The organism is Paenibacillus sp. FSL H7-0943 (assembly GCF_037963265.1).
Taxonomy (GTDB): Bacteria; Bacillota; Bacilli; order Paenibacillales; family Paenibacillaceae; genus Paenibacillus_AQ; species Paenibacillus_AQ odorifer.
This window is the reverse complement of sequence record NZ_CP150148.1, coordinates 2,133,842-2,191,512: the sequence shown is the minus strand read 5'-3', so window position 1 is coordinate 2,191,512 and position 57,671 is coordinate 2,133,842. Positions and strand designations below refer to the sequence as shown.

The following is a 57,671-nucleotide window of genomic DNA, read 5'->3' as shown; positions in this document are numbered from 1 at the left end:
TGGAGATTCAGAGAGTAGGGCAACAGCAGCAATGGATTGTAAAGAATTAAATAAAAAGTGCGGATTGATTTGCGACTTTAGCGCCCTATGCTGATTTTTCCTGTTCTCTATCTCAAGCTTATACTCCCGGTCAATATGACGGTTGATCCGATTCATCATCTCCTTGATATGTCTTTCTAGAATACCGATTTCGTCCTCCCGCATATCGTCGAATGGGGCATTCATATTCCTCCCCTCGATACGCTGGACTTTTTGACTAAGCAGTTTTATCGGCCGTGTAAATCCATAAGAAATGATTGTTATCATTATCAAGCCCAGTCCACCTACAACCACACCTACGATGATGTTTGTATAGGCAGTTTTCCTTACATCTTCAAATAAAAAAGAGCTCGGGGTTACCTTAGCAAAATGCCACTCTTTTATCGGTTCCTGCAATGTTCTAGTAAACACAATATCTCCTTCTGGAGAATTAGCAGCTGCCTGTGCTGGACTTATTTTCCTTTGCAGTTCATCGGGAACGGTTTTGCCTATCCATGTTTCATCACTTGCGTAAATGACATGATTCTCCGCATCGGAAAGCCATACGCTCTCTTTATTTTTCTGTAGAAAATGATTAGCGATATGAGCAATCTTGTCCAAATCAATATCTATAGTGATGACGCCCAGAAATTCCTGTGTTAGGACATCCACAATTTTGTGATGAACCGTCAAGACCATCGTTTTATCCGAAGGAGGCATAATGGAGGTATCGTTATAGTTCTCAATCGGATGCGGAGCTTCAATAAGATCATTGCTATTAGAGCTCATCAGCTTCTGAATGGAAGCTTGCTGTAATAAATCCGGATTCCTTTTACGGGAACTTAACATGGCATTATAAACTGTAAATGAGCTTTTCCCTTCGTTTATGAATAGACGGACCTGACGAATTTCACTCCTCATGAGATAGAAGTTAGTCATACCCTTATTAATTTCAAGCTGCTTGTAATAAAAATCTTCTTCTAACCCTTCTTCAAACACCCTGAATAAGTCTGGATTTCGGTATAAAATATATGGAAGATTAATGATTTCATCAAAATATTGCTCTAGATCGGCTGACGCCTGCTGAATTTGCTCTTGGCTGTTCTCAAGTTCATGTCGTTCCACATTCTCTTTCGTCTGCCGATAGATCAACAACACGGATAAAAAATACGGTAGAATTATAAACACAAGCAGCAAGAATAATAAGCGCTTATGAATGCTTTTCAAATAAATACTCCTCTGTAAAAATTTCGGTTTTCAGCAAAAAATCTAATATCAGGTTTTATATTTTCACAAATATCCAACACAAAATCAAAATACTTGTTGCTGAGCAACAAGTATTTTTGCCGGATCAATATATGACAAACGCCAGTCGTTTATTACCCAAATTATATCCATATGAAACAACCGTAAAGAAATTTCCGCAAATTAATCAGCTATTTGAAAATTGAAATAATTACCTGCACAATGGGTTTCCAAAGATGTGGATATTCTTGCTGAATTAACTTTCTTACCTCCTCCCCCTTGATGTCGTTGAAATTATTATCTTGAGTAATAAAGGTATAAGCACCTTTTACGGTATCCCCTATAGCTATATGCCCGCTTGCATACCCACCCATTGCAATATGGGAAGCGATAGAGAGACCACCCAAGGAGAACATACCTACAGCTAAACCTCCAACAGCAAATATTCCCAATGCTATTCCACCAACGGCCATTGTACCCGCCGCAATGCCCCCAACGGCTAACAAAAGCCCTAGAGCCAGACCTGCGAAACTGATGAGTCCTAGAGCAAGCGCACCTAAACATAATCCGCCCAAAGCAACAATACCAATGGATACCGCACCAATCGCAACATTACCTATGGCAATAACCCCTTTGGCAACGTATAGCCCCCGTCCGATATGGATATGAACCAGAGGAATTCCAAAGCATGTTCTCTTACTTTTGTACTCATAATGAAACAAGGAATTCAGATCTACATATACGGGGCTTGCGACATGCTCTGCTCTGGTATCGCTTGAAGCATCCTTCACCAGATGATCCAAACTTACGTGAAATAATTCACTTAAACTAATCATCTTATCCATTTCGGGATAGGATTGACCTGATTCCCACTTAGACACGGCTTGCCGCGAAACACCAATCACCTCCGCCAAGTTCTCCTGGGACATTCCTCTCTGTTTCCTATAGCTTTGCAATTTATTTGCAAAGTCCATTCCCCATCACCTCATGCTCATCATATTATAACGTTCTGTAATTGACTACCTATCTCCCCTTACATACTGTCAACCACTGGTTGCACAGCTGATTTTGCGGGCTTTTATCCTCATTAAACGTTCTTGATTTCCCATTCTCCCTGTTTCCGGGCAAGATGATAGCGTATAATATACGATATAGAATATTCATCAGAGGAGACTATAAAACCATGAAATTGAGTATGAATTGGATTACGCTTCGGGTCCGCGATCTGGAGGCTTCCCTTCATTTTTATAACCGGATACTGGGGCTACCCATTGAGCGTAGATTTGAGAGCAGTGGAAAACAGATCGTCATGTTAGGTCTGGAGGGGCAACCCAAGATCGAGCTTATTCAGGGAAGTGACCCGGCTTTGAAGCCGGAATGTGGCGTTTCTGTGGGTTTCGAAGTGGAGTCACTTGATGAAGCGATGGAGAGTTTAAAAAGCCAAGGTATCCCAGTAGCGCGCGGACCAATCGCACCCAATCCCCACCTGCGGTTCTTTTATATCCTGGACCCGGACGGGTTTGAGGTGCAGTTAGCGGAGCATAACTAACGTTTATCAAGCGTTATTACCTCAAAAAGAAATAGACCGCCCTAACCAAAGGTAGCGGTCTATTCTGCCGTAAGCCTAACCCCCACTCTTAAAACAAGGATTTATTCAACAGCTTTAGTTGATCTTTTTTCAGTGAAAAAGTAAACCAAAGCCAATAGCGGCAGGATCACTCCGATGAGTGAGGCGAAGGTCCATCCCCCATAGGCATAAGCCCAACCACCCAAAGATGATCCAACGGCTCCACCCACGAAGAAAATCGCCATAAAGATCCCATTAAGACGTCCCCTCGCTTCACTTCCCAATGAATAAATCACACGCTGTCCGAGTACAAGATTTCCGGATACGGCCATATCCAATGTAATCGCGGAAATAAAGAGCAGGATGAGAGCAAAAGTTGAGTGGCTATGGAAAAGATGAATTAGTAAAAAAGACAAGGTGGCAATGATCATGGCCAGCCCGGTTAACCATTTGCTCCAACCTTTATCTGCCAGTCTTCCAGCAATCGGCGCGGCTACAGCCCCACCAACACCTACTAAAGCAAACCATGCGATACCTTGCTGCGACATTCCAAAATCATCCGCCAACCGCAACGGAACCACCGTCCAAAAGAGACTAAAAGCTCCAAATAAACAAGCTTGATATAAGGCACGTCGGCGCAATATAGGCGTTTGTTTTAAAAGGGTGCCTAAAGAGACAATTAATTTACTATAGCTTACCGAAGGTGCAGGTTTACGTTCAGGAAGAAATCGCGACAGCAGAATGGCTAACAACGTGATGACGACCGCTGAAAAAATAAACACGGCTTGCCATCCCCAGATGCTGGTGATAAAGCTTGCCACGGGCCGGGCAAACATAATACCAAGTAAGAGTCCACTCATAACATTACCAACCACACGCCCACGCTGCTCTTCAGACGCTAAATAGGTGGCATAAGGCACCAGGATTTGAGCTACCACAGAACCGGTTCCTATAAACAAAGATGCTGTCAGGAACAAAGGCGCATTAGCTGCGAAAGCTGCAACCAGCAATGCACCCACTGCAACCATTAACGTGATTATCGTGAGACGCCGATTCTCAACAATGTCACTCAGCGGCACGATAAATAACAAACCTACAACATAACCGATTTGAGTTAAAGTGACGATCAAGCCTGCGGCTGTAGAAGAAAGTCCTGTCGAGACACTGATAGGTCCGACAAGGGTTTGAGCATAATAAAGATTGGCCACGATAAGCCCGCATGCCGCTGCTAACATAAACATCATCCAACTTGATATGTGGTTCTCTTTCGCCGCTTGTTCTTTTTGCATGTGAATCCTCCTCAGATGGTCATAATAATTTAAATACTATACGTTCAGTTCACTAATTCATGTTTAAATGATATACTGAACGTATCGTTTTGTAAATAGGCGATGGTGATTTATTTTTCCGGATTTTTTTAGTATACTGAACGTATAGTTTATATTTTGATTGGAGACAGATTAACGAAAGGGTGATTTCAGATGGAGAGTAAACGAGGACGTCCGCGTAATGTTGAGACGGAGAAGTCTATTCTTTCCGCTTCCTATGATTTGTTATTGGAAAATGGTTTTGGAGCAGTTACGGTGGAAAAAATAGCGGATCGTGCCAAGGTCAGCAAAGCTACGATATATAAATGGTGGCCTAACAAGGCTGCCGTGGTGATGGATGGATTCCTATCCTCCGCTGCGGACAGACTGCCCGTACCTGACACAGGTTCAGTATTCGATGATATTCTCATGCATGCAACGAACTTATCCCGGTTCCTGATTAGTCGAGAGGGTAAAATCATTACGGAGATCATTGGAGAAGGACAGATGGATTCAGGCTTGGCGGAAGCTTATCGGACCCGATATTTCCAGCCTCGTCGGCTTGAGGCACGGCTGCTTATGGAACGGGGTGTTCAGCGCGGGGAATTGAACGATAATCTCGATATTGAAGTTGTTACCGATCTTATTTACGGGCCGATATTCTACCGCTTGCTGGTGACCGGCCAACCCATAGACGATGCTTATGTGCAGCAGTTGGTGAGATACGCTTTTGAAGGAATACGGTAACTAACGGGAACGGTAAAATAGACCGCCCTCTCTCACAAGGGATCGGTCTATTTCTGATCGTAGTACTATAAAATGTCGGACTGGCGGAAGGTTGAGATACAACGGACCGAGGTGCTCTTATTTTCTCATTATGGGGCATTTTCCCAAGCTATCGGACTCCTACGCACTTATCTAGTCTTTTCAAAGCAAAATACTGCTACTGGAGAGGAAATAAGTGCGCTACGGTCCGATCACTCGACTAATTTCACTAAATAAAGAAAATAAGAGCTATACAGTCCGCAGGATCATGAATGGGTGATTCGAACGGACATGAGGTTAGTTTCACTAATTAAATCAGTTTCCAAAGAAACCTTTCTGTTGCAAAATGTCTCGCGTATCGTTCCATAATTTATTTTCCATTACCTTATCTCCTCCCGGTTGTACGGGTACAATGGGATTGCCTGTCCCAACGTTAAAATATCCCCCACTGCTCTCTTGATACTTAGGATCGGTCATTAAACGGATAATGATCTCCGCTCCTTTACGAGGATCGCCAATACGAAAGAAATTCAATAAGTGCTTAAGCATCGAAGAAAACCAAAGTTCACGCCCGAGACCTGTAACGTTAAAACCCGGATTCAATGCATGAACACTGATTCCCGTTCCCGCCCAGCGGCGTGCAAGCTCACTGGTAAACATAATATTTAACAGTTTGGTTTTCCCATAATTCTCAGAAGATCCTCTGGAAGTAAAAGAAGCTGTATTGAGCAAATCTTCTGGCAACTTTAGCACTCCATGACGGCGTGAAGCTTCTGAAGCAACATTTATGATTTTTGCACTTCCTGCTGCTCTCAAAGAACGTTCTAAGGTATGTGTCAATAACCATGGTGCAAAATAGTTCACAGCCATCATTTCTGAGAATCCATCGGCAGTTATCCGCTGTTCAAACCCATGAAGCCCTGCGTTATTTATTAACACGTCTATCTTCGGAAAAACATTAGATATTTCTTGTCCTAACCTAGTGACATCCCTCATTGAGGATAGGTCTCCGTAAAAAAAACTAATTTCGGCTGCTGGTACGCTCTCCTTTATCATTTTTCCAGTTGCTTCCGAACGCGTTTTACTCCTTGCAGTCAGAACAAGATGGGCACCTCGCTTAGCCATTTCAAGTGCAACGAGTTGTCCCAAACCGCTTGTAGCTCCAGTAATTACAATAATCGGCTTTGTCATCATCTACATTCTCCTTTATATCAGGAATTCATCAGGGGCAATTTCATTTTGACAGCGTATTGTCCAAATCATATAATTGATATATATCAACTATATGTTGATGATTGACATATGTCAACTAAATAGATGTATGACAACTTTAAAATACAAGGTTAGGTGGTCAAAACAATGAATGCCGAACGTAAAGACACGTTGAGAGGGCAATTAGAACTGAAGCTAGGTGGACAAATTAGTGCCCTCATTAGTGCTTCGCATGCCCTAAATGTCAGAACTGCTGCCGCTTTCGATTCATCTATACAGCCTGCTGCTTTCCATATAGTCCGTTGGCTGTACTCTTATGGACCAACAAGCGCCTCTGTGTTGGCAGAATCAACGGCTATGGATCGTAGTTCAGTCAGCCGTCTCATCAAGCAACTCGAGAATTTGGGTTATGTTAGAAGAGAAGACTCTCCTAATGATCGTCGAGCGATCCTTCTTACTCTCACTGATCTTGGACGACAAAAAACCTTTGACGCGTTACAGGATAAGGAGTTCATATTTTATGAGCGCATAGCCCAATGGGATAATCAACAGCTTGAAACCTTTATCCAAATGCTTCAGGAGTTTAATGGATTTAATGATAATTAATAAATGGGAACAAAAAAAAGAAACAGCATCTTGCTGTTTCTTTAGATATGGATTGTCTGTAATTGGAGTCAGCAATTGTCATTGATGTTCATGTTCGGCATGTTCATTATTGCATTGCTCAACTACCTCAAAAAGAAATAGACCGCCCTCTCGCAAAGGAATGCGGTCTATTTCCTGACTAAACTTCCGAAGCCGCCGCCCTTAAAAGCGGCTATTGCACTGGGAGTCGTGTTTCCGCACGACTCTCTTTGCATTGTACGTTTTATCTACCCAAACTATACCACGATCAAAACCAAATAAAAAGTCACTCTTCCCCAAACAGCAAAAAAACGGCATTTCTGCCGTTTCTTTAGGATGGACTCTCAGGGGCTCGAACCCTGGACAAATAGATTAAGAGTCTACTGCTCTACCAACTGAGCTAAGAGTCCATATGATGTTTGGTGGAGCCAAGGGGGATCGAACCCCTGACCTCATCGCTGCCAGCGATGCGCTCTCCCAGCTGAGCTATGGCCCCAAACTGAAATTTCAGATGTATGTAATCACACATTTTTTAATTTTAGTTTGGTCGTAATTGAGTTGTTCCGATAAGCTCAAGCGTCGTAGGCGACTTCTATATAATATAAAAAATCGCCCTCTATGTCAACACTTTTTTTAAAATTCATTTTTCCACTCAAATTCCCCGCTCAAAACTCAGAGGAAACAAACCAGTACAAGCACTCCTAACAGACCCTAGGATTGGCTGTAACGCCCTAACTGGACAAAACCCTATAATCCCTCTAATTCTCCCGTACTCTTGGACAGCAGCCCCTTGAGTTCCTTCATGAACATATTAATATCCTTGAACTGGCGATATACGGACGCAAAACGAACGTAAGCCACTTCATCTACTGGGTAGAGCTGCTCCATCACGAATTCACCAATCTGTTGGCTTTCCACTTCCGCAACGGCGATGCCGCGCAAAGATTTCTCAACCTCGGACACGATCTTTTCTAGACGTTCCACAGAAACCGGCCGTTTCTCACAAGCACGGATGAGACCGCGGAGTATTTTATCACGACTGAATTCCTCACGGCTGCCGTCTTTTTTAATTACAATGAGTGGCGTTTCTTCAATCATTTCAAAAGTAGTGAAACGTTTGCTGCAACGCTCACATTCACGCCTACGACGGATTGACTTATTTTCATTCGCTGGTCGCGAGTCCAGCACTTTAGTATTTGTGTGATCACAGTAAGGGCATTTCATAAGCTTCATCACTTCCTATTACATAATGGTATGGGTCCCGGCACGTTATAAATCCGGCTTTTGAACGGCTTTTTAATTATTTCCAGAAATCACCGTTTTTTTCTTGTAATGATAATGGCAAGTCCGGCACATAATACAGTTACCAACAGAGGAGGTGAACAGCAATGAGCCAAAGCAACAACTCCAATAACCTTGTAGCTCCAAATTCCCGCGGTGCCTTGGAACAACTTAAATACGAAGTTGCCCAAGAACTAGGAATCACGCTTTCCCCAGATGGTTACCAAGGCAATAAAACTTCTTATGAAAATGGTTCGATCGGTGGTTACATCACTAAACGTCTTGTAACCCTGGCAGAACAACAACTGGCAGGTCAATACAAATAACCTGACCAACATAAGCTTTTTGAAGAAGTATTAAACGACCTACAGGTCGTTTAATACTTCTTTTTATACATAACACGGTAGAAATTAAAATTCTTTGTAAATGTCCGTGTACTGATCATAGTAATAATTAACGCGCTGTACATAATGCCTGGTTTCACCAATGGGAATATCTTTAATGGTTGCATCTGTCCCATCCCAGATCCCTTCGTCCAACCAGCGTTGAACTTTTCCGGGTCCAGCATTATAGGCTGCGATAATTGCTGTACGTTTACCTTCGAACTGACGGGATAAAGTTGAAAGATACCATGTACCCAGTTCAATATTAGCCGAAGGCTCATGCTTGAGTTCTTCCATAGATACGTTTGGAAGCTTGGCCTTTTCCAGCGCCCACTTCGCGGTATCCGGCATAAGCTGCATCAGCCCTAGTGCGCCTTTTTTGGATTCTCGTCCAGTTTTGAAGTTCGTTTCTACACGAATAATCGCGGTTACAAGAAACGGGTCTATCTCATAAGTGATGCTGTGCTTGCGAATCTCATCTTTAAAATGGATGGGATAAAACCACGACATCCAGTTAGTACTCAGAAACAATATTGCCGTAAAACCCACAAATAGCAGAAGCAGTACTCTTTTTTTACGTAGCCATTTCATGATAAACCCAGCCTGTCCCAAAAAACAGCAACCTGTTGCTCAGTGTACGCAAGATCGCCACTGTTGTCGATGATGTAGTCCGCTTTATTACGTTTCTGCTCAATATCCATCTGTGCATTCAATCGCGCTTCTGCTTCTTCTAAAGAGAGCCTATTACGTTCGATTAATCGAGCAATTTGCATTTCACGGGGAACGTAGACTACTACAATCTCATGGAACAGGGTCTCAAGCCCTGATTCAAAAAGAAGCGGAATATCCACAATAATAAGCCGCTTCGGCTCTTCCTGCTCCATGCTGTACATACGGTCTTTGATTTCCTGCCGGATAGCAGGATGCGTCAAATTGTTCAAGGTTTGTAGGGCCACAGGATCTTGAAAGACGATTTCACCTAATTTGGCCCTATTCAGTGTTCCATCCGGAAAAAGGATCTCTTTTCCGAATTGCTTAGCAGCAGCCGCCAACACTTCATGCCCGGGAAGCATAACTTCTCTGGCGATCACATCGGCATCAACCAGCCTCGCTCCCTTGTTCACAAGCAGTGCAGACACTGTGCTTTTTCCGGATGCGATTCCTCCGGTTAAGCCTATAATCATGTACTCACCTCATAATAGCTTCAGTATTCCCATTGCAATTAATAATAACGCTGGTAATGCGGCAGCATGCTTCATCCAGTAGTTCCCGGCAAATCTAAGTCCTGTCTTCATACCCAGCAATAGAAATGTACCACTAAACAAAGCTATTGTAAGTGATGTCCATATCGGATTGAAGCCAAGCAGCGCTGCGCCAAGTCCAGCCCCAAAAGCATCCAGAGAGAGCGCAATCCCCAGTATCATCGCTTCCATCGAAGAGATGCTTCCTGAGGCATCCATATCCGCAGAAGACGGGGTACGCAAGATCTGTACTACAATCCCCAAACGGCGAAGCTCAAGTGAAAAAACAGCTGATTTCAACGGTTCATCATTCATAACAGGTTCTGTACCCGCTTCAGAATCAGCAGCTACCTCTGCCCAAGCCTGCTCGGATAATGAGCCCTTATCTACCGTTTCAGCTTTACGTCCGCCATCTGCATCTTTCTCTTTCTGCATCAGCATCTGAACAAGCGACCAGCATCCCATTAGCACAAGTATAACCGCACCAACTATAGAAGCTGCATTCGGAGACACTACCTTGGCAAGCAAAACCCCAACCTGCATCGATACACAGATAACTACCCCCGAACAGAGCGAGATAATCAGAACGGAGAGCAGTGGTATTTTCATTTTACGCAGCCCATATGTAATTCCTACACCAAAACCATCCAAACTCAAGGCAAACGCTAGCAATAGCAGTGAAAATAATGGGCTGAGCACCCGCAATCCCTCCTGTGAAGAACCGGAAAACTGAAATTTTATCGTTTCAGCTTCCGTTCTCTATTAAGCATTCTTCACACAGTATATGGGCGGGACAAGTAGTGGGTGCCAACCTTATTATTTCAACAAATTCAGTGAACAGTCGGACGCTGGCAATTTGGACAATAATGCGTGCCACGACCGCCTACAACCGTCTTCTCAATCATCGTTCCGCAGTTACTACACGGCTGATCCTTACGACCGTAAATCAATAGCTGCTGCTGATACGTACCGCTCTCACCTTGGCCATTAACATATGACTTAACAGATGAACCTCCGGCGTTAACCGCTTCGGCCAGCGTGCTTACAATAGCATGATGCAGCTTGTCCAATTGATTGTCCGTGAGCGCTTTGGCGCTGTCTTCAGGATGGATACCCGCACGGTGCAACGACTCATCTACATAAATATTGCCGATGCCGACGATATATTCCTGATTAAGCAGCAGCGATTTAATTTTGGTGCTTTTACCGGACACGATCTGCTTAAACCTCTCCCGTGTAAAAGAAGGCTCCAGCGGCTCCTGCCCCAGCTTATTTAAAGGCGGCAGCTGAAGATCTTCTCCCATCTGAAAAAGATGCATTGTCCCGAATTGGCGAACATCCGTGTAACGCAGCTCAGTTCCATCCGTAAAATGAAAAATCACATGTGTATGCTTGTCCAGTGGGTCATCATTTGAAAAAAGTCCGTAACGGCCTTCCATCCGTAAATGTGACACAAGCACCAGACCATCCAGCACAATACGCAAAAACTTTCCTCTTCGTTCAACTTTTACAATGCTATGACCTGCCAGCAGGTGGGCAAAAGCCTGAATATCATCCGGACGCTGAATAATCCGCGCCAACCGGACGGTTACATTCTCTATCTGCTTTCCATTAACTAACTCATTAAGTGTTCTCTTGACTGTCTCTACTTCCGGTAATTCCGGCATGATGTCTTCACCTCAACTACATTATAGCTGATATGCACACCTTAAAGGGAGTCTATTTCGCCTCGTACCAGTTACTTCCAAAGCTGACCTCTGCCTTAAGCGGCACAGATAACTTTAGGGCTCCACCCATTACTTCCGGCAAAAGCGTCTTCATAAGCTCCATTTCATCCTCTGGCACCTCGAATACAAGCTCATCGTGTACTTGAAGCAGCATACGGCTCTTAAGCCCACGATCAAATAACGCCTTGTCCATATGCACCATCGCCAGCTTGATTATATCCGCTGCTGTTCCCTGTATAGGTGTATTCATTGCTGTCCGCTCCGCAAAAGAGCGCAGATTAAAGTTCTTCGCATTAATCTCCGGCAGATAACGGCGACGTTCGAGCAATGTGGTCACATAACCATACTTCCGTGCCTCCACTACAATATCGTCCATATAGCGGCGTACACCCTGATAAACCTCAAAATATTGCTCAATAAATTGCGCGGCTTCCTTACGCGGAATATTCAGATTCTGCGAGAGACCGTAATCACTGATCCCGTAGACGATCCCAAAGTTAACGGCTTTTGCGGCACGGCGCATATTACTGTCCACCTGTTCTGCGGTCACACCGAACACATCCATCGCTGTCTTCGTGTGAATATCCATATCATGCAGAAAGGCTTCCTTCATCCGCTCATCGCCGGAAATATGTGCCAGCACACGCAGTTCGATCTGCGAATAGTCGGCTGCCAGGATGGACCAGCCCGGTTCGGACGGAACGAATACCTTGCGGATTTTGCGTCCTTCCTCTAGACGAATCGGGATATTTTGCAAGTTCGGGAATTGGCTGCTAAGCCGTCCTGTAGCGGCAATTGTCTGCCGATAGAATGTATGCACCTTCCCTGTGTTCGGGGAAATTTCTTTAAGCAGCCCCTCTACGTAGGTAGATTGCAGCTTTGCAATTGTGCGATATTGCAGAATCAAACGCACCACATCGTGGTATGGCGCCAGTTTCTCAAGCACTTCGGCATCCGTGGAATAACCCGTCTTCGTCTTCTTGACGACAGGCAGACCTAGCTTTACAAACAAGATTTCACCCAGCTGCTTTGGTGAGTTCAAATTAAACTCAGTGCCACAAATCTCGTATATTTCACTGACCAATTTAGAAATTTGCGCCTCGAATTCTTTTCCAAGCTCTTTAAGATCACCAGCATTGACTGCAATCCCCTGTTTCTCCATATCCGCCAAAATCCGTGACAAAGGCATTTCCAGATCCTCGAATAGCCCTGTCATTGCGGTCTCCACCAGCTCCTGCTGTTGCTTCTGTGCGATTCCAAGAACCGTTGCACTCTTTCGTGCAACGTGATTTCCTAAAACTTCAAGCTCAGGGATTTTGTATTTGGCACCTTTACCAAATACCTCTTCATCAGGAGAGAGCCGCGGCAAGCCGTATTTAGCAGTGAGATCATTTAGATTCTGATTAGCCTCCGTAGGATCAAGCAAATAAGCCGCCAGCTGCACATCATGGGCTGCACCTGCAAAAGCAATTCCCTGCCAGTGTAGAGCCAAATCAGCGCGGTGAAGATCATATCCACTTTTCGGAGCCTTTTCATCTCCTAGCCAATCACGCAGCTTCGCAGCGGCCGGTTTATGCAGTAATTCAAACGGCACATAGTAATGCCGCTCCAGAGAGGACAATCCTATTCCGATTACCTCGGCACGATGCGGATTATCTCCATACGATTCCACATGCAGCGCCGAAATACCAGCCAGGGCTTCACTGAGCTCCTTAAGTTCTTCTTCACTTACGATCGTAATATCAAGTGCCGCAGCTTCTACTTCAGCTGCACTCTCCTCACCCTCGGTAACAGGAGCATAAGCACTAAGCGACAAACGTTCCAACAATGATTTAAATTCCAGCTTGGCAAGCGCTGGTCCGGCTGTATCCGCTGAAATTCCATTAAAGACCATGTCTTCCCACGAATGCTCAAGCGGTACTTCACGATAGATGGTCGCTAATTTTTTGCTCATCACCGCATCTTCCGCATGGGTTTCCAGTTTCTCTTTCATTTTACCCTTTAGCTCACCGGTTCCAGCTAAGACACCTTCCACTGATCCAAATTGATGCAGCAGCTTCAAAGCTGTCTTCTCACCTACGCCGGGTACTCCCGGGATGTTATCACTTGCATCGCCCATCAGCCCTTTAAGATCAATGATCTGCTCAGGGGTTAGGTCATATTTCTCCCGGATTTGTTCCGGCCCATAAAGCTCAACTTCGGTGACCCCTTTGCGGATTAAAGCAACGGTCGTATGTTCAGAGGCCAGCTGCAACATATCCTTGTCTCCCGACACGATCATAACCTGCCGTCCCGCTTCATCCGCCTGGCGTGAAATGGTGCCAATAATATCATCAGCCTCATAATTGCCAATTTCAAACTGCGGTACACCTAAATTAGTCAGCAATTCCTTCAACAAAGGGAACTGCTCGGAGAGTTCCGGCGGTGTTTTTTGCCGGCCGCCCTTATAATCTTGATAACCTTCATGCCGAAAAGTAACTTTCCCTGCATCGAAAGCGACAATCATATGTGTCGGTTTATGTTCTTCGATTAAACGAAGCAGCATCGTTGTAAATCCGTACACCGCATTTGTCTGTTGCCCTGCTGTATTCGTCAGCGGGGGCATCGCAAAAAAAGCACGGTAAATAATATTGTTTCCATCTATAAGTATCAACTTGTCCATAGTGCACCTCGCCTTTTTCATGCTTACTCCTTACATCTTACCATATGCCCTGTACAAGTAGAAACGGCTTTACCAACCTAAACAGTGGGATAAGCTGATATGTTAAGGATATACAACAAGTAGCCGCCCTTTTAAAAGGGCGGCTACTTAGTTTAACTAAAGATATAACAAAAGCTGTGTAAGTGCAAATTACTGATTCAAGTCCGGACGGCTGCCTGTGACCAGATAAACAACACTCTCACCAATGTTAGTCGCATGATCGGCAATCCGTTCAATATAACGGCCTACCAGCGTTAATAACATAGCTTGGGATACAGAATCCGGTTTTGCCACCATATAACTATATAGCTCATTGATCATCGAACCATATAATTGATCGACCTGATCATCATCTTGTGCCATTCTATAAGCCAGATCCGTGTTCTCATCCAGATAAGACTGGATAGCCTCATCAATCATGGTCGTCACAATTTCCGCCATACGTGGAATGTCTACAAGCGGCTTGATCAGCTGCTGTCCATGGATGCGCATAGTTGCTTTCGCAACATCAATAGCCAAGTCACCCATACGTTCCAAATCGCTAGATATTTTGAAAGCAACGATAATGCGGCGCAAATCTTTTGCTACAGGCTGCTGTGTAATAATTAGCCGTGAGCCAATTTCCATGATTTTATCTTCCATGGCATTCAGCTGCAAATCTGCTTTAATGATTTCCTGAGCGCGCACAGTATCAAGATTCTGTAAAGCAACAATTGCTCCACCAAGAGCATCTATTACATGTTCACCCATCTGCTGCAGCAGACTGCGCAGCTCTTCCAAATCTTTATCAAATTCTTTTCTGCGAATCATAGTAAGAGCGATCCTCCTCATTAATGTATGGTCAGCTTGCCATTTCCAAGGACGAGCGCCCTTGTAGCCCGTATCAGCCGAAACGTCCAGAAATATAATCTTCGGTGCGGGAATCCTTAGGAGTAGAGAACAACACCTCTGTATCCGCCGCCTCTACAATTACACCATTCAAGAAAAACACGGTTCGACCAGATACACGTGCCGCCTGATGCATGTTATGAGTAACCATAACGATTGTATACTTACTTCTTAATTCCTGTACAAGCTCCTCTATCTTGAGCGTAGACACAGGATCAAGTGCAGACGTTGCCTCATCCATGAGCAGAATATCCGGCTGTACTGCCAAAGCTCGGGCAATACACAGCCGTTGCTGCTGTCCGCCGGACAAGCTAAGGGCAGATTTTTTCAGAAAATCTTTAACTTCCTCCCACAGCGCGGAATGACGCAGACTTTGCTCTACAATCTCATCCAGTTCGCTCTTTGAACGAATGCCGTGCAGGCGAGGACCATAAGCTACATTGTCGTAAATCGACTTCGGAAAAGGATTGGGCTGTTGGAATACCATGCCCACCTGCTTACGCAGGCTTTCTACCTCTACCTCGTCACTATAAATATTTTTGCCGCCGATGTTTACAGTTCCTTCAATACGTGTACCAGGAATCATATCATTCATACGATTCAGCGTGCGCAACAGAGTGGATTTTCCGCAACCGGAAGGTCCAATAAAAGCAGTAACCTGTTTCTCCGGAATTTGCAGATTCACATTCTTCAGTGCGTGAAATGACTCATAGTAGAGATCAAGTTTCTCTATGTCAATGATGGATTTCATTAGTATTTACGTCTCCTTCTCATCATCTTCGTTCTCCATAATAAGCTTTTAATGTAAATACAGTTGGAGAGAAATGTTAACGCAATGTAAAATTGGTGAAGATGAATTAGTCCACGTGATAGTATTCCCTACAATTCGGCGTGTAATCTCACCTGAATCTTGTTTATGAACGGGATAAAGAAGAAAACTCCAGTCATGCTAAATGACCGGAGCTCTCTTTTTGTTAACAACTAATTTATAACCTACACCTCGAATGGAATCGATATGGACGGATTCTGGATCTAGCTCAAGCTTTTTACGAAGTGAACTTACGTGCACATCAACGGTGCGCTGTCCACCAATATAATCAAAGCCCCATACAGCGTTCATAAGATCATCTCTTGTCAGCACTACCCCTGGTTTACGAGCCAAATATAACAATACCTCGAACTCTTTCGGTCGCAGGTTAATGCTATGTCCACCTAAGGAAACTTCATACCGCTCAGGATAGATTTCTAGTTGTCCCAGAATGATCGTAGAAGCAGATATAGGTGTCTCTTGTGGAGCCTCCTCAGCAAGACCGGAAATCCGCCGCAATACAGCGCTCACTCTTGCAAGCAATTCGGATACCCCAAAAGGTTTGGTTATATAATCATCAGCACCGGATTTCAGCCCTCTAACCACATCTTCTTCAGCATTTTTAGCAGTCAATACGATAATAGGTGTGCGGATACCTTGTCCACGCAATTTATCAAGGATGTCAATGCCATTCATTCCTGGCAGCATCAGATCCAATACGATCAAGTCAAAAGGTTCCCTCGTCGCACGATCATATCCTGCCGTTCCATGATCCTCTACCGTCACCTCGTAACCTTCCTGCGTTAAGTTATAGGACAGCAGCCGGGCTAGTGTCGGTTCGTCTTCAATGACAAGCAATCGTTGAGCCATAGGTTCCCCCGTCTTCCATATAGTTTGATTTTTACAAAACAGCAACAAAACCATCATATCACCGTAATGTTAACTTAGTGTAAAATTAAAAAAGTGAATTTACAAAAATCTAATCGGTCTTTTCTTCCTGCAGCAAAGGCAATTCAATCACAAAGGAACTGCCGATTCCCAGATCACTTTCAACTGAAATCACTCCATGGTGCATATCTACCAAATGCTTTACAATAGACAGCCCCAATCCCGTTCCGCCGGAGCTTCTGGATCTTGCCTTATCCACCCGGTAAAAACGTTCAAAAATACGCGGAAGATCTTTTTTAGGAATCCCCATACCTGTATCGCTAACAGTAAATTGAACATTTTCGGAGCCGTCTGGTTTCAGTAGACTCTTAACGTAGACCTTTACGTTTCCGCCTTCATGTGTGTAATTAATCGCATTAGAGAACAGATTCATAAAGATTTGACGCAGCTTATCCTCATCCGCCTCAATGAATAGCTCCTCAGGAACCTCTACATTAAGACTAATGTTTTTCTTCTCAGCGACTTTACTGATGGTTCCCAGCACGGAATCAAAGAATTCAATGATATGAACCGGTGAGCAATCGAGCTGCACCCGTTTAGATTCGATTTTAGATAATTCCAGAATATCTCCAATCAAGCGATTTAAACGCTCATTCTCATCATAAATAATTTGCAGGAAGGATCTCGCCGTCTTCTCATCTTTAACTCCGCCTCCCAGTAAGGTCTCGGCAAACCCTTTGACCGCTGCAACCGGAGTCTTGAGTTCATGTGATACATTAGCTACAAATTCACTACGCATCCGCTCCAAACGGCGAATTTCCGTAACCTCTTGCAATAGGAAAAGCATACCTCTGTACGTACCATCCTGGATCATCGGAACCGCGTCCATCCGTACAATTCGCTCTCTTGGGTTATAAATACTTCGTTCTTCATGAATCGGCTCCCGGCTTAACACCCCTTCTTCAAGCAGACGGGTTAGCTCATAATGCCGTTTTAACTCTTTGTACGAATGACCCGCCATTTCACCGTTACTGACATCAAGCATTCGCTCTGAAGCTCGATTAAGCAGCGCAATCTCTTCTTCCGCATTGATCATTATGATGCCGCCAGTCATATTATCCAGCACGCTTTGCAGCAGATCCTCATTATCACGAATCGTCTTAAGCTGGTCTTGAAGACTGTCTGCCATCGCATTAATCGCTGTAGCCAGCTGTCCAACTTCATCTTTACGCTTCAAATGAACTCTGGCATCATAATCCAGATCGGTAATCCGCCGGGCGACTCTTGTGATTTGCTCCAGCGGGGAAGTCATGCTTGAAGCTACTTTATAGCTCACAATAGTTGCTGACAAGAACAAGATAATTAGACCTGCAGCCATGATCATCCAAGCATGCTTAAGACCTTGCGTTACAGCATCAAGTCCCATTGAGACCCGAATATAGCCGTCAAATCCCTGATCAGAAGTTACCTTTCCAGCCACATATAACATCTCATGCTTTAGAGTTTCGCTGTAACGGATTGCCCGTCCAGTTCCCTCTTTCGCAGCCCCTATCTCTTCTTCACGATTGGAGTGGTTGTCCATTTCCAAGGGGTTTTTCTCAGAATCGCCAATTACTTTACCCGACTTTGTAATAAACGTTATCCGAGAATCTAAAAGTTTAGAAATATGCTCCGCCTGTTCAGTGTAATACGGGATCGCATTCGAAGAATTCATATCAACAAATTCCAGTGTGCCTGAGAGCAAGCTTATTTCCCGGGACATATTCTCTTCCAGAGCAGTTATATGGGAGCTCTTAAACAGATGAGCCATCGTAAATCCAGTACCAATCATGGAAATACCGATTAAGGCCATAAGTATAAACGTAAGACGAGCGCGAAACGGTTTCATCTGAAATTTGCCTCTCCCTTTATCATTGTATCTTTTATCCTAACTTCATTTTCTTCAAAATACCAGTACGACTATGACCGTGACATAAGCCCCCCAGAGTAGATTATATAAAAATAACAGCCCGAGTTGATTAACTCTGGACTGTTACTTTGTATTACTTTTGTAAAAACACATGAGTTTATTCTGTACGGGTGGCAAGAAACCACTGATTACCCTGACGGTCTCTAACCCCTGCTCCTCTTTCTCCATAGGATTTATCCAGTGGTTCTTCAATAATAGAAGCCCCGGCATCCAGGCACTTGCGGTAGGTCTCATCAACATTTCTTACATAAAGATGAATGGCAAGCTGTACCGGTGAATACTTTTCATTCGCTTCGGAAATCTCAATGATGGAATCACCGATTCTGACCTCGGCATGCCTAATCCTTCCCTCATCATTTCGCAGCATATCAATAATTTTGGCATCAAAGCAGTGCACAACAAAATCTATCAATTGGTCTGCATCTTCCGCAATAAAATACGGCGTAACGTTAAGAAACCCATTTCTAATATAATGTGGTGCCATTCGTTGTCCTCCTTTAGACAGGTAAAAACGCCTTCGGCGTTCCTTAAGGATCATTTATAGTCTGGACATATAAATCCTTATAATTTGATTAAAACCCATGGAAAAGCCATTCAGAGAATCTGCCCTCCTCATGACTTATCCACCGGTTGTAACCCCATTTATTTAAACACTGGCTCCTTGAATTGAGTCAATTTAGCTGCAGAATCTTTTTCCACATCCGCATGCAGACTGTTGCCGTGAGCATCCATCGTCACAATCGCTGCAAAACCCTCCACATCGAGATGCCACATCGCCTCAGGAATACCAAATTCCATAAAATCAACAGCGTTGACCTTCTTAATACACTCAGCATAATACTGGGCGGCTCCACCAATCGCATTGAGGTATACCCCGCCGTGCTCCTGCAACGCTTTTAACGTTTTTGGACCCATACCACCTTTTCCGATGACTGCACGGATTCCAAATTTTTTGATGATATCGCCTTGATAAGGCTCTTCACGAATGCTCGTAGTTGGGCCCGCAGCTTTTACATGCCAGCCTTCCTCATCTTTCATCATCACAGGACCACAATGATAAATCACAGCCCCTTCCAGATCTACCGGAGACTCATGATCCATTAAATATTTGTGCAAAGCATCACGGCCTGTATGCATTTCACCGGATAAAATAACCACGTCTCCAACACGCAGACTACGGATATCCTCTTCACTTATCGGCGTTGTAAGACGTACTTCCCGCGACTCAGAGGCCGGGCTGTTAGCTCCCTCAGCAACTACTGCTTCAGATTCATGTGCCCCTTCATCATCTACAGATATCCCTGTACCACTCTCATACAACCAATCCTCTATATTGCCTGTGGATGGATCAACCAGCACCCCTTGGCGGCGGAAGGCCCAACAGTTATAAGCAACGGATACGAAAAAGCTAGCTGGCAGACGATTCATTACGCCAACCTTACAGCCCAGCAGCGATACTTCACCACCAAAGCCCATCGTGCCAATTCCAAGCTTGTTAGCATTCTCCATAATATAGTCTTCCAGCTTACTAAGGTCTTCTATTGGATTAACATCCTCCACTTTGCGGAACAGCTGCTTCTTAGCCAGCTCGTAGCCAGTCGTACGGTCACCGCCGATACCCACGCCAATAAAACCGGCACTACAGCCCTGTCCCTGCGCCTGATATACCGCGTGTAAAATACATTTACGGATTCCGTCCAGATCCCGGCCCGCTTTGCCGAGTCCTTCTAATTCTGCCGGGAGACTGTATTGAATATTTTTATTCTCGCAGCCTCCACCCTTCAGAATAAGTCTAACGTCTATTTTATCCTCTTCCCATTGTTCGAAATGAATGACTGGTGTGCCTGCACCCAAGTTATCTCCGCTATTCTCACCTGTTAATGAATCTACAGAATTGGGACGAAGTTTACCATTCTTGGTCGCTCGTACAATGGCATTATGAATATCTTTTTTCATCTCAATCTGATTGATTCCCACAGGGGTGTGAATGATAAATGTAGGCATTCCCGTATCCTGACAGATCGGAGACACTTGCTGCTCAGCCATTCCGATATTTTGCGCAATCGTGGTTAAAGCAAGACCGGACCGGGTAGCCCTGTCTTCCAGCGCGCGACCTTTTGCAACTGCCCGGCGTACATCTCCCGGCAAATTCGTGGAAGTTTCTACGATAAGGTTATAAATACTGTCTTCAAAATGCTGCATCTTCATTCAAGCTCCTCTCGGCAGTTCCAGGTTATCTAAAGTTTGATACAATTAGTATAATAATATCATACCTAGCACCGCATGAAAGGGGTTACTTTAAAATTGAGCTACCATTTTTCTGCCTATCTATATCGTCTTCAGTATATTCAGCGCTGGAGCTTGATGCGCAGCACCGCACCGGAGAACGTCGCTGAGCATTCTTTTCATGTTGCATTGCTCACACATATGCTCTGTTCCATCGGTAATGTTCATTTTGGACGTTCACTAAACGCGGAACGAGCAGCAACCATAGCTCTGTTCCATGATGCCAGCGAAGTGTTCACAGGTGACATCGCCACGCCGGTAAAATACAACAATCCTCGCTTGCTCACCAGCTTCCGCGAAATGGAGAAAGTTGCGGCTGATCGCTTAACTGGAATGATTCCATCAGAGCTGAAAAGCATCTACACTCAGCTTATACGACCGGAAGACAGCCCTCCCGATTCGGAGGACATTCTGCTGCACAGCTATGTGAAAGCCGCTGATCGGCTGGATGCTTATTTGAAATGCGTATGGGAAGTTGCTGCAGGAAACCGAGAATTCGCCGCCGCGAAGGAGCAGACAGCAGCAAAACTTCGTGGGTTTGGCCTGCAGGAAGTGGATTATTTTCTGACTCATATGGCACCGAGTTTCGAAATGTCTCTCGATGAGCTCTCTGCCGGAAACTAAACACCCTCTATACAATAAAAAATGGACCTCCGCATAAATCTCGCAGGGGTCCATTTAGTGATTAATAATTGATAATACAAGCGTTCGTTGCTGATTCGGTCAGGATATCCCAGTCTTTAAAAATGGGCTGCAAACCCTTCGTATATAGCATTTCCGTAATCTCCTGCACACTACGGCTATCGGATATTTCGAATTGCGGAGTTCCCCCTGCATTAGTGTGACCGCCCACCTCAGTAGTGACCCCGGCTGACATCTTAGTTATTCCTAGATGAATTAAATGATCGCGTAGAGAGGCAGGCTCTCTTGTAGATAAAGTAATGCCCGAACGGGGTAAAAATAACCGGTATGCCAAAATAATCTGCACTAGCGATCGGTCGGTAACATCACACTCCGGGTTAAATTCCCCTAAATAAGGCCGAAACCGTGGAGGTGACAGACTGATCTCGCAATCTGGATACCGATCCTGCAAATAGCGGGCATGCATGGCACTTTGGAATGCCTCTTGCCGCCAATCATACATCCCGAGCAACGTACCAATATTCACAGAACGAAAACCTGCCTGACAGCCGCGTTCAGGTGCATCCAGGCGATTCCGGTAGTTTCTTTTAGGCCCTTTAACATGCAGCTTTCTGTAAGTCTCCTGGTGGTACACCTCTTGGTATAGTGTTAATCCATCCACCCCTGCTTGAAGAAGCTCTTTATATTCTGCAGTTGATAGAGGATTTATCTCAATACTGACGGAGGAAAAAAATTCTCTAAGTACAACTACACAATCCTTAATATATGAGACAGGATTCTCCCGGCGCGATTCACCAGTCAAAATGAGGATATGCCGCAGACCTGTAGCTGCAATCTTCTCAGCCTCCCTGCGGACCTCCTCCAAGGACAGCTTTTTGCGCGGAAAATCATAAATGGAGCTGAAGCTGCAGTAGGTACAATGATTCACACAAAAATCCGCAAGATACATCGGTGTGAACAGCTGCATCGAATAACCAAAATGTGCACGGGTCAGTCGCTGTGCAGCCAACGCCATCTCCTCTAGCAGCGGCGTTGCTGCCGGAGAAAGCAATGCCAGCAAATCATTTTCGTTCAGCTTGTCTTTTCCAAGCGCCCGCTTAACGTCATCCTCCCGGAACTCCTTCCACAGCTGCTCATAAGGATACTGCTCCAAGCGGGCCAGTGTGTCAAAAAAGCTCATGCTAATGTTCCCTCCTTTCGTGACCTATCAAATTCAGTTCAAAAATCCAGTCAACGGTGACGAAGCAAAAGCAACTTCTTCTACAGGACCCAGTCCTGCCAAATAAGCTTTGCGGCCAGCGGATATCGCCTCGCGGAACGCTTCCGCCATGACGAGCGGATTACGTGCCGTTGCGATAGCCGTATTAAGCAGAACAGCAGCGGCCCCCATCTCCATTGCTTCCGCCGCTTCCGAGGGCTTGCCAATCCCGGCGTCTACAATAATCGGCAAATTCACTTCTTCAATAAGAATACGCACAAGCTCCTTGGTGCGCAGGCCGCGATTCGTCCCGATCGGCGCACCAAGCGGCATCACAGCAGCAGCACCGGCATCTCTCAGACGTAAAGCAGCCGAAAGGTCCGGACTCATATATGGCAATACTACAAAACCCTCCGCTGCTAAAATCTCTGTAGCTCGTATGGTCTCCAGATTATCTGGAAGCAGGTATTTCTGATCATTGATCACTTCGATCTTGACCCAGTTCCCCAGTCCCGCAGCTCTTGCTAATCTTGCAATACGGACTGCCTCTTCCGCTGTACGCGCTCCTGAGGTATTAGGCAGAAGAGTCATGTGGCCGGGAATGTGGTTCATGATATTTTCTGCTCCACCTTGCGGGTCCACTCGGCGAAGCGCTACAGTAATCACCTGAGAACCAGAGCTTGCGATCACTTCGGGGATCAACGTATTCCGGCTATATTTTCCGGTTCCGATAAATAATCTACTGGTTAATTCGATGCCGCCAATATGTAACGGGTCATGCATGAAATTACCTCCCTTTGGTTCTTATAAATTTCTCAAAATTCTATACCGCTCCATCTCAACCCCCACCAACAAAGTGCACCAGTTCCAAACGATCATCCTCGCTCAGAGCAGTACTTTCATAATTCTCCTTACTGACAATTTCTCCATTCAGCTCAATGATCATCAGACGACCTGACCACTCAGGAAGACTGATCAAATCAGCTATAGTTTGAATACCACCAGAACACTCTGCGGATTTCCCGTTAATCAACAGCTTCATTCTGAATCACCCCCTTCGCCCGTGCTGTTACCTCCAGGCTATGAATGAACCGCCTTATGAATAGCTTTGGCGGCCTCATAAGGATCATCCGCTCCGCAAATACCGGACATCACAGCAACTCCTGCCGCACCTTTCCTGATGATCTGCGCCGCATTAGCGGGGCTAATTCCGCCAATCGCAATTACAGGAATAGAGCTGGTCTTCACCGTTTCTGCAAGCAGCTCTAACCCACGTGCGGGCAGCCCTAACTTGCTATCCGAGGGAAATACATGACCAAACAAGCAATAATCAGCTCCCTGCTCTGAGGCATTCGCCGCTTCTTCCGGAGAATGAACCGATCTCCCCAGCCGAAGCTGAGGTGCAATTCGCCGGGCTGTAACCGGACTCAGACTGTGCCAAGCCAACTGAACCCCCGCGGCACCAGCTGCCAAGGCTACATCGATCCGGTCGTTGATTATCAGTTTGGTAGCGGGCATACCGGCAGCCAACAGCTCCTGTGCCGCAGCGAGTAGTTCGCGTGCAGGACATTGCTTATCTCTCAGGTGAATATAATCGACCCATATCTGCACCGTGACAGCTAGTTCAACAAAATGTCTCAGTTGCAGCTTGCCGTCTGATATTAGATGGATCTCAGCTTGCAATATCACGATCTCCTTTCTCACTTCCCTATAGGTCAGTAAAAAACAAAAAAACTGCCCCCCGTAAGGAAGGCAGTCAGAATCTGTATATAGACGGCACTACAAATAGCCCGACAACAGAAATTCGTTCTCCACTTCCCTACGCTGGTCTTAACCAGATCAGGTTCAAAGGGTCCGGAAATCCATTCCGTCTCAGCCAATCGGCACCCCTAGTGACATAAATATACAATTTTAAAATGCTAACGTGGTTTATAGTAACATATTTTTTTATTGAAATACACCCATTTATTCACATTAGCTGTACTGATCTAACCGTTTACTACCTCGCCACCATTTACATGAATAACCTGTCCAGTCACATAACTGGAATCGTCAGAGGCCAGATATACATAGGCTGGTGCCAGCTCTTCTGGTTGTCCAGGCCGTTTCATAGGCTGTGTACCTCCAAACTCGCTAACCTGTTTTGCATCAAAGGTAGAGGGAATCAGCGGTGTCCAGATTGGACCTGGTGCAACACCGTTTACCCGTATGCCCTTCTCTGCCAGATTCGTGGACAAGGATCGTGTGAAGCTAAGAATAGCTCCTTTAGTTGATGAATAGTCCAGCAGCTGCGGGCTTCCGCGATAAGCGGTAATTGAAGTTGTATTTATAATTGTAGATCCTGCTTTTAAATGAGGCATAGCTGCTTTTGTTAAATAGAACATCGCAAATATATTCGTACGGAAAGTACGCTCAAGCTGCTCGGAAGTAATATCCTCGATCTTAGCTTGCGGATGTTGCTCTGCCGCGTTATTGATGAGAATATCAAGCTTTCCTAAGCCCTCCACCGTCTGTTTAATAAGATCCTTACAGAATTTCTCGTCACCGATATCACCTGGAATTAGGATACATTTGCGGCCTTCCTGCTCGACCTGACGTTTAGTTTCCTCTGCATCTGAGTGTTCATTAAGATATGAAATGACCACATCAGCGCCTTCTTTAGCAAAAAGCACAGCAACTGCACGCCCAATTCCGCTGTCTCCACCGGTAATTAACGCCGCCTTGTCTTGCAGTTTACCTGCTGATTTATAATTTGCCGGCTCGTATTTGGGCAGCGGCGTCATTTCACTCTCAATCCCTGGCTGATGATGCTGCTCCTGTGGGGGTAAGGTTTTTGTAGCTTGTTTATTGTTGCCTGACATCTTCCCTATCTCCTCTCGTTAAGCAAATTGATAGTTAACTGATCGTCTTAGGATGGCACAACTATGCACGTTTATACGCTGGGTTTGTCATTTTCTTAAATCGCTTTACGAATCTTACTTACCACAATGAAAGTAGAAATAAACAACCGTGAGAGATACACTGCTGTAAGTGGAGAGGAATTCACTGCATACAAATAGACACAGCATCGCTGCTGTGCCTTGAATTGTTCACCCTGACTATTTTGAGAAGAAACATGATTTTCTGCATTCACTTCATGTTCCAGCACCCACATAAAGTACAGAGCTTTGGCCGCTTTCTCCCGGGTCACTATAGCTTTAGGTTCTAGTTCTGTCCCATTGACCATTTCGCCTCTGGCAATCCCCACTTCAGATCTAATGAGTCCTAATTCATATGCACTTTTCACTTTTGAAATTAAATAAGGAGAAATGTCCGCTGTATCAACAAGCTGCGTCCAGGATACAAGAGGATAGTACATCGCACCTCTAGCTCCTGGCTCCAGATTCGAATCATAGCCAGGATCTCCTGGCACTACTGCTGTGCCGTTATAATCAGTCATGTACTTAGGTTTATTAGCAAACTTTATTTGGTAAACGTCATAGAGAATAGCACCCATCGTTTCACGTGACAGCTTACCTTTCGGATAATAGGCAAGATCTGATCTTTCCACTTTCATTAACTTAGAAATACTGCGTGTGAATTCAGCAACTGTCATCTCCGTATCCGGATTAAAATTCCCTTGACGGTCTTTGCCCATTACTCCCAGCTGGATTAATTTTTCAATTTGATTACGGTAATAAGCAGCTTCCCCAGTCGTCGTATCATTCGTTATTTCCGGAAAAATCTTACCCCAGTTCCCTGTTAGTGCCGCATGCTTAACGTTCCCTTTAAGGTAAGGAGTAATGGAGGCAGCAGTAGAATCGCCAGTAGCACCTTTCTTTACAAGCTCCGTGACAATCATCCGTGAAAATTGTTTGGAGAGCGCTTCTTTAAAATGAGTCCCATCGACTTTCTTTGAAGGATGCCCGTTAGCGTAACTTCCGTCATTTGTTTTGCCTGGCGTTTCTCCGGCTTCAATTGACATGAAGAGGGATGTTATTGCTTCTACACCGATCTCGTTATAATATTTCAGACTTTCCGAGTTAAGGTCAATAAGTGTAACTCCAGATTCATCTGCGACCCGTTTAAGAATATCTACAAACTTTCTTGATTTAAAAGAATTTTCATAGATATATCCCGGACTTGCATTCCCTTTAATTCTGGACATTGGGGTTACCAGTACTGGTATCATGCCCCGGGCTTGAATCGCAGGGAGATAGACTTCTTTAAGGTAATTTTCATACATTGCTTCTGTCGAACCTCTGCCGTAACGTCTGAACTCATCTGCGCTCTCATCATTGTGTCCGAATTGAATAAACACATAATCTCCAATGCTGCCATTCAGTAAAATGTCGTTCAGTCGACCTTCTGTATAGGCATTTTTAAACGAGCGTCCTCCCATGGAATAGTTAGTTACACTCAATTTATGTTGATTAAACATACTGCCAATAATCTGGCCCCAACCACTCATTGGTGCTTCGTCGAAGGTGTAGGACTTGACCGTGGAATCTCCAAGTATAAATAAATTCGGAAGAGCACCAACTGCTCTATGCTGTGGCAAAATCGGTTCCAGTATGATCTCCTCAATCCCCACAGCTGTGTTCACTTTGTTCGGTTCGATCTCAATATCTATATGGTCACGGCCGTTTACATACGTATAAGTCCACTCTTTCCCTTTGGCTACAGCCGTATGCTTGACGGGTACAAGCTTTGCAGCGTCCCAATGTCCACTTTTCAACAAGCGGCTGGTCTGCATTCCTGATACTGACACGATCCCATCCTCTGCGTCAGAAGTCGTTTTTACATATACGTTGTAGGTTCCAGGGGGAGCATCCATTCGAAACGCCATTCCGTAGTTGTTATAATTATCTTTCTCAGATTTAGGTTCAGCAAAAAAAATAGGTTCTGTGATGAAAAAACCTGTTCCATCGGATGTAATTGAGTCGGTGTGCACTTCTCTGGCGGGTAAAGCGTTGGTCTCTTGAACAAAACCATAACCTAAAGATGAGTCATACAATTGTGCACCGCGATTAGGATCATACCTAACGGATTGATATCCTGTTTTAACTTGGTTTGTAAAATTAAACTTGTATACGCTTGCAATTTGGGTTGGAGGCTGCCTCTCTGCCCCATCTTTTAATAGGGATGCCTCTGTTTTACCGTGAGTAAGAGTCAATGAAGCCATTAGTAAAGAAGATAAGATTAGTATATTCCTACACAACTTTCCCACTTCATTACACTTCCTTCCGTTTCTCGAAATACTTCCCTAGGTTCCTCCATTATCCCTGTTCTCTAAAGTGATTCAAATGATGATTTCATTCTTTTTTTTGACCTTTTGTAAAGAAAACTATGGAATGATCAACGGCTCGCACTGCAAAACGGTCATATGTATAGGTATCCTTGATATAATTAAGAACATCCCTATTGATCCTAAGGAGGAGAACTCCTATCGCTTACAAAGTCAGCTTTCCGAACATTATGAGTACACTGCAGCTGATCGGTGTTCATTATCGTGTAGCAGAACCTGGGTGGGCATACCCTGATCATCATCACAAAATCTTCGAACTATTGTATTGCTACGACGGCAACTCCCATCAATATGTAGAAGGAAGTTCCATTGCCTTTGGTAAAGGAGATTGGTTAATTATTCCACCTGGCTTACGTCATTATGTAGTTAATTCTGGCCTGAGCAACTATATCTACCTCTCCTTTCATTTCGATATTGACGATTTAAAGTTTCGTGATTGGTTTCAGTCTCAAGCTGTACAGAAATGGAATAACCAGCAAATGCAGCATTCGGGATTAAATCACCAACTGGAACATTTGGATGAATTTATTAAGAACAATATTCTCGCCACGACGGCCTCCACTGGATTTCCCGAGGAAATTGAAGAAATGATTCTTGTAAAAGAAAGGCTTCGTTTGCAAGCGATCATCCTGATGATTTTGACTGAACTCATTGATGTACAGCTCTCGAATTCGGAGAATTCCAACGCAGCGCGACAAGCAAACTCTTTGTACGAGGTGGAAACTGCTCATCAGATCGAAAAATATATTGCAGCCAATATTCATTTGCCGGAGCTCACGGTTAATTTGATTGCTGAGCAGCTTTGCTTAAGTCGGGTGCAGTGCCATAAGTTGTTTACAAAGGTATATAAGATATCTCCTAGGCAGTACATAACTAATCTAAGATTAAAGAAGTCAAAACATTTGCTGCTTCATACCGATTTAAAAATACAGATGATTTCTGAACAACTCGGGTTTGCTTCCCAGAGCCACTTCAGCCGACAATTCAAACGATGGACGGGTGTTTCTCCGTTAAATTACCGGCCGAAGTCTTATACGGATCCTATCAGGGATTAACGGAATGAAGATAAATTACCGGAACATACGAAAAACCCGCTCTCCATTACGGAGGCGGGTATAATTCGCTGTAAATTAAACTATGTCGTTAAACACCATAAAGAATACCATCAATAGCAATGACACCGTAAGCAGTGCACTAAGTGTGCGCAATTTGCCAGTCTCTGCGCTAACGTCGCGGTTCTCACGAATTCCAGCTGCTGCAAGACGCAAAGGCTTGCTCATAATACCGCCAAGCGCAAACATCGCTAGCAGTAACACAACAACAATAATCATCCACGCTACTGAATAATCACCTTTGGTCATCATGTAACCGCCTGTAAGGAGTTGGATCACCAATCCATACTGCGCAAAACGATTAAATCCGGTTACTGCACTTAACGTTCCTTCTTTAGCCCCAGACGACAGTTTCTCTGCACGTCCTAGGATAAAGGGTAGCACAAGGTAGAAGCCAAGTGCCAAGGTTCCGATCATATGTAAGAAAAACAAAACGTTCCAATCCATAACATATCTCCTCCGATTTAACTGTGATAATAGTTACATTTAATTATACCCATTATTGCTTAAGAAGAAAAGGAAACCCCCATTTTAAGTGAACAAAATGGGGGTTTCTTCATACCTCTGTCACAATCTATACAGTTAGCACAGCTGTTACGCTACGCACGGATTCAGCAGACTTATCTAAAGCCGCTTTTTCCTCAGCTGTAAGCTCCAGTTCAAAAATTTTCTCGATACCATTGGCACCAAGTAACGCCGGAACACCCATGAACAGGTTATCGTAGCCATATTCTCCTTCGAGCAAAGCGATAACCGGAATGATCCGTTTTTTGTCCTTCAAGATAGCTTCCGCCATCTGAACTAAAGAAGCCGCTGGTGCATAATAAGCACTACCATTCCCTAAGAGGTTAACAATCTCTCCGCCACCCACACGTGTACGTTGCACAATCTCATCAATACGCTCCGCAGATATCAATGTATCAATTGGAATGCCACCGACACTGGAATACCTTACGAGCGGTACCATATCATCGCCGTGTCCGCCTAATACGAAACCACGTACATCTTCAACAGATACCTTCAGCTCTTGTGCAATAAACGTGTTATAACGGGCTGTATCCAGCACTCCGGATTGTCCAATTACGCGACTCTTCGGAAAACCCAGCGCATTAAATGCCGCATAGGTCATAGCGTCAACTGGATTACTCAGAATGATTACGATGGAATCTGGTGCTACACGTTTTATGTTCTCGCATACCGACTTCACAATACCTGCATTGGTGTTCACGAGATCATCGCGACTCATTCCAGGTTTACGGGCAATCCCTGCAGTGATGATTACAATATCTGAATCCGCAGCATCTTCATAGCTTGAGGTTCCTGTAATTTGACTGTCAAATTTCTGTACAGGACCTGCTTCCAGCATATCTAGTGCCTTCCCCTTGGTTGTGTTCTCCATTTGTGGGATATCAAGCAGCACAACGTCACCAAGCTCCTTTTGAGCAAGCATAAGAGCTGTAGTAGCCCCAGTAAAACCGGCACCTACAACTGTAATTTTATAACGTTTGATTGCCAAGGATTCTCCTCCTAGAACGGTGTCGGTATAGCTTGTATTAGCTAAACTTCAATATATTCAGTTGGTTGAGCCAGCCTATCTTAGAGGTGGTTAATAATCTCGTCGGCAAATGCAGAGCATTTCAGTTCAGTTGCGCCTTCCATCAGGCGGGCAAAGTCATAAGTCACGGTTTTGTTATTAATAGCTGTTTCCATACCTTTATAAATCAGATCTGCTGCTTCCTGCCAACCCAGATGCTCCAGCAACATTACGCCGGACAGAATCACGGAACCAGGGTTCACAACATCTTTGTCTGCATATTTAGGTGCGGTGCCATGAGTGGCTTCAAAAATCGCATGTCCAGAAATATAGTTAATGTTCGCTCCAGGAGCGATACCGATACCGCCGATTTGCGCAGCAAGCGCGTCAGACAGGTAATCCCCGTTCAGGTTCAAGGTAGCAATAACATCAAAATCAGTCGGACGAGTCAGAACTTGTTGCAATGCGATATCCGCAATGGCATCCTTGATGATAATTTTGCCCGCAGCTTCAGCATCCTTCTGAGCAGCATTGGCAGCAGCTTCACCTTCACGTTCTTTAATCACATCGTATTGATTCCAAGTGAAGACCTTATCTCCGAACTCTTGCTCAGCAACTTCATAACCCCAGTTTTTGAAGGCACCTTCAGTGAACTTCATGATGTTTCCTTTGTGCACAAGCGTTACGCTCTTGCGTCCGTGTTTGATCGCATATTCAATAGCAGCGCGTACCAAACGTTTTGAACCTTCGGAGGATACTGGTTTGATACCAATACCAGAAGTTTCAGGGAAACGGATTTTGTTAACTCCCATCTCTTTTTGCAGGAATTCGATGACTTTCTTCACTTCAGCAGAACCTTCTTGATATTCAATCCCTGCATAAATATCCTCCGTATTCTCACGGAAAATAACCATATCCACCAACTCAGGACGTTTAACAGGAGAAGGAACCCCTTCGAAATAACGAACTGGACGCAGACATACGTACAAATCCAACTCTTGACGCAAAGCTACGTTCAATGAACGAATACCGCCTCCGATTGGAGTCGTAAGTGGACCTTTAATAGCTACAAAATATTCACGGATTGCCTCCAAAGTATCATTTGGCAGCCATTCGCCATATGTATTGAAGGCTTTTTCGCCAGCAAAAACTTCGTACCAAGCGATTTGCTTTGTGCCGCCATAAGCTTTAGTTACTGCTGCATCAAGTACGCGTTTGGAGGCCTTCCAAATATCACGGCCTGTGCCGTCACCCTCGATAAAAGGAATGATTGGATGATTAGGAACCTGCAGTTTACCATCTTTAATTGTGATTTGTTCGCCTTCTGTTGGCAGATCGAATTTTTCTAGTTTCAACATTTGAGTGTATTCCTCCTAAAGTTTTGTGGGATTTAATTTCTCATGGACAAGCCTCGAACAAAACTCTCTACGTATGAATATGCATTATTGCATATATTCTAGGGTTCATTCTACTAAACTTTAGGAGCAGCCCGCAAGGCTGCCCTTCTATCTTTCGTCTACTGGAACGTATTTCTGTTCAATCATACCTGTGTATTCTGCACGTGGCCGGATAATACGGTTATCTGTATATTGCTCCAGAATATGTGCAGTCCAGCCTGAAGTCCGGCTAATTGCAAAGATAGGAGTGAACAGCTCACGTTCAATACCCAGCTGTGTATAAACTGATGCCGAATAGAAATCAACATTCGGTTTAAGTCCCTTTTGTCCGGTAATCAATTCCTCGATATTTACGGACATATCATACAGCGTAGTATCATTTTTCATTGTGCCAAGTTCAAGTGACATTTTCATCAGGTGTTTAGCACGTGGATCACCATTTTTGTATACTCTATGGCCGAAGCCCATGATCTTCTCGCGGTTATCCAGCTTCTTACGAATATAAGGTTCAACCGCTTCCAAACTTCCGATCTCTTCAAGCATCTTCATAACGGCTTCATTCGCCCCACCGTGAAGTGGACCCTTTAGTGCGCCGATAGCGGAGGTCACGCCGGAATAAATATCGGACAAGGTTGCAACCGTAACTCTGCCTGCAAAAGTTGAAGCATTCAGCTCATGGTCCGCATGAAGCACAAGTGCGGTATCAAGCGCTTTAACAGATACACTGTCAGGCTCTTTTCCCCATAACATATACAGGAAGTTCTCGGCAATCGAGACGCCTTCTTTAGGAGCCACAGGTTCCAGACCTTTGCGAATACGCGATAGGGCCGCCACAACCGTCGGGAGCTGTGCCTGTAGTTTTACTGCTTTAATCTCGTTAGCTTCTCTACTCATATCGTCAGCCGCTTCATCATAGAGAGCAAGGCTTGATACAGCAGTCCGCAATGCTGCCATGGTGTTGGTGTCTTTTGGATAGAGCTTCATTTGCTCGATGACTGGCTCAGGAATCCGTGCGAAAGCACTGAAATCCCGTTTGAGCGCTTCCAGCTCTGGTGTTGTTGGTAGACTGCCAAACCACAATAAATAAGCGGTTTCTTCGAAGGTAGCATTTTCTGCGAGATCATCAATATCATAACCACGGTAAGTGAGTACCCCATCCACAATAGAGCTAATGGATGAAGTTGTTGCAACGATACCTTCCAAGCCTTTGGTAGCTGTCATAGCATATCTCTCCTTTGCCAACAAGGTATAAAAAGCATTCTCGGTTTCATGTAAACATTTCCAATTTAAAGCATTGAAAAATCTAAGGAGTGCAGTTCAAGGACATATCCGGCGAGGATGTTGTCTGACTTTCGTAATCGAATCTTTATTCATCATACTGGATTTTGTCGGTTATGTGAACAATGTGGAAGCTTTGCAGCGCATCAAATGATTTTATCACAGAGATAGAAAAAAACTTCTAAACCCTTGATTCACAGTTGAGATTTTAGTTTATAGCATCCGGTTCAGCCCAATATTTATCCCGTTTCCTAGTCTTTAAATAGGTTCTATGAATATATATGAAGACGAGCTTTTATTCCCCTGCATCCGCAGGAATGAAGGAGGTGTAGATCTTCGTATGGACCGATTAGCATTTAAAAGACTGCTGCGCGGCCTGTGGGTCGTTCTGGCTACCTCTATCCTCCTGCTGGCAATCTATTTATTGCTTCCGCTGTTATACCCCCTCCTGCTCGCTTGGTTGCTCGCTTATATCATGCATCCACTAGTGTTGATTCTTAAAGGCCTTAAGCTCCCAGCGTGGCTGGCGGTGTCGCTCTCGCTGCTATTTTACATAGGCGGAACCGCACTTGTACTGACCGCGATGATTACAAGGCTAGTGAAAGAATTGATCGTGCTGCTGCAGACCTTTAATCTTCATACGGACCAATGGAGAGAGCTTCTGCTGTCCTTGAGCCAGAATGCAAGCATACAGAATATCATTAACCAGATAAATCAGTTCTACCGCGACAATCCTGACTATCACGCCACCATTGACAGCAATATCAGCAGAACAACGGAAACCGTTGGTTACGCAGTTACGCAAGTGGTGACCGGATTTTTTAATGTGATTTTAAAGCTGATCTCCGCTCTACCCAGTATGGGTACAATTCTTATCGTGGTCGTTCTCGCTGCCTTTTTTATTAGTACTAGCTGGGAAAGACATAATGCCAAACTCACAGGCTGGCTGCCAGCCCCATTCTTAAAGCCGGTATCGGGTATCTGGCGGGATCTGCGAAAAGCTCTCTTCGGCTATCTCCGGGCTCAGCTAATCCTGATCTCCATTACAGCGGTCATTGTCGTGATCGGGTTGCTGCTCTTGGGTGTAAAATCTGCTTTCGCTATTGGCTTAATGATTGGTTTTGTGGATCTGTTGCCTTATTTAGGGGTTGGAATCGTAATGATTCCTTGGGCGTTATACTCTTACATGACAGACAATCTGGCACTGGGGATCGGACTTACTATCCTATATGCCGTTATCCTTGTAACCCGCCAAGTGCTTGAGCCGAAAGTGCTCGCCAGCAGCATTGGGCTTGATCCCCTTGCTATGCTGGTCGGCATGTTTGCAGGTTTGCAGCTGTTCGGTATGCTTGGGCTGATCATCGGTCCCGTTATTCTAGTTATTCTTGTAGCCTTTAACCGAGCAGGTGTATTTCACGCATTACACAGCTATATTGTCAGCGGAAGACTAAGATAATAAACAATACCCTACAATACTTGGAATAGCAAAACAGAGCGGGCTCCTATCAATGACAGGTGCCCGCTCTGTTTTTGTTTTGATTATGACTAGCGGCGGTAAAAGGTGAAGGTGCCGTTTTTCATCTTTTTCTCAATCCACTTCAGCAAAAATATACGATACAAAGGCCGAGTCAACGGAAACACCAAGGAGAAACCTACAATATCCGTTATGAAGCCAGGTAAGATCAGCAGTAAGCCACCGAAAAAAATGCATAGGCCATCCAGCATCGTCCGGCCAGGAACGCGTCCCTCCTGCATATGTGTTCTGCTGTCTTGCAGCACTTTATTCCCTTCGAAACGCATCATCAATAGTCCGATAACCGAGGTCGTCAACATAAGCAGCAGCGTTTTGAATGCTCCAAGTTGATCTGCTACAAAGATAAAGCCGAATAATTCCACGGCAGGAATGATAAATAATGCAGCCCACAACCATTTGCTTCTAATCATACAGAACCCCTTTCTTCCCGCAGCGCTCCTTTAATCGCGTGAAACAGCTCCGGAAGGGCTCTATCCAGCCTGGCAGGCTTCCATTCTCGATTCACCCAAACATGATTTGTCGAGCCGGTAACCAGCAGTTCCCCGGGGAGGTCCATCGACCGCAATTGTCCCAAAGTAGCCGCTGAACCCTCTAAATTCCTACCTTCTGCTTCCGAGAGCCTCCGCACCTGATACTCAAATGCGACTCTTAACGCCGAAAAGGTAGTCATTCGCGCATACACGGAGATAAGATCATCATATCGCGCCGGACTTTTAAATTGCAAATCGGCTGAGGTAACAGGCAGCAGCACTCCCTGATTCTCAAGCTCACGATAAGTAAAGCCAAGCTGACGTAACAACTCCGTACGGCCAGACTCAAACCAGTTCAAATAATTCGCATGATACACTACGCCCATCTGATCACTTTCCTGGTATCGAACACGCAGGGTAGACTCATACCATCGGCTTCGCAAGCCGTCTTGCTGTAATTCCATTTATAAATACTCCTTTCGGCATAGGCAGCAGGGAGAGCTTAGGCCCGGGCCCCGTCTGAAGATAGCTTTGTCGTCGATAGTTTGCTTCGGGAGCTTCTGGCGACATAAAATAACAGCATCGCTCCTGCAATTGAACTCAACATACAAGACAGGTTCATCACTTCTACGCCGCCTTGATTGAGCAAGAATCCATTTAATAAATTGCCTACAACACCGGCAAAACCCGAGAACACCATATTAAAAACACTTTGCCCAGTCGCCTGCATCTCGTTAGAGGTGATCTGAGATACATATTCAACGGCAGCAATATAAAAGAACCCGAATGACAGACCATGCAGTACCTGCACTCCAATCATTACGGATGGATAAGGGAAAGCCACCTGAATACCCCACCGCAAGACATAAATAAGTGCGCCAAGGAGCAGCGTCCGCTCGCGCCCCAGCTTTTTGATTACCTTGGAAGCAAACAGCATGGAGGGCACGTTCGTTACAGATGCGAGGAAAAGCGCAATTCCTGCATAACGAGTTGAACCTCCAACCGACTGAAACGCAATGACGAAGTAGGTTCCAAAAGCAGTCATCGTCTGGTTCACAAGAAAACTGCCACCCAAAAACGCTAGGAACACCCGATTCCCCAGCAGCTTTTTAACCCCCTGAGAAAACGATTGCCGCATCATATGATTCTCTTCTGCCTGCTTCGGCAGCGTCAATGCAATAAGAACCGCAATCAGATTAAACATAAGAAAGGGCAGCCATATCGTGGATACAGAGAAGGACGATACATACAATCCGCCTAAATAGGCTCCCACAGCCGCTCCAATGCTCATCATAAGCCTTATACTGCCATAAGTAGCCCCAGCCCTCTTCGCCGCTGAAATCGCGTAAGAATCGGCTATAGGCGCCTGTGTCGAGGAAAAGATTGTAGAGAGGGTATACACCAGCAGTAACACTATAAAATATTCCGAACGGTAAAAGACGGCTAATAAAGCCGGTATCGCCACACTTAGGATTAGTACCAAACGCGTCTGATTATACCGATCCGAGACAATTCCCCATATTGGCTGAATCGTGATCGCAATTAGCGTGCCTGTTGCCATTAGTATACCTATCTGCCCGCTATCAAGTCCATTGTGGACAAGCAGCAGCGTTAGATATGAGCCAAATGAACCGCCGGCCAATCCTAAAAACAGATAAAAGCCACGCAGCTTCGATAATTTTTCCATTTTAAGCTACAAATCCTCTCCAGCTTCTTAAATCAAGCATTGCACTCTCTTATATTTTAGCAGAACACCCGTACTTCCTATGTAATCACCGCATTTAATATAGCAGTACTATAAAGGCGGTGGACAAGTTGAATGATAAGCAAAATTCTAATCGGGTCAATCATCCATGTCTAAAAGACAAATCTAATGCGAACAAATTTCAAAGCTCCGGCTTCGGCTGGTCTTCAACAAACTGGAGCGGATATACGATCACTGGAAAAAAGGGGGCTTTTAACCGCATTGCCGGTGAATGGATCGTTCCATATGTAAAACCAACCTCTAAACCTTCCTATTCCTCTGCTTGGATTGGTATTGACGGTTTCAAGAACAGCAGCCTGATCCAAACGGGTACAGGCCATGAATTCGTAAATGGCCGTGCCCGGTATTACGCTTGGTGGGAAATCCTTCCTGATGTCGAAACGGTAATTCCCCTTCCAGTGAGCCCTGGAGACCATATAAAAGCGAACATCACGAAGGTAGGCCGCAACAAATGGACGATTACGCTCCGCAATTTGAGCCGAAATTGGATTTTTCGAACATTACAGCGATATACCGGACCACAAACCTCTGGTGAATGGATTATGGAGGCTCCCGAGGTAGACGGCTCGATCGCAAAGCTGGCGCGTGTCTCCCCTACTTGCTTCTATTGCTGTCGAATTAATGGCAAAAGTCCGAGGCTCACTCTCAATATGGGAGGAATCATGGTGCAAAATAACGCTACTATCGCCGTTCCTTCTTGTCCAAACCATCGTGGGGATTCTTTTACTGTCAAACGAACATACCCCAAATAAAAATACTCGAACCTATCATTCAAGATTTGTTACTAACAGCATAAATGGATTTAACATAATCTTCAATCGAATATGTTGATAAACACGAAAAAAAGGGCTGCCTCGCTTGTAGATTTTCACTACAGTTGAGACAACCCTTTAATTAAGCTTTATGGAACCTGTTAAACAGGTGAAGCCAATCGAGAACTACTCGATTGTGCTTACTTTTACCAAGTTAGTGGAACCAGAACGTCCAAGTGGAATTCCTGCAGTAATCACAACTAGGTCACCAGTTTGAACCAGACCGGAATCCTTACCACCTTTGATTGCTGTTTCCAGCAGCTCATCTGTGGAAGATGCAACTTGTCCGAACACTGGCGTTACGCCCCAAACGAGGGACAATTGACGCATAGTTCTTTCTTGTGTTGTAACGGCAATGATTGGTGCTTTAGGACGGTACTTAGAAACAACGCGTGCAGTATGACCTGTTACAGTCGAAGAAATGATAGCCTTAGCGTTCAGATCCAAAGCAGAAATTGCAACGGATTGGCTGATTGCTTCTGTAACTGTAGTTTCTTGTGCAGTTTGTTGTTTCATGAAGATTTCATGGTGGTTCAGAGCGGATTCCGCTTTCTCAGCAATGCGGGACATTGTAAGTACGGATTCTACTGGATATTTACCAGCAGCAGTTTCTCCGGAAAGCATGATTGCATCTGTACCATCTAAAATAGCGTTTGCTACGTCACTTGCTTCAGCGCGAGTAGGACGTGGGTTGCGTTGCATGGAATCCAACATTTGTGTAGCTGTGATTACTGGTTTACCAGCAACGTTACATTTTTGAATCATCAATTTTTGAGCCAAAGGTACATCTTCAGCTGGGATTTCAACACCAAGGTCACCACGAGCAACCATCAGGCCGTCAGAAGCTTCTAAAATTTCATCAAGGTTGTCAACACCTTGTTGGTTTTCGATTTTGGAAATGATTTGGATGTGAGAAGCGTTGTTTTTCTCAAGCAGCTCACGAATTTCCTGAACGTCGCTAGCTTTGCGAACGAAGGAAGCGGCGATAAAATCGATGTCCTGTTCGATACCAAAAAGAATATCGTTGGTGTCTTTTTCCGTAATACCCGGCAAGGAGATGTTTACTCCTGGTACGTTAACGCCTTTCTTGCTCTTAATCGTACCACCGTTTACAATACGGGTCTTGATTTCTGTACCTTGAATGTCGACAACTGTCAAACCAATCAGACCGTCATCAATAAGGATTGTGGATCCTACTTGAACATCGTTAGGAAGTTCGCTGTACGTGATGGAAATACGATCTTGATTACCAAGGATCTCTTCCGTAGTCAGTGTCAGGTACTCGTCCTGAACAAGTTCAATCGGTTCTACTTCCAGCTTGCCTGTGCGAATCTCCGGTCCTTTAGTATCGAGCAGGATAGCAACTGTTTTGTTCAGTTCCTTAGATGCTTGACGGATCGTATTGATCCGAGCACCGTGCTCTTCGAAATCGCCGTGGGAGAAATTCAGACGGGCCACATTCATACCAGCCAAAATCAATTTTTTGATATTCTCCAACGATTCACTCGCAGGTCCGATCGTACATACAATTTTACTTTTCCGCATTAGGTTTTCCTCCGTTTTTTCGTTCTCTCTGTCTCACTTTTTCCAACTACAAAATCTACTACAAGGCTAACTAATAAAATAGGAACTTTGTCACATGTGCCTTTAAGTACGCCCTTATGAATATTACTGCAAACCAGACACAAAATCAATGTTGTAGGCACTTTTGGGTGTAACTTTAAGTCGAATTTTCTGTAAACATAAAAAAAATTAAAATAATCCCGTTAGTGGATCGAGATTATTTTAATTCCAATAAATTGTATATTTTACACTATATCCAAAAGACCCACTAAGTATAGCTATATGTCTTAAAGTGCAAATGATTTTGCACTTTTACACTTCTGACTTCACTTCTTCTTCAATAAAAATTTGTTCCTGCTGAGCCTCTGCAAACTCACCAATTTTACGGAATTTACGGTATCGATCATCCTTCAATTCCACTGAGTTCATCTGGGTAAGCTCCTGCAGATGCCGCCATAATGCATCCTTAATCGCCGCTGCCGTTGCTTCGTAATCCCGATGAGCGCCGCCTTTAGGCTCTGGTACGATCTCTTCTATAACTTCCATCTCAAGCAGATCAGCAGCCGTTATCTTCATGGCTTCTGCCGCTTGATCAGCCTTCGAAGCATCCTTCCACAGAATAGAGGCCGCTCCGTTAGGAGATATCGCCGAATAAATGGCATGTTCCAGCATGAGCACTCTATTTCCAACCGCCAATGCCAGGGCGCCACCGCTTCCGCCTTCACCGATGACCACACAGATTACAGGGACACCAAACTGAGACATCTCGCGTAAATTGCGGGCAATCGCTTCGGATTGACCTCTTTCCTCGGCTGTGTTGCCTGGGTATGCACCTTTCGTATCCACGAAGGTAATAATGGGACGTTTGAACTTGTCCGCTTGCTGCATCAGACGCAGCGCTTTACGGAAGCCCTCAGGGTGTGCACTGCCGAAGAATCGTAAAATATTCTCTTTGGTGTCTTTACCGCGCTGCTGGCCAATAACTGTAACCGGCAACCCATTTAGTTTACCGATGCCGCCTACAATAGCAAGATCATCCCCAAACATCCGATCACCGTGGAGTTCAATAAAATCAGTGAAGATCTGCCCCATAAGATCAAGGGAAGTCGGACGTCCTTGATGTCTAGCCAAATGCATTTTTTGCGAAGGAGAAATATTAGAATATATCTCTTCCTCCAGCACACGGTATCGTTCTTCCAGCCTAGCTACCTCGTCCGTAAAATCAATACCCTTCTCTTCGCCAAACTGCTTCAGTTCAGCAATCTTCTTGCGCATTTCTACCAGAGGCATTTCAAAAGGCAACTCTCCTGCCAACCTAAAATCCCCCTTTCACGTCATGCAGCTCCAAAATTTTAGTCAATGTAGCGCGCATTTCTTTGCGGTGCACGACCATATCAAGCAACCCATGCTGAAGATTAAATTCAGCGGTCTGGAAATCATCCGGAAGCTTCTGGCGAATGGTCTGCTCAATGACTATACGTCCTGCGAAACCAAATACCGCTCCAGGCTCTGCAATAATTATATCACCAAGGCTGGCAAAACTCGCAGATACTCCACCGGTAGTAGGATCCGTAATTATCGAGATGTAAAGACCTCCAACCTCGTTAAAACGAGCCAGCGCAGCGCTGGTCTTCGCCATTTGCATTAGACTAAGAATACTCTCCTGCATTCTCGCTCCACCTGAAGTAGAGAAAATAAGGAGTGGAAGCTGTTGCTCTGTGGCCTCTTCTATCGCACGGGTGATCTTCTCCCCTACTACAGAGCCCATGCTGCCTGAGAAAAATTCAAAATTCATCACAGCTACGATGACTGGATGGCCACCAATGGAACCCTGACCCGTAATTACGGCTTCAGTTTGTCCAGATTTCAGCTGCTGTTGCTCCACTTTGGAAGCGTAACCCGGAAATTTCAGCGGGTCGATAGAATACATTTCACTGTCAAACTCAATAAAGCCCTCAGGGTCTAATGTCATTGCAATGCGCTCCACAGCATTTAGGCGCAAGTGGTGACCACAATTAGGACATACCTTTAGGTTCTTCTCTAATTCCTTACTATACTGGATCGTTCCGCATTTATTACATTTGCTCATTAATCCTTCAGGGATTTCACGTTTGGGGCGTTCGCCTTCCGCAGGCCCGCCGCTCCGCTCCAGACGTTCTGAAGGAATAGTCGCGTACTTCCGTTTCTTCTGAAATAAATCTTTGAACACACCCGCACCTCTTCAGCCGTTTATTTGCGTTATGCAGCTTGCCGCTGTCATGACTTTTGTCTTGTAAGAAACTCAGGGATGCAGAATAAGATTAAGGACTTCCTGTACTTCCTCCAGCTCACCTGAAGGAACCAATATCTCAAACTGCTGCTTGGACATATTGATTGGACGGCATTCTACCAAAAAACCTTCTTCTGTCAGCTTACTCTTAATCATATCCGCCACTCTGGCGGTCGGCGCGATATATATTACCGTCCACATGCCCTGCAAGGCCTCCCCAATCTTAATTCCCAGCCGTATCCCGTATAATGGAATTATGATAACACAGTTTTCTTTTTTCCCGCAACAGGAGTAGGGCATAGGAAGCAAGACTGAGGAACTTGTTCAAACGAAATAAAGGGGCTCAATTATTCCTTGTCCGTGCCTAAAGGATATACTTTTGCCCCTTCATGCCGATGAGCAATTCTGGCGGAAGCGGCGGCAGCAATACCGGCAACAAGGTCATCCAAGAATACATGAATCCTACCTTTATCATCGTTCAGTTCACCAATGATTCCAAGCTTTATTTTGTCCAAATACCCAAAACCTGTCAGTCCGATCATCCCATATACCCCTGTAATACCAAGTGCCAGAGTCTCGTCCGCTCCGTAGAGGGATTCATCAGCCTCCATTACCGCCTGCAGCGGCTGTGGAAGCAGTTTTTTCTCGGCTAATTCATCAAGAGCAACACCTGTCATTAAAGTATACTGCACTTCTCTTTTGCCCAAAACAGACTTGACGCTGGACAGACATTCATCCTTGGTTAAACCAGGATAATAAACCGATTGTAAAATATATACGATTTCAGCAATGGAGGAAAGTGATACACCTCTGCGTTCCAACAGATCTACTGCCATTTGATAGGACATGCTGCGACTCCCCTTTCCGTACAGGGATGTGCCCTGTGGTTTCCTAATGTATGCGGAAAAGGGGAGAATTGTTCTTATTTTATTCTTACCGTACCTGCACCCAGCATAACCTCGATCGCCGCGAAAAGTTCCTCGGACGGCTTAATTCGATAATTATCGCTAAGAGCTAGGAGCTTCTGATCCTGTTCATAGAACAGAAGCGTCGCAGCAGGACCGGGATGATTCTGCAGCAGCTCTTTCAGGCGCGACAGCAACGCTGCATTCTCTGAGGCCGGCGTGATCTTGATAAAGACACGCTGGCCTGAGGTCGCCGCTGTTGCTGGCGCGACCTGTGCAGGTGTTGCAGGCGGCGTTGTGCCGCCTGCTGGCCTGGCAGCCGGACCAGTGGCGGCACCGCTGGTCCGGGAAGCAGGAGCTGCGCCGCGTGGCGGCGCTCCTGCCGAGGCCGAGCGTCCCGCGCTGTACGAGCGGGACGCGGCGGCACTGCGGCGCTGCAACAGCCCGCGGAGAGCCTCCGCAGACAGCAGCGCCACTTCCTCGGCCAGCAGCTTGAAGCCTTCGTCTTCCTGCTGCACCTTAGCGCGCAAGGCCAGCAGCGCGCCCTTGGCAATCAAGCTGCGGCTTCGCTTCCACACCTCAGGGAAGAGCACGACCTCGCAGCGCTCGATCTGATCTTCCCATTCGACGAAGGCCATCGATTTTCCTTGCTTCGTCGTAATTTCCTTAACGGATACTACCATTCCGGCCGTAACCGTCTGGCTCTCATCCGCGGCTTCACCAAGATCCATCAGCCGCTGCATACCGGGCTCCTCAAGCAGTTCCGCGCTATCATCAAGCGGATGGCCCGAAAGATATAACCCCAGCAGCTCACGTTCCATCTCCAGCTGCTGGCCAATGGTGAACTTAGGGATATCCGGATAGCGGATCTCCCAGTTCGGTGTCTCCACCAAATCGTCGAACAGCTGGATTTGCAGCTCATCCCGCTCCTTGCGCCATTTCAGCGCAGCGTCAACCGTCTCGTCCAGCATAGCCAGCAGCTGGGCGCGGTGACCCGGCAGACAGTCAAAAGCTCCCGCCTGCAGCAAAGATTCCACTACCCGCTTATTACAGACCCGTAGGTCCACACGTCGACAGAAATCTAGCAGACTGTCGAACGGCCGCTCCTTGCGGACTGCCATAATGTTTTCCACTGCCAGTGTTCCGACGTTCTTAATGGCTGCGAGTCCAAAGCGGATATGCCCGGTTCCGGTTCCTTCGCCAGGAACCGGAGTAAACAATACGCCGCTCTCGTTCACATCCGGCGGCAACACGCCGATGCCTGTGCGGCGGCAGTCCAGCACATACTCCGCTACCTTGCGGTGAGTGCCCATTACAGCGGTCAACATAGACGCCATAAACTGCACCGGATAATGCGCCTTGAGATAGGCTGTCTGGAAAGCCAATACTCCATAAGCCGCGGCATGAGCACGCGGGAAGCCGTAATCAGCAAAGCGCACGATCATGTCATAAACAGCATTTGCATCCGTTTCATTATACCCCTGCTGCAAGCTGCCTTGAACAAAATGGCTCCGTTCCTTATCCAGCGTCTCACGTTTTTTCTTTGAGACCGCTCGACGGAGCAGATCCGCTTCTCCTAACGAGAAGCCCGCCATGAGAGAAGCAATCTGCATGATCTGTTCCTGATACACAATGATCCCATAGGTGTCCGCTAATATAGCCTTCAAATCAGAATGTGGATACTCTACTTCAATCTCACCGTGTTTGCCTGCTATATATTTCGGGATAAATTCCATCGGACCCGGACGATACAGCGCTAGAACCGATACAATATCTTCAAAGCCGTTAGGCTTCAGATCTTTAAGTACTCGTCTAACGCCCGCCGACTCCAGCTGGAAGACCCCTGTTGTCTCACCAGCCCCAAGCATTTCATACGTAGCTGGATCATGATCTGGGATGACACGGAAATCCGGAACACTTCCGCTCATTTCTCTAATCGAATTCATGCAGCGTTCGATAATCGACAACGTGCGCAAACCCAGAAAATCCATTTTCAACAGCCCGACGCTCTCCAAATGCTCCATAGAGTATTGGGTTAACGCCGTACTTTCGTTACCTTCCTGAAGTGGGACTGCATCGGTCAACGGACCTTTCGAGATAACAACCCCAGCGGCATGTGTCGAAGCATGGCGGGGCATGCCCTCCACCTTCATAGCCATATCCAGCAGCCCTTTTATCTTTGGATTGCTATCATACAGTGCTTTAAGATCTGGTGTACTCTCCAGCGCTCTGGCAAGGCTGATCCCTAGTTGACCAGGTATAAGCTTGGCAGCTTTGTCTACCTCGTTATAAGGCAAGTTCAGCACCCTGCCTACATCACGAACGGCAGCCCGTGCAGCCATAGTTCCGAAAGTAATAATTTGCGCCACATGTTCTTTGCCGTATTTCTCCACTACATAACCAATAACCTCATCACGCCGTTCATCACTAAAATCGATATCAATATCCGGCATGGTGATCCGTTCTGGATTTAGAAAACGTTCAAAGAGCAAGTTATATTTCAATGGGTCCACGTCAGTTATTCGCAAAGAGTATGCGGTGAGACTACCCGCGGAGGATCCCCGTCCGGGTCCCGTAGCAATTCCCTGACGATGACAATAAGCAATAAAATCCCACACAATTAGAAAATAATCGCTGAAGCCCATACTCTCGATAACACCCAGCTCATAGGTGAGACGCTTCTCAGCCGTCTCTCTTTGCTCAGGTGTAGTCCATTGCGGTGTATCTATATATCGTTCCTCCATCCCCTTCCAGCACAGCTCACGCAAATAAGCAGCGGAATCCATGCCTTCAGGGAGCGGAGAATAGGCAGGCAGAATATGATTGCCGAAGGTAAGCTCCAAATTACATTTTTCTGCGATCAATAAGGTATTGGCGATAGCCTGCGGCACATGTGGAAACAATGCCGCCATTTGCTCGCTGCTTTTTAGAAACAGCTGATCTGTTCCGATCTTGAGACGTTCCTCATCATCCACCGTTTTGCCTGTTCCGATGCAGATCAGCACATCCTGAACCTCAGCATCTTCCTTCGCTAAATAATGGACATCATTCGTCACCACAAGTGGAATTTCACAGTCCTCGGCAAGGGCGATCAGCTTGGGATTGACTCTCTTTTGCTCGGAGATCCCGTGGTCTTGCAGCTCCAGATAGAAATCTTCGCCAAAAATCGCCTTATATCGCAGCGCAGCCTTGCGCGCCTCCTCATCACGTCCATGCAGCAGATGCTGCGGCACTTCTCCGCCCAGACAAGCACTTAGGCAGATAATCCCCTCTGAATGAGCTGCCAGCACTTCCATATCAATTCGTGGTTTATAATGATGGCCTTCCAGATGGCCGATAGAGATCAGCTTCATCAGGTTCTTGTAGCCGGTTTCATTCTTGACGAGCAGAATCAAGTGGTAGATCGGTTGATCTTTTCGACTGCCCCGCTCACGGCGTGAACCCGCGGTTAAATAAGCTTCACAGCCAATAATCGGCTTGATTCCATTCTCTTTACACGCTTTATAAAAGGGGATGGCCCCGTACATCACTCCATGATCCGTAAGCGCCAGCGACTTCATGCCGTATTCGCCGGCCCGGCGCACGAGATCGGTAATGCGCGCCGCCCCGTCCAGTAAACTGTATTCGCTGTGCACATGCAAATGCACGAAAGGGCTCATAACCCCACTTCCTCTCTACTGCAAAAATCAAACATAAGATGAAACTATTTTATCATATTAAAGGGGGACCCGCCCATAGAATGGATTAAGAGCATAAGGACAGGCAAAGCTTGTAAATGCCTCGTCCGGGAAGGGGCCTGTATGAGCATTTTTATGAGCAAAGCTATCCTCGACTTCTTTATCGCCTTCGGCATCGTGCTTGGCGGAGCTATGCTCGGCGGAATCGGCGCCGTTGTATCCCTGCAACCGCCGACGCAAACGATGCTGGATGTGGCAGATCGGATTAAAATATGGGCACTAGCAGCCGCTGTAGGAGGTACTATGGACCCCTTACGGGTCATTGAAAGCAACATGATTGGAGGCAACCTCTCCCCCGCCATCAAACAAATCATGTATCTTGCCTTCGCTTTTCTAGGAGCCCATATGGGCAGTGAGCTAGTAAAATGGGTGTGCGGCAGGGGGTAACGCCAGTGAGAGTTCCACCATTCAGTCGTTTTCGCAGATTCACCCAGATCTCCGCTATATTCATGCTAGGGATCGTCGTAGGAGCTGTCATATACAATGCTATTTACCATGTAGGATATAACGTATTATGGCTGCATAATCAAGATCTGCGTGTACAGATCGAGCAATATCAAAAAGATATTCAGACACTCAAAAAATACAATAATACCTCAACCGTGATCAGAGAAATCAAAATTCGATCGGAGGAAAGCAAATCCAAAGAAGATACCCCACTTGACCCCGTAACTGTAAAATTAATCATAAGCCAAATGGGCTCAGATCTGGAACCGATGCGCGGCCGCAGCATGTTCGATATTGATACAGACAGCAAACTGGTTAGACTGCTGTTGGATGGTAAGCTATACATTGTGCGTGACAAGGAATACTCTGTCAAAATCCGAACCATGCTCGTCATGGAAGGCGTCCTGCAAATCTGGGTAGAAATCAGTCCTTTTAAGCGCAGCTGACAGCCATCGTGTGATACAATAATGGACAGACGTGGAAATTACTTCTTGGCTACTGCAAGACACGATAAAGGAGCTGGCTGTCCATGGTTTTATTTATCAAGTATTTATTGTTTATCCTGCTGGTGATCTTTGTAATCGGTGCCGCTGTGTTCAGCATATCCTCCCGCCGTGCCTTAAATCCCCAAGATAAAGGGCTGAAACGCTCCGTCATGAATGTGATGCTCGGTGCTATGCTCGTAACGCTGTCCTTGATATCCATGTTTTTGTTTCGCGGCTCTACCGTTAATATCATTGTTGAAGCTGCCTTTCTGCTGATTGGTGCGTTCAACATCTTCTCGGGGCTACGCAGCTATAGTTTTTACAGCCGTAGTCGCAGCCGTAGCCAGGAACAACACTAGTCGAAAGCTTAGCTGCTGTTCTGACGGAATAGAAAGAATAAAATAGACTCCCCTCTCTTTCAATGATGAGGGCAGTCTATTTAGCATGTATACGATCCTATTTACCGTATGCTATCCAGCTAGCAAACCATTTTTTAGCCATGATCAATGGATTGCAGCATCAGAACAGCTTTGGCTACCAGAGTATCCGAGTGGCTGATCTCAATTTCAAGCTTACAGGTACGGCGGCTGATTTCGAGCAGTCTCGGCATTACAATGATCGCATGCTCGATCTGTACCGGTCGGATAAAATAAGTGGACATATTATCTAGTACATAATCATTTCCTGTGATGTCCTTAGCTGCTTTAAATGCCGAGAGCGTCATAAGCGTAGACAATATTCCTTCAGAAATCGTCCCAAGATCCGTAGCCATCTGCGGCGTAATAAAGCCATGGAAGAACAATCGTCCCTCTTCGTCCCGCTCATCCGCAAAACCATTCCAAATGAGATGATCAAAAGTCTCTCCCAGCTGAGGTTGATTCCGGACATCGCGTAAGCTTTGCAGTACTTCTTTACGGGTTAGGGAGCCTACCAGTTTACGGTTACGGTCCACTATGGGCAGAAAATCCACGCCTTCCCACATCATGATCTGGGCCGCGGAGGCTAGTGAGGTTTGCAGTGCAGCCGTAACCGGACTGCGAATCATCGCTTTTTCAATGATCTGGCCTTCCGTCAATTCCTCTACATCGCGGCGACCGATAATGCCGATGACTCGATTCCATTCATCCGTAACGGGAAAGCGCTGCTCTCCAGTTTCCTCAGAAACCTGTCGTAGCTCGCCGACGGTACTAGAGATTTTCAACGTATTCAGGCGCGGTTTGCTGTCGATAATATCCTCTACCAGCATAATTTTTTTCTTTATCAATCTATCAAAAATGGCACGGTTAATCATTGAAGCGACGGTAAACGTGTCATGTCTCGAAGAAATAATGGGAAGATCAAGCTCGTCTGCCAATGCCTTCACTTCACGGCTCGTCCCAAAGCCCCCTGTCACCAGAACCCCCGCACCCTGCTCCAGCGCTAGAGAGTGAACATCATCGCGGTTACCTACAATCAACAGACTGTCAGCGTCTATATAACGGATCATCGCATCGACCTTCATCGCCCCGATCACGTATTTATGCAGATGTTTATTTAGTCCACTTGCTCCGCCGAGCACATGCCCTTCAACAATATCAACTACATCGCCAAACGTCAGCTGCTCTGAAATGTTCCGAGGTTTCTTTTCTACACGAACTGTACCAATCCGTTCCTTCGTGATGACTATCCCGAGATTCTCAGCTTCCTTCACTGCACGGTAAGCAGTCCCTTCGCTGACTAACATTTCTTTGGCGAGCTTGCGAACAGATATTTTGGTGCCTACCTTAAGACCTTCAATATGCTGCAGCAGTTGCTCGTGTTTAGTAATCGCATCGCCTTGACCTTCCAACTGTTACACCCCCATGCTCCGATCTGTACTATACTGTACCTATTATACACGGATAGAATGGCTCAGTACAACCGATTCATAAGCTTCGAATTCGAATTTCACTCTCCTTACACAATCTACGATTAAGGTAGGTATTGCCACATAGTAAGTTTGAAAACCACCTTAAAATCGAATTTTTTGAAACTGAATATCTCTGATGCGTTTTAAGCTGACCTTAAACATTCGCTGCCTTTATTTAGCAACCTTTTCCTCTTTTTTATAGTCTGAGAATTAAAGAATGTGTAAAGGAGCATTGAAGAGATGAACAAGACCGCTTTATTACTACTTACTATTACTTTGCTTTTTATAGGACTGGTCGGCTGTGGAAATACGGGAAACGAAGTAAAACAAGCAGGCCAGATTGAGTTGGATGCAAATAATATAGTTTCTATTAACTTAATTGAAAAAAAACAGCCCATGGCCACTATTTCGGATCCATCCTCGTTTGAACGTTTCGTTCAAGCCATAACTACTGCTGAATATGATAGAGGACAACTAGATATTGCTTCCAGCGATTACAGCACCACTGTGAACATGAAGGATGGCATAAGTTATGAGTTCTCTTTTTGGATCGACGGAAGTAACAGTGGGTTACTCATTAAATCCGGACAAATGGGCCACTATCGTCTGTCAGATACCAGCAAAAAAGATCTATTGGACTTGTTTCAATCAACTTTTAAAGATAAGATTTCATCAGAAGACACTGCTAACCCACAGCCCCCAAGTGTTCAAGTTACTGTTGGCGGTGAGCGGTTCGAGGCTATTCAAGGCTCTTATTGCTGGAACGACAATGGCAAAGGCGTATGTGTGGATATGGCTTCTTACGATGAATTGGTTTCCAAACAAAAGGTACATCCTAAAGCCATCAGCGGTGATCGGGTAGAACTCGAGTTCTCATATGCACCCAAAGAGATAGAGGTTATGGCTTCATTTCCCCGTGAGGAACGACCGGACGAAGCCCTTTCCGTGGACAAAAATAGTTTTCAACTCGCAGCAGGTAGAGGCAGACATCTGTATATCATCCATGCAAGATGGCCTCAGGGAAGCGCCAGTTATGTATTTGAAGTAGAATGCTCGGTCAGTAAAAAGTAGTCGGATTGTTTTTGCAACAAGTGGGTGGGATGATGGTAGGATCATATCCATCCTCTCTACGATCAGGAAAAAAGTTTATAATATCGACGTGAAAGGAGCTGAGCTTATGCAATTTCTTGTTATACTCGCGGTTCTCTTTCCTGCAGTGTGGTATTACGCGGCTCTCGGTAAACGGATATCTGCAGAAGAAAAGAAGGCTGGAAGAGATCTCACGAATGAGATCAATCCTTTTACGGGTGGAAAATAACATTTAGCCCCCTGCTAGCAATGCAGGAACATATTAAAGCCCACTGGCTTAGGCTAGTGGGCTTTTTCGTATGAGTGTGTCTTTTGGCGCGGCAGTCTACGTTATTTGTGTCTCTCTTTTCGCCACTTCTGTGCTTTCCGCAGCATTCTAAAGCATTTTTGCCTCTCTTCGCACCATTGCCGCGCTTTCCGCAACATTCTGAGGCACTTATGCCTCTCTTTTCGCTACTTCTGCGCTTTTCGCGGCATTCTGAGGCATTTTTGCCTCTCTTCGCGCCACTCCTACGCTTTCCGCAGCATTCTAAGGCATTGTTGCCTCTCTTTTGGCTAGTTGTGCGTTTTGCGCGGCATTCTACGGTATTTATACCTCTCTTTTGGCTACTTTGGTGTTTTGCGCGGCATTCTACGGTATTTATACCTTTCTTTTGGCTACTTTGTTGTTTTACACGGCATTCTACGGTATTTATACCTTTCTTTTGGCTACTTTGGTGTTTTGCGCGGCATTCTACGGTATTTATACTTCTCTTTTCCCCACTTTTGCGTTTTGCTCGACATTCTGAGGTATTTATGCCTCTCTTCTCGCCACTTCTGCGCTTTCCGCAGCATTCTGAGGCACTTCTGCCTCTTTTTTTTCGCTACTTCTGCGCTTCCTGCAACGTTCTGAGGCACTTATGCCTCTCTTTGCGCCACTTCTGTGCTTTCCGCAGCATTCTAAGGCATTTTTGCTTCTCTTTGCGCCACTTCTACGCTTTGCGCAATATTCTAAGGCATTTTTACCCTCTCTTTGCACGACTGCCGCGCTTATTCGAGAGACCTGAAGCTAATCTAGCTTTTTAGTATCCGATGCCAACTCTATTATCTTTGCGAAACTCTAGTTTCTTCATTCCACTTTGTCTGCCATTGCTCCAGCTTTGCTTTTCGCACAGCTTCCAAACGTTTGGACTTTTCTTCATCAACCCCGATAATAAAATGCAAATGTGCCGCAATGACCATAAACGCAAAAAGTGACCAGACGACTCCAAAACCAAACACCCAGCTCGGTCCATTCGCAAGCGAAAGCTTCGGCAGTGCATACAAAAGCATGGCCAACGCCAGCAACAAATAGATACCATGTTTGAACTTGTTTCTTTTTCTCATTAATAACAGCTCCTTCGTAGACAGGATATTCGATTGAATCTATATCTCTACTCTATGAACATGAGGCCCGTAATATGAGACAAGTCCATTAAAAAATATATACCTTTTCAAAATTATGTATAAAAGGTTAGCATTTATATAGCAAGAGACGCTTATATATGAGATGATGATTTCATTTAGGGAGGCGTTTTTGAATTGAATGCAGCTTATAATCATACCGAATACATAATTCGCAAAAAAGTATTTTCGATCATGGGTGCGAAACTTCATATTTTTGATAGCTCTGAGCAGCTTGTGCTCTATTCGCAAATGAAAGCGTTCAAGCTTAAAGAAGACATTGCACTTTATACGGATGAGTCCATGCAGAAGGAGCTTCTGCGCATAAAAGCCCGCAATGTAGTTGATTTTAGCGCTACTTATGATGTACACGATACAGAGTCCGGTGAGCATATTGGTTCTTTTCGCCGTAAGGGTCTCAAATCTATTTTGAAGGATGAATGGATTATTCTTGACCGTCATGATCAGGAAATCGGAAAAATCAAGGAAGACAGCACCGCGATGGCTCTACTGCGCCGCTTCATCGCTATTATTCCGCAGAAATATAATATCGAGATGGATGATACTACGATCCCTGCCTTCAAGCAAAATTTCAATCCATTTGTCACCAAAATTATGGCTGACTTCTCGGAGGATCGAAAAGGCAAGCTTGATCGCCGCTTAGGTTTGGCAGCTGGTATTCTTCTCTGCGCAGTCGAAGGTAAACAAGATTAGGTTGAGGTTGAGGTTGAGGTTGAGGTTGGGGCTAGCCATATAGCCACATCCATAAGAAAGAGGGTGTTTCCAGAGCCACCGGCTTCGGGAACACCCTCTTTTGATTTTCATTGTTGAAATTTATTCGCCGTACAATTGAGACAAACTCTCGGTGATAATTTTATTTACATCCTCGATTACAACGCTCAGACGGCGTTCCGCATCGAACAGACGACGAATGCCAAGATTCAAGTTAAGCACCTCGAACAGCTTCTCCATCTTTTCCATTTCTTCCTGTGGAGGCATTTCTCCGCTCATCATCCGTTGTTGCAACTCCATCTGACCTTGGCGGAAATTGTCCAGCATCGCTTTTGCTTCAGGATCCGTTTCTACGACCTTCATGGCATTTCTGATATCCGATACCTCGCTGCTCTCTTTAATGGCTTTCGCCAATTCATGTGCTTTGTCGTGAATGCTCATTATGATTCCTCCTAAAAGTTTTGTTAGCGTACACTCCTCAGATCGTCTTCGTACAAAACTCACTTCGAAAGCTTACGCTTAAGTTTTGTTAGCGTACACTTCCTATCGTCTTCGTACAAAACTCACTTCGAAAGCTTACGCTTAGGTTTTGTTAGCTGCTGCTTCCTGAATCTACTCTGCTCTAAAAACTCACTCCGAAAACATACGCTTAAGTTTTGTTAGCAGCTGCTTCCTGAATCCACGTCGCTTCAGTTTCCAATATTCGCTCATTCCATACTTGTTTCGCTTCTTGGGCCGAGCTTATGAAATGACTGGGCAAGGTTTTTAGCGGTTAGGTCAATCACCAAGGGTCATCTGTCTCCATATGATGAATGATATGTAACCCTTAGCTACCAAATTGCCGGCATCATGCTGCCTACCGGAAGGAGATCCACGATGTCCCAATTCAAGATCCCGGTCCATACGGTCAACTCGGGCATCCTGCAGGAAAACGCTATAATGCTTGGCGAAAAATCCATGAAAAGACTCAAAATCCCGTCTCACGGAACACTCCAGCTGGCATTCGGCTCTTTCCGGCAGGAGGTTACCATTATCTCGGCTCCCAAATCCGACATCCTGCGTGTAAGCGAAGGACTGGCGCAGCGGACCGGATGGAAACACCGACAAACCCTCAACGTTTCTTACAGCTCTGTAAGCCGCACCTTGCGGCTTGGACCGTTGATCGGCGTGCTCGTCAGTCGTGACCATCCAGATAATCTCGACAGGTTGTTTGGACCCATTACCATGTTCTGCCGGGAATTGACAAATGCCTGCCACACACAAGGCGCCTATGTATATTTTTTTACCCCGGAAGCGCTGGAAACACGCAGTTCTTCCATTCAGGGCTGGGTATACAACGAGGGTTGGAGAAAAATGAGTCTGCCCATTGCCGATGTAATCAACAATCGGTTAACGACGCGAAAGGTGGAGAATAAACCTAGCGTACAGCATTTTTTGGCGGATGTAAAATCACGATATGGAACGCATTTCTTCAACGAAAAATTTCTTGACAAGACAGAGGTATTTGAAGCTTTAGCGCAAGACCCTTCCCTGCAGCGGTATTTACCTGAGTCGCATGCGTTGAACGGCTTTGCCGTAATGAAGAAGATGTGCAGCCATTACCCAAGTGTATTTTTGAAACCTGTACGAGGCAGTCTCGGCAAAGGCATACTTCGTATCTCTAAAGAAGAAGGCGGAGGTTACCGTCTGTTGTCTACTACCTCCATAGGTACACGCAAGCAAAGCTACACCACTCTCGCTAAATTGTACCAGTCCATCGCTCCCAAAATGAAGACTACTCGATACCAGATTCAGCAGGGATTGCCTTTGATGGAGCTAGGAAGGCGGCCTGTAGATTTCCGGGCACTTGTTCAGAAGAATGGCAGCGGAAAATGGGGGGTTACCTCCATTGTCGCCCGCACCGCCGGAAGCAATCACTTCGTGTCTAATTTAGCTAGAGGTGGCAGTCTCAGCACTGTAAAAGAAGCGGTTAGCAAGAGCAGTCTTCCTCCGGGCGCAAAAGAAAACGTTCAGCTTCAGCTGCCCAGAGCAGCACTTGCCATTGCAAGAGGGGTCGAAACCTTTATCCCCGCTCATTTCGGAGAGCTCGGAATCGATCTGGCACTGGATCAATCAGGACGAATATGGCTCTTAGAGGTTAACTCCAAGCCCTCCAAGAACGATAATACACCGTTAAACGATCAAAAAATAAGACCGTCCGTCAAGCAAATGATTTTATATTGCCGCTACTTGGCCGGTTTATAAGGAGGACACGATGACTGAAACAGAAGTGGGGTTCCTCGGCATTATGACAGGCCGCCGCAACGGGAATCCACCGATCGCCGAGCCAGAGTTTTGCAGTCATTTATGCCGGGCAGCTCCTCTATACAGCCTAAAAGTCCTCGTATTTCATCCAGACGGAGTAGCGGCAGACGGGTCCTCCATTACCGGTTATACCTGGAAAGATGGAAGCTGGCAGAATACCACTTCTTCACCGCCAGATATTGTCTATAATCGCTGCTTTTACGAAGGTCCTAAAGAAAGAAAAGAAGCTTCCGCTGCTCTCTCTACTCTTCATCGTTCCCTGCCTTGGTCTCGAGGTTTGCCAGATAAATGGGGTGTACATGAGATATTGAAGCGCGACCGGAGAGCAGCGGCAATACTGCCGGAAACTGTACTCTATACCGGTACCCGCAGGTTAAGTACAATGCTTGCTGAAAGAGAATATGGAGTCTTTCTAAAGCCCAAGGCCGGCACCCATGGCAAACGTACATTACATGCCATACTGCAAAACAGAGGCATGAGAGTACGAGGGCGTGACGGTACAAATACACCTTTTCAATATGTTTTCGACTCACAGGCTGAAGGACTGAACTGGATTCATGAATTTATCGGCTCACGCCGCTATATTATACAGCCTTTCCTGCACCTAACGAATAGTAAGGGGCAACCGTTCGATGTGCGTGTATTGATGCAAAAGAATGGCCTTGGCCGCTGGACTCTTACCGGCATGGCCGTACGGCTGGGTAACCAAGGTTCGCTGACTTCGAACCTGCATGGCGGCGGAACAGCTGTTTCTCCCCTGCCTTTTTTGCTTGCTGAATATGGTCAGGGTGGAAAAGACATCATGCGTGAGCTTGCTGCAGAAGCTGCATACTTACCTCCCCTACTGGAGGCTGCATGCGGCAGGCTTGGAGAACTCGGCCTTGATTTCGGTATTGATTCGAGCGGTCGGATTCATTTACTAGAAGCAAATTCCAAGCCAGGGCGCACGGTATTCCGGCTGACGGGCGACCGCCGGGCTGCTAAGCTCGCCGCCGAGAATCCACTGTCTTATGCGCGCCATCTACTGCTCACACAACGACGGATACCATCCCTATCTACGGGCAGCTCCGTTACAAACGGGAGAATGATAACAATGGTTCCTAAGGAGGATTCATAAATGAGTCTCACTTTTTGCAATGTGCATTTCACTAAGCAGCCCCAAAGAGTTGTATATGTATCAGGTGCACTGATGAAAAGCTTGAAGTTAACGGGGAAAAAAAATATACGCTTAAGGCTCGGTAAAGATGCCACCCCGACCATGATCAAGCCCATCAAGCGCGCCGGAAATCACCTATATCTCGCCTCAGGCGTAAAAAGCGCTATCAAGGTTCCGAAATCAGGTGGTGTCTATTTACGCAATCTACAGAATGACGAGGTGCAGCTAGGACCTTTAGTTGGCATATTGTCCGATGGTCCTGCTTCCTCGTCTCAGCCCTTCGGTTCTCGCACAGGGTTCATCAAGCAATTACTGCGGGAAGGCAGCAACAAATGTTATATATTTGCCTTTATGCCGCGTGACATCAACTGGCAACAGGAACAGGTCTATGGATATTTTTTGACTTCAAGCGGTAAGTTTGAACGAAAAATGGTCCCTCTACCTGATGTTGTCTATAATCGATTGCCCAGTCGGAGAGCTGAGACCTCACCCTATATCAACCAACTTCGCGAACGATTTATGCGGAAAAGAATTCCATACTTTAACTGGAGCTTTTTCAATAAATCCGATATCTATAAGCTTTTAGAAAATGATGGGGCGGCAAATCGATATGTACCTGAAACCCACAGCAATCCGTCCACGGAAAAAATGAGAGAAATGCTGGATCACCATCATTTTGTATACTATAAACCTTCTGCGGGAAGTCTGGGTCACGGAATTTATCGGCTTACCTATCTCCCGAAAAAGGGGTATTTTGCCCGCTACCGCCGCGGTGGAAAAAACGTTCTTTTACGCTTTACCACCTTTGAAGCCCTTATGCGTATGCTTCGTTCGCGTCACGGTCAAAATCTGCAAAATTATATAGTTCAGCAGGGAATACGTCTCATTGAAATAGATGGCTGCCCGATTGATTTCCGGTTCCATATGCATAAAAACGGCAGTAATCAGTGGATTGTAGTCGGCATAGGCGCTAAAAAAGCCGGCCGTGGCAGTGTCACCACTCACCTTAAAAATGGAGGAGCATTGCTCACACCTCAGCAAGCACTCGGACGTGTATTCGGCGCAAGAGCTGATGAAGTACTGCAGCGTGCAAAGACTACAGCCATCAAGCTGGCAGAATCACTAGAAGTCCAGCATCGTCATTTGCTCGGTGAAATTGGCTTTGATCTCGGAATTGATCAGGATGAAGACATCTGGATGTTCGAGGCCAACGCCAAACCAGGTCGTTCCATCTTCCGTCACCCTTCCCTGCGCGCTGAGGGCAAAGCTTCCATCGAGCACATTCTGGAGCATTGTCTATACCTCAGCAAATTCCGCAGGAGGGATGAGATGTGAGCACCCATAATCCGGAAGATACAAAACCTGTTATTGCCATACTGACAACCAGCGATAAAGTACGGCAATTTAATGGCAACCGCAGCAACTTCCGGGACATTATTCGCACAGGCAAAGAAATGGGATTTCTTGTCTACGTCATCACTGTCCGTGACCTCAAGCTTGAGGAACGGATGGTGAACGGATATGTCCCATCGTCCAGCGGTAAAATCTGGTACAGCATTCCTGTACCTCTTCCACAAATCATTTATAACCGAATTCCCACCCGTGAGGATGAGGAAAAACCTGCTGTGGTACGTAAAATAGCTCAATGCCTGGAACATCCAGGCATTAAGCTATATAATCCATACTTTTTCAATAAATGGAGTCTATTCGAATGGTTAAGGGGTTCGCACTCCAC

Annotated in this window: 56 protein-coding genes, 2 tRNA genes and 1 riboswitch (2 of these 59 running past the window's edge); of the genes, 18 read left to right on the top strand and 40 right to left on the bottom strand. The window is 45.6% G+C overall.

Annotated features, from left to right (window positions below; genetic code table 11):
* Both NSQ55_RS09425 and NSQ55_RS09420 read right to left on the bottom strand, forming a co-directional pair.
* Nucleotides 1-1,245: the 5' portion of a sensor histidine kinase gene (locus tag NSQ55_RS09425; protein ID WP_076184294.1), read on the bottom strand. Its footprint begins 537 nt before the window's first position; the window shows 1,245 of its 1,782 coding nt (coding positions 1-1,245); the start codon lies at nt 1,243-1,245; the stop codon falls past the left edge of the window.
* Between the two features lie 209 nt (nt 1,246-1,454).
* Complete coding sequence (locus NSQ55_RS09420; RefSeq protein WP_076184293.1) at nt 1,455-2,237, bottom strand: helix-turn-helix transcriptional regulator; 783 nt, start codon at nt 2,235-2,237, stop codon at nt 1,455-1,457.
* Between the two features lie 209 nt (nt 2,238-2,446).
* On the opposite strand from NSQ55_RS09420, the gene NSQ55_RS09415 reads away from it, so the two are divergent.
* The gene (locus NSQ55_RS09415; protein ID WP_051491055.1) at nt 2,447-2,812 is read left to right on the top strand and encodes a VOC family protein; all 366 of its coding nucleotides are present in this window, start codon (nt 2,447-2,449) and stop codon (nt 2,810-2,812) included.
* A gap of 101 nt (nt 2,813-2,913) precedes the next feature.
* On the opposite strand, the gene NSQ55_RS09410 is transcribed toward NSQ55_RS09415, so the two are convergent.
* Entirely contained in the window at nt 2,914-4,119 is a 1,206-nt protein-coding gene (locus tag NSQ55_RS09410) for an MFS transporter (RefSeq protein WP_076184292.1), read from the bottom strand.
* A 192-nt stretch (nt 4,120-4,311) separates the two neighbouring features.
* Between NSQ55_RS09410 and NSQ55_RS09405 the strand changes: the two genes are divergently transcribed.
* Nucleotides 4,312-4,884, top strand: a complete 573-nt coding sequence (locus NSQ55_RS09405; RefSeq protein ID WP_076308261.1) for a TetR/AcrR family transcriptional regulator — start codon at nt 4,312-4,314, stop codon at nt 4,882-4,884.
* A gap of 333 nt (nt 4,885-5,217) precedes the next feature.
* On the opposite strand, the gene NSQ55_RS09400 is transcribed toward NSQ55_RS09405, so the two are convergent.
* Entirely contained in the window at nt 5,218-6,096 is an 879-nt protein-coding gene (locus NSQ55_RS09400) for an SDR family NAD(P)-dependent oxidoreductase (protein ID WP_076308260.1), read from the bottom strand.
* A 165-nt stretch (nt 6,097-6,261) separates the two neighbouring features.
* Between NSQ55_RS09400 and NSQ55_RS09395 the strand changes: the two genes are divergently transcribed.
* Nucleotides 6,262-6,720 (top strand): MarR family transcriptional regulator, encoded by a 459-nt coding sequence (locus tag NSQ55_RS09395; RefSeq protein ID WP_076184289.1) that lies wholly within the window; start codon nt 6,262-6,264, stop codon nt 6,718-6,720.
* Between the two features lie 355 nt (nt 6,721-7,075).
* Here NSQ55_RS09395 and NSQ55_RS09390 read toward each other — a convergent pair.
* From NSQ55_RS09390 to nrdR, 3 genes are all read right to left on the bottom strand, one after another.
* Nucleotides 7,076-7,148: transfer RNA gene (locus tag NSQ55_RS09390), tRNA-Lys, on the bottom strand.
* A 10-nt stretch (nt 7,149-7,158) separates the two neighbouring features.
* Nucleotides 7,159-7,234, bottom strand: a tRNA-Ala gene (locus NSQ55_RS09385).
* 251 nt (nt 7,235-7,485) lie between these two features.
* Nucleotides 7,486-7,962 (bottom strand): transcriptional regulator NrdR, encoded by a 477-nt coding sequence (nrdR, locus tag NSQ55_RS09380; protein WP_036678976.1) that lies wholly within the window; start codon nt 7,960-7,962, stop codon nt 7,486-7,488.
* A 164-nt stretch (nt 7,963-8,126) separates the two neighbouring features.
* Between nrdR and NSQ55_RS09375 the strand changes: the two genes are divergently transcribed.
* A complete protein-coding gene (locus NSQ55_RS09375; protein ID WP_036678974.1) occupies nt 8,127-8,345 on the top strand; it encodes an alpha/beta-type small acid-soluble spore protein in 219 nt (72 codons plus the stop codon).
* Nucleotides 8,346-8,429: 84 nt separating this feature from the next.
* Here NSQ55_RS09375 and NSQ55_RS09370 read toward each other — a convergent pair whose 3' ends face one another.
* The 11 genes from NSQ55_RS09370 to NSQ55_RS09320 form a co-directional block, all read right to left on the bottom strand.
* Complete coding sequence (locus NSQ55_RS09370; RefSeq protein ID WP_036678971.1) at nt 8,430-8,993, bottom strand: lytic transglycosylase domain-containing protein; 564 nt, start codon at nt 8,991-8,993, stop codon at nt 8,430-8,432.
* Nucleotides 8,990-9,586: a dephospho-CoA kinase gene (gene coaE, locus NSQ55_RS09365; protein ID WP_339172776.1), complete on the bottom strand. Its 597-nt coding sequence runs from the start codon at nt 9,584-9,586 to the stop codon at nt 8,990-8,992. Before coaE ends, NSQ55_RS09370 begins: the two co-directional genes overlap by 4 nt.
* A 9-nt stretch (nt 9,587-9,595) precedes the next feature.
* Nucleotides 9,596-10,342: a manganese efflux pump gene (locus NSQ55_RS09360; RefSeq protein WP_339172773.1), complete on the bottom strand. Its 747-nt coding sequence runs from the start codon at nt 10,340-10,342 to the stop codon at nt 9,596-9,598.
* A gap of 131 nt (nt 10,343-10,473) precedes the next feature.
* Nucleotides 10,474-11,310, bottom strand: a complete 837-nt coding sequence (gene mutM / locus NSQ55_RS09355; protein WP_339172770.1) for a DNA-formamidopyrimidine glycosylase — start codon at nt 11,308-11,310, stop codon at nt 10,474-10,476.
* A 52-nt stretch (nt 11,311-11,362) separates the two neighbouring features.
* Entirely contained in the window at nt 11,363-14,032 is a 2,670-nt protein-coding gene (gene polA, locus NSQ55_RS09350) for a DNA polymerase I (protein ID WP_076184286.1), read from the bottom strand.
* A 189-nt stretch (nt 14,033-14,221) separates the two neighbouring features.
* Nucleotides 14,222-14,881: a phosphate signaling complex protein PhoU gene (gene phoU, locus NSQ55_RS09345; protein ID WP_036678957.1), complete on the bottom strand. Its 660-nt coding sequence runs from the start codon at nt 14,879-14,881 to the stop codon at nt 14,222-14,224.
* A gap of 73 nt (nt 14,882-14,954) precedes the next feature.
* Nucleotides 14,955-15,710: a phosphate ABC transporter ATP-binding protein PstB gene (pstB, locus tag NSQ55_RS09340; protein ID WP_036678954.1), complete on the bottom strand. Its 756-nt coding sequence runs from the start codon at nt 15,708-15,710 to the stop codon at nt 14,955-14,957.
* Between the two features lie 198 nt (nt 15,711-15,908).
* Entirely contained in the window at nt 15,909-16,637 is a 729-nt protein-coding gene (locus NSQ55_RS09335) for a response regulator transcription factor (protein WP_036678951.1), read from the bottom strand.
* A 109-nt stretch (nt 16,638-16,746) separates the two neighbouring features.
* The gene (locus NSQ55_RS09330) at nt 16,747-18,543 is read right to left on the bottom strand and encodes an ATP-binding protein (RefSeq protein ID WP_076124920.1); all 1,797 of its coding nucleotides are present in this window, start codon (nt 18,541-18,543) and stop codon (nt 16,747-16,749) included.
* Nucleotides 18,544-18,721: 178 nt separating this feature from the next.
* Nucleotides 18,722-19,108, bottom strand: a complete 387-nt coding sequence (locus NSQ55_RS09325) for a VOC family protein (RefSeq protein ID WP_076124919.1) — start codon at nt 19,106-19,108, stop codon at nt 18,722-18,724.
* Nucleotides 19,109-19,266: 158 nt separating this feature from the next.
* Nucleotides 19,267-20,826, bottom strand: a complete 1,560-nt coding sequence (locus NSQ55_RS09320) for a fumarate hydratase (protein ID WP_076191426.1) — start codon at nt 20,824-20,826, stop codon at nt 19,267-19,269.
* 102 nt (nt 20,827-20,928) lie between these two features.
* Between NSQ55_RS09320 and yfbR the strand changes: the two genes are divergently transcribed.
* A complete protein-coding gene (gene yfbR / locus NSQ55_RS09315; protein WP_139329863.1) occupies nt 20,929-21,534 on the top strand; it encodes a 5'-deoxynucleotidase in 606 nt (201 codons plus the stop codon).
* 61 nt (nt 21,535-21,595) lie between these two features.
* Here yfbR and thiH read toward each other — a convergent pair whose 3' ends face one another.
* The 6 genes from thiH to NSQ55_RS09285 all read right to left on the bottom strand — a co-directional run bounded on the left by thiH (nt 21,596) and on the right by NSQ55_RS09285 (nt 27,959).
* Nucleotides 21,596-22,732 carry a 2-iminoacetate synthase ThiH gene (gene thiH, locus NSQ55_RS09310; protein ID WP_076184283.1) on the bottom strand — a complete coding sequence of 379 codons (1,137 nt, stop codon included), beginning with the start codon at nt 22,730-22,732 and terminating at the stop codon, nt 21,596-21,598.
* Between the two features lie 33 nt (nt 22,733-22,765).
* Nucleotides 22,766-23,533 carry a thiazole synthase gene (locus tag NSQ55_RS09305; RefSeq protein WP_038569684.1) on the bottom strand — a complete coding sequence of 256 codons (768 nt, stop codon included), beginning with the start codon at nt 23,531-23,533 and terminating at the stop codon, nt 22,766-22,768.
* A gap of 55 nt (nt 23,534-23,588) precedes the next feature.
* Nucleotides 23,589-23,792 (bottom strand): sulfur carrier protein ThiS, encoded by a 204-nt coding sequence (gene thiS, locus NSQ55_RS09300; RefSeq protein ID WP_038569682.1) that lies wholly within the window; start codon nt 23,790-23,792, stop codon nt 23,589-23,591.
* Between the two features lie 38 nt (nt 23,793-23,830).
* Nucleotides 23,831-24,439, bottom strand: a complete 609-nt coding sequence (locus tag NSQ55_RS09295) for a thiamine phosphate synthase (RefSeq protein WP_339172762.1) — start codon at nt 24,437-24,439, stop codon at nt 23,831-23,833.
* Between the two features lie 110 nt (nt 24,440-24,549).
* Nucleotides 24,550-24,651: riboswitch (TPP riboswitch) on the bottom strand.
* 87 nt (nt 24,652-24,738) lie between these two features.
* Nucleotides 24,739-25,611: an SDR family oxidoreductase gene (locus tag NSQ55_RS09290; protein WP_076184281.1), complete on the bottom strand. Its 873-nt coding sequence runs from the start codon at nt 25,609-25,611 to the stop codon at nt 24,739-24,741.
* Nucleotides 25,612-25,706: 95 nt separating this feature from the next.
* Nucleotides 25,707-27,959, bottom strand: a complete 2,253-nt coding sequence (locus tag NSQ55_RS09285; RefSeq protein ID WP_254857031.1) for a GDSL-type esterase/lipase family protein — start codon at nt 27,957-27,959, stop codon at nt 25,707-25,709.
* 248 nt (nt 27,960-28,207) lie between these two features.
* Here NSQ55_RS09285 and NSQ55_RS09280 point away from each other — a divergent pair, with 248 nt between their 5' ends.
* Entirely contained in the window at nt 28,208-29,092 is an 885-nt protein-coding gene (locus tag NSQ55_RS09280; RefSeq protein WP_139329862.1) for an AraC family transcriptional regulator, read from the top strand.
* Nucleotides 29,093-29,167: 75 nt separating this feature from the next.
* On the opposite strand, the gene NSQ55_RS09275 is transcribed toward NSQ55_RS09280, so the two are convergent.
* From NSQ55_RS09275 to citZ, 4 genes are all read right to left on the bottom strand, one after another.
* Nucleotides 29,168-29,596: a hypothetical protein gene (locus NSQ55_RS09275; protein ID WP_036678923.1), complete on the bottom strand. Its 429-nt coding sequence runs from the start codon at nt 29,594-29,596 to the stop codon at nt 29,168-29,170.
* 127 nt (nt 29,597-29,723) lie between these two features.
* Nucleotides 29,724-30,665, bottom strand: coding sequence for a malate dehydrogenase (mdh, locus tag NSQ55_RS09270; RefSeq protein ID WP_076100099.1), 942 nt, complete (start codon nt 30,663-30,665; stop codon nt 29,724-29,726).
* An 80-nt stretch (nt 30,666-30,745) separates the two neighbouring features.
* Nucleotides 30,746-32,041, bottom strand: a complete 1,296-nt coding sequence (gene icd, locus NSQ55_RS09265) for an NADP-dependent isocitrate dehydrogenase (RefSeq protein ID WP_036678918.1) — start codon at nt 32,039-32,041, stop codon at nt 30,746-30,748.
* A 147-nt stretch (nt 32,042-32,188) separates the two neighbouring features.
* A complete protein-coding gene (citZ, locus tag NSQ55_RS09260; RefSeq protein ID WP_036678915.1) occupies nt 32,189-33,301 on the bottom strand; it encodes a citrate synthase in 1,113 nt (370 codons plus the stop codon).
* A 397-nt stretch (nt 33,302-33,698) separates the two neighbouring features.
* Here citZ and ytvI point away from each other — a divergent pair, with 397 nt between their 5' ends.
* Nucleotides 33,699-34,814, top strand: coding sequence for a sporulation integral membrane protein YtvI (gene ytvI, locus NSQ55_RS09255; RefSeq protein ID WP_339172757.1), 1,116 nt, complete (start codon nt 33,699-33,701; stop codon nt 34,812-34,814).
* Between the two features lie 89 nt (nt 34,815-34,903).
* On the opposite strand, the gene NSQ55_RS09250 is transcribed toward ytvI, so the two are convergent.
* The 3 genes from NSQ55_RS09250 to NSQ55_RS09240 are packed head-to-tail and all read right to left on the bottom strand — an operon-like array spanning nt 34,904 to nt 37,049.
* On the bottom strand, nt 34,904-35,302 hold the full coding sequence (locus NSQ55_RS09250) for an FxsA family protein (RefSeq protein ID WP_076124906.1): 399 nt from the start codon (nt 35,300-35,302) through the stop codon (nt 34,904-34,906).
* Nucleotides 35,299-35,826, bottom strand: a complete 528-nt coding sequence (locus NSQ55_RS09245; protein WP_038569667.1) for a thioesterase family protein — start codon at nt 35,824-35,826, stop codon at nt 35,299-35,301. Before NSQ55_RS09245 ends, NSQ55_RS09250 begins: the two co-directional genes overlap by 4 nt.
* 38 nt (nt 35,827-35,864) lie before the next feature.
* Entirely contained in the window at nt 35,865-37,049 is a 1,185-nt protein-coding gene (locus tag NSQ55_RS09240; RefSeq protein ID WP_036678905.1) for an MFS transporter, read from the bottom strand.
* Nucleotides 37,050-37,177: 128 nt separating this feature from the next.
* Here NSQ55_RS09240 and NSQ55_RS09235 point away from each other — a divergent pair, with 128 nt between their 5' ends.
* The gene (locus NSQ55_RS09235; protein ID WP_076184278.1) at nt 37,178-37,879 is read left to right on the top strand and encodes a G1 family glutamic endopeptidase; all 702 of its coding nucleotides are present in this window, start codon (nt 37,178-37,180) and stop codon (nt 37,877-37,879) included.
* Between the two features lie 186 nt (nt 37,880-38,065).
* On the opposite strand, the gene pyk is transcribed toward NSQ55_RS09235, so the two are convergent.
* The 6 genes from pyk to NSQ55_RS09205 form a co-directional block, all read right to left on the bottom strand.
* Nucleotides 38,066-39,484: a pyruvate kinase gene (gene pyk / locus NSQ55_RS09230; protein WP_038569666.1), complete on the bottom strand. Its 1,419-nt coding sequence runs from the start codon at nt 39,482-39,484 to the stop codon at nt 38,066-38,068.
* A 330-nt stretch (nt 39,485-39,814) separates the two neighbouring features.
* Nucleotides 39,815-40,816, bottom strand: a complete 1,002-nt coding sequence (locus tag NSQ55_RS09225) for an acetyl-CoA carboxylase carboxyltransferase subunit alpha (protein WP_036678900.1) — start codon at nt 40,814-40,816, stop codon at nt 39,815-39,817.
* A 1-nt stretch (nt 40,817) separates the two neighbouring features.
* The gene (gene accD / locus NSQ55_RS09220; RefSeq protein ID WP_076124903.1) at nt 40,818-41,711 is read right to left on the bottom strand and encodes an acetyl-CoA carboxylase, carboxyltransferase subunit beta; all 894 of its coding nucleotides are present in this window, start codon (nt 41,709-41,711) and stop codon (nt 40,818-40,820) included.
* 72 nt (nt 41,712-41,783) lie between these two features.
* Nucleotides 41,784-41,972, bottom strand: a complete 189-nt coding sequence (locus NSQ55_RS09215) for a hypothetical protein (RefSeq protein WP_036678895.1) — start codon at nt 41,970-41,972, stop codon at nt 41,784-41,786.
* 146 nt (nt 41,973-42,118) lie between these two features.
* Nucleotides 42,119-42,619: a phosphatidylglycerophosphatase A gene (locus NSQ55_RS09210; RefSeq protein WP_036678892.1), complete on the bottom strand. Its 501-nt coding sequence runs from the start codon at nt 42,617-42,619 to the stop codon at nt 42,119-42,121.
* A 74-nt stretch (nt 42,620-42,693) separates the two neighbouring features.
* Nucleotides 42,694-46,335 carry a DNA polymerase III subunit alpha gene (locus NSQ55_RS09205; RefSeq protein WP_339172747.1) on the bottom strand — a complete coding sequence of 1,214 codons (3,642 nt, stop codon included), beginning with the start codon at nt 46,333-46,335 and terminating at the stop codon, nt 42,694-42,696.
* A 141-nt stretch (nt 46,336-46,476) separates the two neighbouring features.
* On the opposite strand from NSQ55_RS09205, the gene NSQ55_RS09200 reads away from it, so the two are divergent.
* The 3 genes from NSQ55_RS09200 to NSQ55_RS09190 all read left to right on the top strand — a co-directional run bounded on the left by NSQ55_RS09200 (nt 46,477) and on the right by NSQ55_RS09190 (nt 47,704).
* On the top strand, nt 46,477-46,800 hold the full coding sequence (locus NSQ55_RS09200; protein ID WP_036678886.1) for a YtrH family sporulation protein: 324 nt from the start codon (nt 46,477-46,479) through the stop codon (nt 46,798-46,800).
* Nucleotides 46,801-46,805: 5 nt separating this feature from the next.
* A complete protein-coding gene (locus tag NSQ55_RS09195; RefSeq protein ID WP_038569663.1) occupies nt 46,806-47,306 on the top strand; it encodes a DUF4044 domain-containing protein in 501 nt (166 codons plus the stop codon).
* 83 nt (nt 47,307-47,389) lie between these two features.
* Nucleotides 47,390-47,704: a YtpI family protein gene (locus NSQ55_RS09190; protein WP_076124899.1), complete on the top strand. Its 315-nt coding sequence runs from the start codon at nt 47,390-47,392 to the stop codon at nt 47,702-47,704.
* Nucleotides 47,705-47,838: 134 nt separating this feature from the next.
* Here NSQ55_RS09190 and NSQ55_RS09185 read toward each other — a convergent pair whose 3' ends face one another.
* Nucleotides 47,839-49,173: a DRTGG domain-containing protein gene (locus tag NSQ55_RS09185; RefSeq protein ID WP_076124897.1), complete on the bottom strand. Its 1,335-nt coding sequence runs from the start codon at nt 49,171-49,173 to the stop codon at nt 47,839-47,841.
* Between the two features lie 300 nt (nt 49,174-49,473).
* Here NSQ55_RS09185 and NSQ55_RS09180 point away from each other — a divergent pair, with 300 nt between their 5' ends.
* Both NSQ55_RS09180 and NSQ55_RS09175 read left to right on the top strand, forming a co-directional pair.
* The gene (locus tag NSQ55_RS09180; protein ID WP_339172742.1) at nt 49,474-50,304 is read left to right on the top strand and encodes a hypothetical protein; all 831 of its coding nucleotides are present in this window, start codon (nt 49,474-49,476) and stop codon (nt 50,302-50,304) included.
* 106 nt (nt 50,305-50,410) lie between these two features.
* Nucleotides 50,411-50,551 (top strand): hypothetical protein, encoded by a 141-nt coding sequence (locus NSQ55_RS09175; protein WP_339172739.1) that lies wholly within the window; start codon nt 50,411-50,413, stop codon nt 50,549-50,551.
* Nucleotides 50,552-51,405: 854 nt separating this feature from the next.
* On the opposite strand, the gene NSQ55_RS09170 is transcribed toward NSQ55_RS09175, so the two are convergent.
* Complete coding sequence (locus NSQ55_RS09170) at nt 51,406-51,687, bottom strand: hypothetical protein (protein ID WP_076184273.1); 282 nt, start codon at nt 51,685-51,687, stop codon at nt 51,406-51,408.
* A 195-nt stretch (nt 51,688-51,882) separates the two neighbouring features.
* Here NSQ55_RS09170 and NSQ55_RS09165 point away from each other — a divergent pair, with 195 nt between their 5' ends.
* Nucleotides 51,883-52,458, top strand: a complete 576-nt coding sequence (locus NSQ55_RS09165; RefSeq protein ID WP_076184272.1) for a hypothetical protein — start codon at nt 51,883-51,885, stop codon at nt 52,456-52,458.
* Nucleotides 52,459-52,578: 120 nt separating this feature from the next.
* Here the strand turns inward: NSQ55_RS09165 and NSQ55_RS09160 are convergent, their stop codons facing one another.
* A complete protein-coding gene (locus NSQ55_RS09160; RefSeq protein WP_036683973.1) occupies nt 52,579-52,917 on the bottom strand; it encodes a YlbF family regulator in 339 nt (112 codons plus the stop codon).
* Nucleotides 52,918-53,352: 435 nt separating this feature from the next.
* On the opposite strand from NSQ55_RS09160, the gene NSQ55_RS09155 reads away from it, so the two are divergent.
* The 4 genes in view from NSQ55_RS09155 to NSQ55_RS09140 are tightly spaced (at most 10 nt apart) and all read left to right on the top strand, a layout consistent with a single transcriptional unit that may run on beyond the window.
* Nucleotides 53,353-54,720, top strand: coding sequence for a YheC/YheD family protein (locus NSQ55_RS09155; protein ID WP_076124889.1), 1,368 nt, complete (start codon nt 53,353-53,355; stop codon nt 54,718-54,720).
* A 10-nt stretch (nt 54,721-54,730) separates the two neighbouring features.
* Complete coding sequence (locus NSQ55_RS09150; protein WP_076220185.1) at nt 54,731-55,897, top strand: YheC/YheD family protein; 1,167 nt, start codon at nt 54,731-54,733, stop codon at nt 55,895-55,897.
* A complete protein-coding gene (locus NSQ55_RS09145; RefSeq protein ID WP_036683976.1) occupies nt 55,898-57,271 on the top strand; it encodes a YheC/YheD family protein in 1,374 nt (457 codons plus the stop codon).
* On the top strand, nt 57,268-57,671 hold the start of the coding sequence (locus NSQ55_RS09140; protein ID WP_339172735.1) for a YheC/YheD family protein. The gene runs 709 nt beyond the window's last position; 404 of the gene's 1,113 nt are visible here — the first part of the coding sequence; the start codon lies at nt 57,268-57,270; its stop codon lies beyond the right edge, outside the window. Before NSQ55_RS09145 ends, NSQ55_RS09140 begins: the two co-directional genes overlap by 4 nt.

Excerpts from the sequence above, each read along its gene's own strand:
- NSQ55_RS09415 (WP_051491055.1), top strand. The coding sequence starts at position 2,447 with ATGAAATTGAGTATGAATTGGATTACGCTTCGGGTCCGCGATCTGGAG.
- NSQ55_RS09275 (WP_036678923.1), bottom strand. The coding sequence starts at position 29,596 with ATGGATTGGAACGTTTTGTTTTTCTTACATATGATCGGAACCTTGGCA.
- NSQ55_RS09190 (WP_076124899.1), top strand. The coding sequence starts at position 47,390 with ATGGTTTTATTTATCAAGTATTTATTGTTTATCCTGCTGGTGATCTTT.
- NSQ55_RS09145 (WP_036683976.1), top strand. The coding sequence starts at position 55,898 with ATGAGTCTCACTTTTTGCAATGTGCATTTCACTAAGCAGCCCCAAAGA.
- pstB (WP_036678954.1), bottom strand. The coding sequence starts at position 15,710 with ATGAAATCCATCATTGACATAGAGAAACTTGATCTCTACTATGAGTCA.
- NSQ55_RS09375 (WP_036678974.1), top strand. The coding sequence starts at position 8,127 with ATGAGCCAAAGCAACAACTCCAATAACCTTGTAGCTCCAAATTCCCGC.
- NSQ55_RS09240 (WP_036678905.1), bottom strand. The coding sequence starts at position 37,049 with ATGGAAAAATTATCGAAGCTGCGTGGCTTTTATCTGTTTTTAGGATTG.
- NSQ55_RS09400 (WP_076308260.1), bottom strand. The coding sequence starts at position 6,096 with ATGATGACAAAGCCGATTATTGTAATTACTGGAGCTACAAGCGGTTTG.
- NSQ55_RS09335 (WP_036678951.1), bottom strand. The coding sequence starts at position 16,637 with ATGGCTCAACGATTGCTTGTCATTGAAGACGAACCGACACTAGCCCGG.
- thiH (WP_076184283.1), bottom strand. The coding sequence starts at position 22,732 with ATGAGCTTTTTTGACACACTGGCCCGCTTGGAGCAGTATCCTTATGAG.
- NSQ55_RS09160 (WP_036683973.1), bottom strand. The coding sequence starts at position 52,917 with ATGAGCATTCACGACAAAGCACATGAATTGGCGAAAGCCATTAAAGAG.
- NSQ55_RS09290 (WP_076184281.1), bottom strand. The coding sequence starts at position 25,611 with ATGTCAGGCAACAATAAACAAGCTACAAAAACCTTACCCCCACAGGAG.
- NSQ55_RS09280 (WP_139329862.1), top strand. The coding sequence starts at position 28,208 with ATGAGTACACTGCAGCTGATCGGTGTTCATTATCGTGTAGCAGAACCT.
- NSQ55_RS09420 (WP_076184293.1), bottom strand. The coding sequence starts at position 2,237 with ATGGACTTTGCAAATAAATTGCAAAGCTATAGGAAACAGAGAGGAATG.
- NSQ55_RS09245 (WP_038569667.1), bottom strand. The coding sequence starts at position 35,826 with ATGGAATTACAGCAAGACGGCTTGCGAAGCCGATGGTATGAGTCTACC.
- NSQ55_RS09155 (WP_076124889.1), top strand. The coding sequence starts at position 53,353 with ATGTCCCAATTCAAGATCCCGGTCCATACGGTCAACTCGGGCATCCTG.
- pyk (WP_038569666.1), bottom strand. The coding sequence starts at position 39,484 with ATGCGGAAAAGTAAAATTGTATGTACGATCGGACCTGCGAGTGAATCG.
- NSQ55_RS09180 (WP_339172742.1), top strand. The coding sequence starts at position 49,474 with ATGAACAAGACCGCTTTATTACTACTTACTATTACTTTGCTTTTTATA.
- NSQ55_RS09200 (WP_036678886.1), top strand. The coding sequence starts at position 46,477 with ATGAGCATTTTTATGAGCAAAGCTATCCTCGACTTCTTTATCGCCTTC.
- mutM (WP_339172770.1), bottom strand. The coding sequence starts at position 11,310 with ATGCCGGAATTACCGGAAGTAGAGACAGTCAAGAGAACACTTAATGAG.
- NSQ55_RS09170 (WP_076184273.1), bottom strand. The coding sequence starts at position 51,687 with ATGAGAAAAAGAAACAAGTTCAAACATGGTATCTATTTGTTGCTGGCG.
- NSQ55_RS09410 (WP_076184292.1), bottom strand. The coding sequence starts at position 4,119 with ATGCAAAAAGAACAAGCGGCGAAAGAGAACCACATATCAAGTTGGATG.
- phoU (WP_036678957.1), bottom strand. The coding sequence starts at position 14,881 with ATGATTCGCAGAAAAGAATTTGATAAAGATTTGGAAGAGCTGCGCAGT.
- NSQ55_RS09305 (WP_038569684.1), bottom strand. The coding sequence starts at position 23,533 with ATGCATGACCCGTTACATATTGGCGGCATCGAATTAACCAGTAGATTA.
- NSQ55_RS09330 (WP_076124920.1), bottom strand. The coding sequence starts at position 18,543 with ATGAAACCGTTTCGCGCTCGTCTTACGTTTATACTTATGGCCTTAATC.
- polA (WP_076184286.1), bottom strand. The coding sequence starts at position 14,032 with ATGGACAAGTTGATACTTATAGATGGAAACAATATTATTTACCGTGCT.
- NSQ55_RS09205 (WP_339172747.1), bottom strand. The coding sequence starts at position 46,335 with ATGAGCCCTTTCGTGCATTTGCATGTGCACAGCGAATACAGTTTACTG.
- NSQ55_RS09175 (WP_339172739.1), top strand. The coding sequence starts at position 50,411 with ATGCAATTTCTTGTTATACTCGCGGTTCTCTTTCCTGCAGTGTGGTAT.
- NSQ55_RS09325 (WP_076124919.1), bottom strand. The coding sequence starts at position 19,108 with ATGGCACCACATTATATTAGAAATGGGTTTCTTAACGTTACGCCGTAT.
- NSQ55_RS09210 (WP_036678892.1), bottom strand. The coding sequence starts at position 42,619 with ATGTCCTATCAAATGGCAGTAGATCTGTTGGAACGCAGAGGTGTATCA.
- NSQ55_RS09215 (WP_036678895.1), bottom strand. The coding sequence starts at position 41,972 with ATGTGGACGGTAATATATATCGCGCCGACCGCCAGAGTGGCGGATATG.
- nrdR (WP_036678976.1), bottom strand. The coding sequence starts at position 7,962 with ATGAAATGCCCTTACTGTGATCACACAAATACTAAAGTGCTGGACTCG.
- icd (WP_036678918.1), bottom strand. The coding sequence starts at position 32,041 with ATGTTGAAACTAGAAAAATTCGATCTGCCAACAGAAGGCGAACAAATC.
- coaE (WP_339172776.1), bottom strand. The coding sequence starts at position 9,586 with ATGATTATAGGCTTAACCGGAGGAATCGCATCCGGAAAAAGCACAGTG.
- NSQ55_RS09150 (WP_076220185.1), top strand. The coding sequence starts at position 54,731 with ATGACTGAAACAGAAGTGGGGTTCCTCGGCATTATGACAGGCCGCCGC.
- citZ (WP_036678915.1), bottom strand. The coding sequence starts at position 33,301 with ATGACAGCTACCAAAGGCTTGGAAGGTATCGTTGCAACAACTTCATCC.
- NSQ55_RS09395 (WP_076184289.1), top strand. The coding sequence starts at position 6,262 with ATGAATGCCGAACGTAAAGACACGTTGAGAGGGCAATTAGAACTGAAG.
- thiS (WP_038569682.1), bottom strand. The coding sequence starts at position 23,792 with ATGAAGCTGTTGATTAACGGGAAATCCGCAGAGTGTTCTGGTGGTATT.
- NSQ55_RS09320 (WP_076191426.1), bottom strand. The coding sequence starts at position 20,826 with ATGCAGCATTTTGAAGACAGTATTTATAACCTTATCGTAGAAACTTCC.
- NSQ55_RS09405 (WP_076308261.1), top strand. The coding sequence starts at position 4,312 with ATGGAGAGTAAACGAGGACGTCCGCGTAATGTTGAGACGGAGAAGTCT.
- NSQ55_RS09250 (WP_076124906.1), bottom strand. The coding sequence starts at position 35,302 with ATGATTAGAAGCAAATGGTTGTGGGCTGCATTATTTATCATTCCTGCC.
- ytvI (WP_339172757.1), top strand. The coding sequence starts at position 33,699 with ATGGACCGATTAGCATTTAAAAGACTGCTGCGCGGCCTGTGGGTCGTT.
- NSQ55_RS09370 (WP_036678971.1), bottom strand. The coding sequence starts at position 8,993 with ATGAAATGGCTACGTAAAAAAAGAGTACTGCTTCTGCTATTTGTGGGT.